The sequence below is a fragment of the Paenibacillus sambharensis genome (genome assembly GCF_003233845.1).
Lineage (GTDB): Bacteria > Bacillota > Bacilli > Paenibacillales > Paenibacillaceae > Paenibacillus_I > Paenibacillus_I sambharensis.
Genome location: NZ_QKRB01000055.1, coordinates 115,344 through 173,014, shown reverse-complemented (window position 1 = coordinate 173,014; position 57,671 = coordinate 115,344). Strand labels below are relative to the sequence as shown.

The 57,671-nt window shown below is 54.6% G+C and carries 56 protein-coding genes and 1 other RNA gene (2 of these 57 cut by a window edge); 52 read left to right on the top strand and 5 right to left on the bottom strand.

The features are described from left to right. From yqfD to rnpB, 19 genes are all read left to right on the top strand, one after another. Window positions 1–988, top strand: partial view of a sporulation protein YqfD gene (gene yqfD / locus DNH61_RS20810; RefSeq protein ID WP_111148744.1) — the 3' portion only. 206 nt of this gene lie to the left of the window's left edge; only the last 988 of its 1,194 coding nucleotides appear in the window; its start codon lies beyond the left edge, outside the window; the stop codon is at window positions 986–988. A gap of 4 nt (window positions 989–992) precedes the next feature. Next, window positions 993–1,961 (top strand): PhoH family protein, encoded by a 969-nt coding sequence (locus DNH61_RS20805; RefSeq protein ID WP_111148743.1) that lies wholly within the window; start codon window positions 993–995, stop codon window positions 1,959–1,961. A 20-nt stretch (window positions 1,962–1,981) separates the two neighbouring features. Then, window positions 1,982–4,231 (top strand): HD family phosphohydrolase, encoded by a 2,250-nt coding sequence (locus DNH61_RS20800; protein ID WP_111148742.1) that lies wholly within the window; start codon window positions 1,982–1,984, stop codon window positions 4,229–4,231. Beyond that, window positions 4,228–4,725 carry an rRNA maturation RNase YbeY gene (gene ybeY, locus DNH61_RS20795; RefSeq protein ID WP_111148741.1) on the top strand — a complete coding sequence of 166 codons (498 nt, stop codon included), beginning with the start codon at window positions 4,228–4,230 and terminating at the stop codon, window positions 4,723–4,725. The genes DNH61_RS20800 and ybeY overlap by 4 nt, the downstream gene beginning before the upstream one ends. Next, window positions 4,722–5,084 (top strand): diacylglycerol kinase family protein, encoded by a 363-nt coding sequence (locus DNH61_RS20790; RefSeq protein ID WP_425452286.1) that lies wholly within the window; start codon window positions 4,722–4,724, stop codon window positions 5,082–5,084. Before ybeY ends, DNH61_RS20790 begins: the two co-directional genes overlap by 4 nt. 19 nt (window positions 5,085–5,103) lie before the next feature. Then, window positions 5,104–5,532 carry a cytidine deaminase gene (gene cdd / locus DNH61_RS20785; protein WP_111148740.1) on the top strand — a complete coding sequence of 143 codons (429 nt, stop codon included), beginning with the start codon at window positions 5,104–5,106 and terminating at the stop codon, window positions 5,530–5,532. A gap of 44 nt (window positions 5,533–5,576) precedes the next feature. Further along, window positions 5,577–6,494 carry a GTPase Era gene (era, locus tag DNH61_RS20780; RefSeq protein ID WP_111148739.1) on the top strand — a complete coding sequence of 306 codons (918 nt, stop codon included), beginning with the start codon at window positions 5,577–5,579 and terminating at the stop codon, window positions 6,492–6,494. 173 nt (window positions 6,495–6,667) lie between these two features. Next, the gene (locus DNH61_RS20775; RefSeq protein WP_111148738.1) at window positions 6,668–6,820 is read left to right on the top strand and encodes a YqzL family protein; all 153 of its coding nucleotides are present in this window, start codon (window positions 6,668–6,670) and stop codon (window positions 6,818–6,820) included. Between the two features lie 30 nt (window positions 6,821–6,850). Next, complete coding sequence (gene recO / locus DNH61_RS20770) at window positions 6,851–7,648, top strand: DNA repair protein RecO (protein WP_111148851.1); 798 nt, start codon at window positions 6,851–6,853, stop codon at window positions 7,646–7,648. Window positions 7,649–7,993: 345 nt separating this feature from the next. Then, entirely contained in the window at window positions 7,994–8,881 is an 888-nt protein-coding gene (gene glyQ / locus DNH61_RS20765) for a glycine--tRNA ligase subunit alpha (RefSeq protein WP_111148850.1), read from the top strand. Further along, window positions 8,874–10,955, top strand: a complete 2,082-nt coding sequence (glyS, locus tag DNH61_RS20760) for a glycine--tRNA ligase subunit beta (protein ID WP_111148737.1) — start codon at window positions 8,874–8,876, stop codon at window positions 10,953–10,955. The genes glyQ and glyS overlap by 8 nt, the downstream gene beginning before the upstream one ends. A 28-nt stretch (window positions 10,956–10,983) precedes the next feature. Further along, window positions 10,984–11,814 (top strand): pyruvate, water dikinase regulatory protein, encoded by an 831-nt coding sequence (locus DNH61_RS20755; protein WP_245948278.1) that lies wholly within the window; start codon window positions 10,984–10,986, stop codon window positions 11,812–11,814. Window positions 11,815–11,908: 94 nt separating this feature from the next. Next, window positions 11,909–12,379 carry a YaiI/YqxD family protein gene (locus DNH61_RS20750; RefSeq protein WP_111148736.1) on the top strand — a complete coding sequence of 157 codons (471 nt, stop codon included), beginning with the start codon at window positions 11,909–11,911 and terminating at the stop codon, window positions 12,377–12,379. Window positions 12,380–12,419: 40 nt separating this feature from the next. Beyond that, a complete protein-coding gene (gene dnaG, locus DNH61_RS20745; protein WP_111148735.1) occupies window positions 12,420–14,273 on the top strand; it encodes a DNA primase in 1,854 nt (617 codons plus the stop codon). Window positions 14,274–14,290: 17 nt separating this feature from the next. Further along, complete coding sequence (rpoD, locus tag DNH61_RS20740; protein WP_111148734.1) at window positions 14,291–15,412, top strand: RNA polymerase sigma factor RpoD; 1,122 nt, start codon at window positions 14,291–14,293, stop codon at window positions 15,410–15,412. Between the two features lie 85 nt (window positions 15,413–15,497). Continuing rightward, complete coding sequence (locus DNH61_RS20735; RefSeq protein WP_111148848.1) at window positions 15,498–16,325, top strand: hypothetical protein; 828 nt, start codon at window positions 15,498–15,500, stop codon at window positions 16,323–16,325. Window position 16,326: 1 nt separating this feature from the next. Then, window positions 16,327–17,109: a tRNA (adenine(22)-N(1))-methyltransferase gene (locus tag DNH61_RS20730; RefSeq protein WP_111148847.1), complete on the top strand. Its 783-nt coding sequence runs from the start codon at window positions 16,327–16,329 to the stop codon at window positions 17,107–17,109. Continuing rightward, entirely contained in the window at window positions 17,076–18,191 is a 1,116-nt protein-coding gene (locus tag DNH61_RS20725; RefSeq protein ID WP_111148733.1) for a Nif3-like dinuclear metal center hexameric protein, read from the top strand. Before DNH61_RS20730 ends, DNH61_RS20725 begins: the two co-directional genes overlap by 34 nt. A 141-nt stretch (window positions 18,192–18,332) precedes the next feature. Then, window positions 18,333–18,740, top strand: an RNA gene (gene rnpB, locus DNH61_RS20720) — RNase P RNA component class A. Window positions 18,741–18,817: 77 nt separating this feature from the next. On the opposite strand, the gene DNH61_RS20715 is transcribed toward rnpB, so the two are convergent. Beyond that, window positions 18,818–20,683 (bottom strand): S8 family peptidase, encoded by a 1,866-nt coding sequence (locus tag DNH61_RS20715; RefSeq protein WP_111148732.1) that lies wholly within the window; start codon window positions 20,681–20,683, stop codon window positions 18,818–18,820. A 195-nt stretch (window positions 20,684–20,878) separates the two neighbouring features. Between DNH61_RS20715 and DNH61_RS20710 the strand changes: the two genes are divergently transcribed. The 13 genes from DNH61_RS20710 to DNH61_RS20650 all read left to right on the top strand — a co-directional run bounded on the left by DNH61_RS20710 (window position 20,879) and on the right by DNH61_RS20650 (window position 31,301). Beyond that, entirely contained in the window at window positions 20,879–21,379 is a 501-nt protein-coding gene (locus DNH61_RS20710) for a YpuI family protein (protein ID WP_111148731.1), read from the top strand. Between the two features lie 79 nt (window positions 21,380–21,458). Then, on the top strand, window positions 21,459–21,668 hold the full coding sequence (locus tag DNH61_RS20705) for a DUF1540 domain-containing protein (protein ID WP_111148730.1): 210 nt from the start codon (window positions 21,459–21,461) through the stop codon (window positions 21,666–21,668). 5 nt (window positions 21,669–21,673) lie between these two features. Next, a complete protein-coding gene (locus DNH61_RS20700) occupies window positions 21,674–22,165 on the top strand; it encodes a hypothetical protein (RefSeq protein WP_111148729.1) in 492 nt (163 codons plus the stop codon). Window positions 22,166–22,362: 197 nt separating this feature from the next. Further along, on the top strand, window positions 22,363–23,160 hold the full coding sequence (locus tag DNH61_RS27065) for a lytic transglycosylase domain-containing protein (protein ID WP_111148728.1): 798 nt from the start codon (window positions 22,363–22,365) through the stop codon (window positions 23,158–23,160). A 148-nt stretch (window positions 23,161–23,308) separates the two neighbouring features. Next, entirely contained in the window at window positions 23,309–24,475 is a 1,167-nt protein-coding gene (locus DNH61_RS20690; protein WP_111148727.1) for a cysteine desulfurase family protein, read from the top strand. Window position 24,476: 1 nt separating this feature from the next. Next, on the top strand, window positions 24,477–25,697 hold the full coding sequence (thiI, locus tag DNH61_RS20685) for a tRNA uracil 4-sulfurtransferase ThiI (protein ID WP_111148726.1): 1,221 nt from the start codon (window positions 24,477–24,479) through the stop codon (window positions 25,695–25,697). A gap of 112 nt (window positions 25,698–25,809) precedes the next feature. Then, window positions 25,810–26,466 carry a TerC family protein gene (locus DNH61_RS20680; protein WP_181438809.1) on the top strand — a complete coding sequence of 219 codons (657 nt, stop codon included), beginning with the start codon at window positions 25,810–25,812 and terminating at the stop codon, window positions 26,464–26,466. Between the two features lie 163 nt (window positions 26,467–26,629). Next, window positions 26,630–27,112 (top strand): hypothetical protein, encoded by a 483-nt coding sequence (locus DNH61_RS20675; RefSeq protein ID WP_111148725.1) that lies wholly within the window; start codon window positions 26,630–26,632, stop codon window positions 27,110–27,112. Window positions 27,113–27,216: 104 nt separating this feature from the next. Further along, a complete protein-coding gene (gene typA, locus DNH61_RS20670) occupies window positions 27,217–29,058 on the top strand; it encodes a translational GTPase TypA (RefSeq protein WP_111148724.1) in 1,842 nt (613 codons plus the stop codon). A gap of 21 nt (window positions 29,059–29,079) precedes the next feature. Continuing rightward, window positions 29,080–29,409, top strand: coding sequence for a YlaH-like family protein (locus tag DNH61_RS20665; RefSeq protein WP_111148723.1), 330 nt, complete (start codon window positions 29,080–29,082; stop codon window positions 29,407–29,409). Window positions 29,410–29,421: 12 nt separating this feature from the next. Then, window positions 29,422–29,700 (top strand): hypothetical protein, encoded by a 279-nt coding sequence (locus DNH61_RS20660; RefSeq protein WP_111148722.1) that lies wholly within the window; start codon window positions 29,422–29,424, stop codon window positions 29,698–29,700. 11 nt (window positions 29,701–29,711) lie between these two features. After that, a complete protein-coding gene (locus tag DNH61_RS20655) occupies window positions 29,712–30,773 on the top strand; it encodes an LCP family protein (protein WP_111148721.1) in 1,062 nt (353 codons plus the stop codon). Window positions 30,774–30,848: 75 nt separating this feature from the next. Then, a complete protein-coding gene (locus tag DNH61_RS20650; RefSeq protein WP_181438808.1) occupies window positions 30,849–31,301 on the top strand; it encodes a pyridoxamine 5'-phosphate oxidase family protein in 453 nt (150 codons plus the stop codon). A 49-nt stretch (window positions 31,302–31,350) separates the two neighbouring features. On the opposite strand, the gene DNH61_RS20645 is transcribed toward DNH61_RS20650, so the two are convergent. Beyond that, window positions 31,351–31,884: a YhcN/YlaJ family sporulation lipoprotein gene (locus DNH61_RS20645; protein ID WP_111148845.1), complete on the bottom strand. Its 534-nt coding sequence runs from the start codon at window positions 31,882–31,884 to the stop codon at window positions 31,351–31,353. 113 nt (window positions 31,885–31,997) lie between these two features. Here DNH61_RS20645 and DNH61_RS20640 point away from each other — a divergent pair, with 113 nt between their 5' ends. Continuing rightward, entirely contained in the window at window positions 31,998–33,329 is a 1,332-nt protein-coding gene (locus tag DNH61_RS20640) for a PhoH family protein (RefSeq protein WP_111148719.1), read from the top strand. A gap of 75 nt (window positions 33,330–33,404) precedes the next feature. Here DNH61_RS20640 and DNH61_RS20635 read toward each other — a convergent pair whose 3' ends face one another. Continuing rightward, complete coding sequence (locus tag DNH61_RS20635; protein WP_146241106.1) at window positions 33,405–33,908, bottom strand: hypothetical protein; 504 nt, start codon at window positions 33,906–33,908, stop codon at window positions 33,405–33,407. 183 nt (window positions 33,909–34,091) lie between these two features. After that, window positions 34,092–35,192 carry a coiled-coil domain-containing protein gene (locus tag DNH61_RS20630; RefSeq protein WP_111148717.1) on the bottom strand — a complete coding sequence of 367 codons (1,101 nt, stop codon included), beginning with the start codon at window positions 35,190–35,192 and terminating at the stop codon, window positions 34,092–34,094. 126 nt (window positions 35,193–35,318) lie between these two features. Here DNH61_RS20630 and DNH61_RS20625 point away from each other — a divergent pair, with 126 nt between their 5' ends. Further along, window positions 35,319–36,497 (top strand): class I SAM-dependent methyltransferase, encoded by a 1,179-nt coding sequence (locus DNH61_RS20625; protein ID WP_111148716.1) that lies wholly within the window; start codon window positions 35,319–35,321, stop codon window positions 36,495–36,497. Between the two features lie 49 nt (window positions 36,498–36,546). Here DNH61_RS20625 and DNH61_RS20620 read toward each other — a convergent pair whose 3' ends face one another. Continuing rightward, window positions 36,547–36,783, bottom strand: a complete 237-nt coding sequence (locus DNH61_RS20620; RefSeq protein WP_111148715.1) for a DUF2626 domain-containing protein — start codon at window positions 36,781–36,783, stop codon at window positions 36,547–36,549. A gap of 271 nt (window positions 36,784–37,054) precedes the next feature. Here DNH61_RS20620 and DNH61_RS20615 point away from each other — a divergent pair, with 271 nt between their 5' ends. From DNH61_RS20615 to murB, 18 genes are all read left to right on the top strand, one after another. Continuing rightward, window positions 37,055–37,699 carry an RsfA family transcriptional regulator gene (locus tag DNH61_RS20615; RefSeq protein WP_111148714.1) on the top strand — a complete coding sequence of 215 codons (645 nt, stop codon included), beginning with the start codon at window positions 37,055–37,057 and terminating at the stop codon, window positions 37,697–37,699. 105 nt (window positions 37,700–37,804) lie between these two features. Then, a complete protein-coding gene (locus tag DNH61_RS20610) occupies window positions 37,805–38,779 on the top strand; it encodes a ketopantoate reductase family protein (RefSeq protein ID WP_181438807.1) in 975 nt (324 codons plus the stop codon). Then, a complete protein-coding gene (locus DNH61_RS20605) occupies window positions 38,754–39,158 on the top strand; it encodes a DUF3397 domain-containing protein (protein WP_111148712.1) in 405 nt (134 codons plus the stop codon). The genes DNH61_RS20610 and DNH61_RS20605 overlap by 26 nt, the downstream gene beginning before the upstream one ends. Before the next feature lie 142 nt (window positions 39,159–39,300). After that, the gene (gene bshC, locus DNH61_RS20600) at window positions 39,301–40,965 is read left to right on the top strand and encodes a bacillithiol biosynthesis cysteine-adding enzyme BshC (protein ID WP_111148711.1); all 1,665 of its coding nucleotides are present in this window, start codon (window positions 39,301–39,303) and stop codon (window positions 40,963–40,965) included. Between the two features lie 84 nt (window positions 40,966–41,049). Then, window positions 41,050–42,312: an adenosylhomocysteinase gene (locus tag DNH61_RS20595; RefSeq protein ID WP_111148710.1), complete on the top strand. Its 1,263-nt coding sequence runs from the start codon at window positions 41,050–41,052 to the stop codon at window positions 42,310–42,312. Window positions 42,313–42,684: 372 nt separating this feature from the next. Next, window positions 42,685–43,032 carry a DUF3243 domain-containing protein gene (locus tag DNH61_RS20590; RefSeq protein WP_111148709.1) on the top strand — a complete coding sequence of 116 codons (348 nt, stop codon included), beginning with the start codon at window positions 42,685–42,687 and terminating at the stop codon, window positions 43,030–43,032. Between the two features lie 147 nt (window positions 43,033–43,179). Beyond that, window positions 43,180–43,617 carry a division/cell wall cluster transcriptional repressor MraZ gene (gene mraZ / locus DNH61_RS20585; protein ID WP_111148708.1) on the top strand — a complete coding sequence of 146 codons (438 nt, stop codon included), beginning with the start codon at window positions 43,180–43,182 and terminating at the stop codon, window positions 43,615–43,617. A 50-nt stretch (window positions 43,618–43,667) separates the two neighbouring features. After that, window positions 43,668–44,618: a 16S rRNA (cytosine(1402)-N(4))-methyltransferase RsmH gene (rsmH, locus tag DNH61_RS20580; protein ID WP_111148707.1), complete on the top strand. Its 951-nt coding sequence runs from the start codon at window positions 43,668–43,670 to the stop codon at window positions 44,616–44,618. A 135-nt stretch (window positions 44,619–44,753) separates the two neighbouring features. Then, a complete protein-coding gene (ftsL2, locus tag DNH61_RS20575; protein WP_111148706.1) occupies window positions 44,754–45,155 on the top strand; it encodes a cell division protein FtsL in 402 nt (133 codons plus the stop codon). A gap of 9 nt (window positions 45,156–45,164) precedes the next feature. Continuing rightward, a complete protein-coding gene (locus DNH61_RS20570) occupies window positions 45,165–47,441 on the top strand; it encodes a penicillin-binding transpeptidase domain-containing protein (protein WP_111148705.1) in 2,277 nt (758 codons plus the stop codon). A gap of 130 nt (window positions 47,442–47,571) precedes the next feature. Then, a complete protein-coding gene (locus DNH61_RS20565) occupies window positions 47,572–49,518 on the top strand; it encodes a stage V sporulation protein D (RefSeq protein WP_111148704.1) in 1,947 nt (648 codons plus the stop codon). Between the two features lie 45 nt (window positions 49,519–49,563). Continuing rightward, window positions 49,564–51,048: a UDP-N-acetylmuramoyl-L-alanyl-D-glutamate--2,6-diaminopimelate ligase gene (locus DNH61_RS20560; RefSeq protein WP_111148703.1), complete on the top strand. Its 1,485-nt coding sequence runs from the start codon at window positions 49,564–49,566 to the stop codon at window positions 51,046–51,048. Beyond that, the gene (locus tag DNH61_RS20555; RefSeq protein WP_146241104.1) at window positions 51,045–52,457 is read left to right on the top strand and encodes a UDP-N-acetylmuramoyl-tripeptide--D-alanyl-D-alanine ligase; all 1,413 of its coding nucleotides are present in this window, start codon (window positions 51,045–51,047) and stop codon (window positions 52,455–52,457) included. The genes DNH61_RS20560 and DNH61_RS20555 overlap by 4 nt, the downstream gene beginning before the upstream one ends. 14 nt (window positions 52,458–52,471) lie before the next feature. Continuing rightward, window positions 52,472–53,434 carry a phospho-N-acetylmuramoyl-pentapeptide-transferase gene (gene mraY, locus DNH61_RS20550; RefSeq protein ID WP_111148702.1) on the top strand — a complete coding sequence of 321 codons (963 nt, stop codon included), beginning with the start codon at window positions 52,472–52,474 and terminating at the stop codon, window positions 53,432–53,434. A gap of 84 nt (window positions 53,435–53,518) precedes the next feature. Further along, the gene (murD, locus tag DNH61_RS20545; RefSeq protein ID WP_111148701.1) at window positions 53,519–54,949 is read left to right on the top strand and encodes a UDP-N-acetylmuramoyl-L-alanine--D-glutamate ligase; all 1,431 of its coding nucleotides are present in this window, start codon (window positions 53,519–53,521) and stop codon (window positions 54,947–54,949) included. A 44-nt stretch (window positions 54,950–54,993) separates the two neighbouring features. Beyond that, the gene (gene spoVE / locus DNH61_RS20540) at window positions 54,994–56,091 is read left to right on the top strand and encodes a stage V sporulation protein E (RefSeq protein WP_111148700.1); all 1,098 of its coding nucleotides are present in this window, start codon (window positions 54,994–54,996) and stop codon (window positions 56,089–56,091) included. 5 nt (window positions 56,092–56,096) lie between these two features. Continuing rightward, complete coding sequence (gene murG / locus DNH61_RS20535) at window positions 56,097–57,206, top strand: undecaprenyldiphospho-muramoylpentapeptide beta-N-acetylglucosaminyltransferase (protein ID WP_111148699.1); 1,110 nt, start codon at window positions 56,097–56,099, stop codon at window positions 57,204–57,206. Between the two features lie 162 nt (window positions 57,207–57,368). After that, a protein-coding gene (murB, locus tag DNH61_RS20530) for a UDP-N-acetylmuramate dehydrogenase (protein ID WP_111148698.1) crosses the window boundary here: on the top strand, window positions 57,369–57,671 show its 5' end (the start). It continues 603 nt past the right edge of the window; the window shows 303 of its 906 coding nt (coding positions 1–303); it begins with the start codon at window positions 57,369–57,371; the stop codon falls past the right edge of the window.

Below are 57,671 nucleotides of genomic sequence, written 5' to 3'. Positions count from 1 at the left end.
ACTCCGTATAACAGGAAGGCACGGACTTCCATTTATGCTCGCCAAGCTGGAGAGACGGAAGTTCTTCGTGGCGGGCATGCTGCTCTTCTTCGTCGGCATGTATCTCCTGTCGTCACTCGTGTGGCGTGTGGAAGTGAAGGGCAATGACCGTCTTGCGGCTGATCTTGTCCTGCGGGCTGCCAGAGAAGAAGGAATTTATCCCTTCCAGTGGTCGTTCCGGCTTCAGCCATTTGATGAAGTCTCGAAGAGACTGGCTACGAAGCTGCCAGGTACGGCATGGGTCGGCGTCCAGAAGCACGGCACGAAGGTGACGATTGAGCTTGTGGAGACCACTGCCCCGGATGCTAAGCCGCTGATGAGCCCGAGGCATCTGATTGCTTCCGAGGACGCCGTGATTACCCATATCATGGCAGAGACGGGGCGGCCGGTTGTCAGGAAGAATACCAGAGTGAAGAAGGGTGATGTACTGATTTCGGGACTGCTTGGCGATGAGGAGAAGGAAGAGACCGTGGTGGCGGAGGGTACGGTCAAAGGACTCGTCTGGCATGAGTACAACATCGTCTCGCCGCTGACAAGAACTGTCAAGGTGTATACAGGGGAGCGTAAGGTTCAATGGTTTGCGGTTGTCGGCGGGCGGGCGCTGCAGGTCAGCGGTTTCGGCAAGGCGCCATTCGGACAATATGAGAAGGTAAGGCAGGAGCAGCAGGCAGCATGGCGGGGGATTTCCTTACCATTCGGCAGAATGAAGCAGTCGATTATGGAGACAAGGCTGGAAAAACGGCCGGTGACCAAGGAGGAGGCCAGGGCTGACGGACTGCTGCAGGCCAGGGCCGAAATTTTGACCAAAGCGGGCGAGGATGCTGTTATACGGGACGAAAACCTTTTGCATGAAAAGACGGAGAATGGTAAAGTTTATATGAAAGTGCTTTTCGAAGTGGAGCAGTCCATCACGACGGAAATGCCTTTAGTCCACATACAAGGAGAATGACGATTTGCAAGAAACGACGGGAGTTGTGAAAATTCCGCTGGAAAATGCTGCCGAAGGGCTGGCTGTATTCGGTCCGCAGGACAAGTATCTCAAGCTTGTGGAAGCGGAGATGAATGCGGAAATTCGTTCACGGGACGCCGAGATTGTCATTACCGGAACCGCAAGCGAGCTTGCTTCACTAGAGCAGCTGTACCAGGTACTGCTGCAGTTGGTAAGGGGAGGCTATACGCCGTCCGAGCGCGATATCATGTATGCACTTGAGCTTGCTCGGGAGATGAAGGCGGAGGAGCTTCTGGATCTGTTTAAGTCCGTCATCACCACCACTCATAAAGGAAAGCCTATTCAGGTCAAGACGATCGGACAGCGTCACTATGTAGCCACGATCCGGAAGAAGGATATTGTCTTCGGGATTGGACCGGCAGGCACGGGCAAGACGTATCTCGCTGTTGTCATGGCCGTAGTGGCTCTCAAAGAAGGCGCAGTCAAACGGATTATCCTGACGAGGCCTGCCGTTGAGGCAGGGGAGAGTCTGGGCTTCCTGCCGGGAGATCTCCAGGAGAAGGTAGACCCGTACCTGCGTCCGCTCTACGATGCACTGCATGACGTTCTTGGACCCGAACAATCCGCCAAAGCGTTTGAGCGGGGCGTCATTGAAGTAGCGCCGCTTGCCTACATGCGCGGCCGGACACTGGATGATTCATTCATCATATTGGATGAAGCGCAGAATACGACCCCGGAGCAGATGAAGATGTTCTTGACCCGTCTTGGCTTTGGTTCCAAGATGGTCGTAACCGGGGACGTTACACAGATTGACCTTCCGCGGGGGAAGAACTCGGGACTTATCGAAGCACGCCGGATTTTGCAAAATATCGGGGAAATCGGTTTTATTACCTTCTCTGAATCTGATGTTGTCCGTCATTCGCTTGTGCAGAAGATTATCATGGCTTATGACTGGGACGCGGAAAATCATTAATAGAGAGGAATGTAGACTGCATGAGCCGGAACCAGACCACGAACCGGGCGGTGTCGCTGCCGTCCAAGTCGACAGGATGGAAACACGGCGCCGGGGCCCGGTGGCTGCTGCTGCTTCTGTTCGTGCTGCTCTTTTATGCCAGCCTTTCACCGCATCTCATTCCGAGAACCTATGATATCAAGCTGGGAACGATAAGCGACCGGGAAATTGTTGCGCGTAAACAGTGGAATGACGAGAAAGCGACCATTAAGGCCCAGGAAAGGGCAGCCGAGAACGTCGAACCGAAGTATTCGATTGTTGCCCTTCGCAATGAAGGCCTGATCGAACAGATCTTTGGCAGGGTGGAGCAGCTCAATGCAGAAGATCAGGTGACCTTTCAGAATAAGGTGGATATTTACCGGAGAGAGATACCAGAGCGGTATGTCTCTTTTGTCAATAATTTCGTAAGGACCAATCTTAACTCGGATACGTACAGCGCCACACTGCTGGAAGAGATGGCGAAGAACGTCAAGGACCAGCAGTATCAGATTCCCGAGGAAACCTACTATAAGCTGCCGCTGCTCTCCAGTAAACAGATCGAAGAGATGGAGGCGGTTGGCGTTGATGTCGTCCGCAAGCTGATGAGCGAGCAGCTCCGGGATGCCGAGACGGCGCGCGCCAAGGTGGCGGAGCTTGTGAACACAAGCGCGCTTAACGATCGGACAAGCCGTGAAATTGTCGCCGAGCTGGCGCGCTACGCGATCATGCCGAACAAATTTTATGACAAGGAAGCGACGGAAGAAGCCAGGGTACAGGCAAAAGAAGACACGCAGCCGGTCGTAATCAAGGAAGGCGACGTTGTTGTCAAGCGGGGCCAGCTGATTACCGAGGAAGTATACGAGCGGCTCGAAGGGCTTGGCCTGCTGCAGGACTCGAAGAACTATTGGCCGCATTTGGGCCTGCTGCTGCTGTCACTGCTGTTCCTGCTTCTTATCTACTTCTACCTGGAGCAGTCGGGTATTCTGAGCAGCGGACCGGACCGTAAGTATAACAACGCCCAGCTGCTTATGCTGTGGCTGATCTTCGCGCTCAATCTGCTGACGATGTCGATCATCTCCATGATTCAGACGATTGAACTGTCCTACATTGGCTACCTTGCGCCAGCAGCTCTCGGAGCAATCCTGATTGCGCTTCTGCTGGACACGCATCTGGCGATGGTATGCTCGCTTTTGTTCGCTACTATTGGCAGTATCATGTTTAATCTGGATAATGATCATTTGTTCGATTTCCGGTACGGATTTGTGATAGCGGTTGTGTCCTTTGCAGCTATTTTTGCGGTGCACAGGGCAAGCCAGCGTTCTACGATTCTGAAGGCGGGCATTATGGTCAGCCTGTTCGGCACCGTTTCCGTGCTTACACTGCTGATGTTCGGGGATGCACTGCCGCGCACCGAGCTGATCTATGCGGGAAGCTTTGCCTTTGCCAGCGGCCTGCTGACTGCTGTACTCGTGATAGGGCTGATGCCGTTCTTCGAAATATCATTTGGCATTCTATCGGCTCTCAAGCTGGTTGAGCTGTCCAATCCTAACCACCCGCTGCTGCGCAAGCTGCTGACTGAAACACCTGGCACTTATCATCATAGCGTTATGGTCGGCAACTTGTCGGAAGCGGCGGCGGAAGCGATTGGAGCGAATGGCCTGCTGTGCCGGGTCGGCTCCTTCTATCACGATATCGGGAAGACGAAGCGTCCTAGCTATTTCATTGAAAATCAGACGAATATTGAGAATCCTCATGATTCGATCGAGCCGAAGCTCAGCAAGTCGATCATAATCGCCCATGCCCGGGATGGTGTGGACATGCTGAAGGCCCATAACATTCCGAAGCCGATCCGTGATATCGCCGAACAGCATCATGGAACGACCTGCCTGAAATATTTTTATCACAAGGCGGTTAAGCTTGCAGAAGCGGAGGGTGAAGAGCCGGATTTCACGGAGGATGATTTCCGTTATTCGGGGCCGAAGGCACAGTCCAAGGAAGCGGCAATTGTCGGCATCGCGGACTGTGTGGAAGCAGCAGTGCGGAGCCTTCGCAATCCGACGATGGAGCAGATCGAAACTATGATACAGAAAATTATCAAGAACCGTCTGGATGACAATCAATTTAACGAATGCGATTTGACGATGAAGGAGCTGGACAGCATTTCCCAGACGCTGAAGGAAACCGTCGTCGGCATTTTCCATTCACGGATTGAATATCCGGAAGACGTGAAACCAAAGGAGCGGCTGGGATGAGTGTGCAATTGGAATGGAGCAGCGAACAGGAAATAATTGAGATACCGGATGCGCTGGTCAGCCGGCTGGAGCAGCTGCTCCAGCTTGCGGCAGAAGCGGAGAAGGTAGAAGCGGGCGAGGTTGCGCTGCTCTTCACCGATGACGCCGGTATCCACCGGCTCAACCGGGACTACCGGGGAATTGACCGGCCGACCGACGTGCTCTCCTTCGCTATGCAGGAGGACAGCGCAGAGGAACCGGAGATTGTCTTTGAGGTGGAGGATGAATCCGAGGAGGATCCGTTCTCCGGCATGCTTGGCGATATCATTATCTCGGTGGAGCGCGCTCGTGCACAGAGTGAGGAATATGGCCATTCGCTGGAGCGTGAGATCGGGTTTCTGTTCGTGCACGGTTTCCTGCATCTGCTCGGATATGACCATGGTACTGAAGCAGAAGAGCAGCAGATGACGTCCAAGCAGGAGGCCATTCTGCAGCAGGCAGGGCTCAGCCGGTGATCGCCCGGCTGCTTCGCAGCTTCGGCTATGCGGCAAGCGGAATTGTCTCGGCTGTGCGGCGTGAGCCCAACATGCGTATTCACCTTGCTGCGGCAGGCTGTGTAACCCTGCTCGGAGCCCTGCTTGGCATTGCAAGGCTGGAGTGGGCTCTGCTGCTGCTGGCCATGGGAATGGTGGTTACGGCAGAGCTGATGAACACAGCCGTTGAGCGAGCTGTGGACTTGAACACACTGGAGCCACATCCGCTTGCCAAAGCGGCGAAAGATACAGCGGCCGGCGCGGTTCTCGCGGCGGCCGTGTTTGCTGCCGTCATAGGCGCGGTTATTTTCATACCGCATCTCTGGCGGCTGATTACATAGTGAAGGGGAAGGGATATTGATGACAGGCAGCACAATTGACAACGAACTGGCGGGGCGTCTGCTGGAAGCGGCGAAGGAAGCAAGAAAGCGTGCCTATATTCCATACTCTGGCTTTGGTGTAGGAGCCGCTCTGCTGGATCAGGAAGGCAACATTCATTACGGCTGCAATATAGAGAATGCCGCTTACAGCCCGTCCAACTGCGCCGAGCGCACGGCCATGTTCAGCGCGATTGCCCAGGGACACGCGCCGCGAAGCTTCAAGGCGATGGCGGTGGTGGCGGATACGAAGGGTCCTGTCTCGCCTTGCGGCGTCTGCCGTCAGGTCATGTCCGAGCTCCTGGGACCGGATACACCGGTAGTATTGGGGAGCATGGAAGGACCATGGGAAATAACCAAGGTTGCAGAACTCCTCCCAGGCGCCTTTTCCCTCGAGTCGGAGAACAAATAAGCAGAATCAACAAAGATGAATTACGATACACAGGAGGTTACCAGATGTCCAACCAGAACAGCGGCAAGCCGGGTAAATTCCGTTCGGGCTTTGTGGCGATCGTCGGCAGGCCCAACGTAGGCAAGTCGACGCTGATGAACGGGTTGATCGGCCAGAAGATCGCCATCATGTCGGATAAGCCGCAGACCACACGCAACAAGATTCATGGTGTTTATACGACGGACAGCGCACAGATTATTTTCCTTGATACACCTGGAATCCACAAGCCGAACTCCAAGCTTGGCAACTTCATGAACCAGTCTGCGCAGAGTGCGCTGGGGGAGGTGGAGGCGGTCCTGTTCCTGACTGACGTGTCCGAGGAACTGGGGGGCGGTGACCGTTACATTATCGAGATGCTGAAGAACTGCAAGGCGCCCGTTATTCTGGTGCTGAACAAGATCGATAAGGTTCATCCCGAGGCGCTGCTGCCGATTATTGATAAGTACCGGGAGCTGATGGAGTTTACAGAGATCGTACCGATCTCCGCACTGCAGGGCAATAACGTAAACACGCTGCTTGATACGCTAACCAAATATTTGCCTGAAGGGCCGCAGTATTATCCGGCTGACCAGGTAACGGACCATCCTGAGCAGTTCGTCTGTGCCGAGCTGATCCGGGAGAAGATCCTTCATATGACGCGGGAGGAAGTGCCGCATTCCATTGCCGTAACTATTGAAGACATGCGCGTTCAGGAGAACGGGGTTGTCTATATCGGCGCTGTGATCTTCGTGGAGCGTGATTCGCAGAAGGGCATCGTCATCGGCAAGCAGGGTGCCGTTCTGAAGGAGGTTGGCAAGCTGGCGCGGCGGGATATCGAAAATCTGCTGGGCTCGCGTACGTTCCTCGAGCTGTGGGTAAAGGTTAAGAAAGACTGGCGGAACCAGGATCGCGTGCTGAAGGACCTCGGCTACCGGAACGAATAATCCGGGCAGGCGGGAAATGAAAGTCCAGCGGGAAGCTGCGCCAAGGCAAGCCCATACCCGGTTGACGCCTGTTTTATAACAGGATATAAACACCAAGGATACTCAGGATGCATTCATCGCAACCTATTCTCTGTATCGGAACTGCAAGCATTTACGGAGAAAGGATGAATCGCATGCGTGATTTTTCTTGGACGTATTTTACGTTAACCGGAGATGTGGACGCGTTCTTACTGTATAAACAGGTGGACCAGGTCCGGGCTCTGAATGAAACCGGAGGTCCGCAGGAAGCAATGGATTCGCTGGAAGAGTGGGAGGAAGCGGAGTAAGCTCCGCCCTTCCGGGTGGGGGAGAGGCTGTTGCTTTACCGAGTAGAGGGCATTATCATTCGTTCAATGGATTATGGGGAAGGCAATAAAATCGTTACACTGCTGACCAACACGAACGGAAAAGTCGGCGTGCTCATACGCGGCGCCAAGAAGCTCAAGAGCCGTTACGGCTCGCTGTCTCAGCTGTTTACCCACGGGGAGTTTGCATTCTTCAGGACTAGCGGACTGGGGACACTCAGCAGCGGAGAAATTATAACCTCCCATCACAGGCTGAGGGAGGAGCTGGATCTGATGGCCCATGCCTCCTATGCGGCTGAGCTGACCGACCGGGCACTGCAGGATGAAGAGGCAGGCAGCTTTCTGTTTGAACAGCTGAAGGCCTGCTTTCAGGCGCTTGAGGACGGCAAGGACCCGGCGGTGACCATTCATCTGTATGAAATGAAAATTTTGCAGGCGGCAGGTTATGCGCCTGTTTTGCATGCGTGCGCTTCTTGCGGCCGGGAGGAAGGACCGTTTGTCTTAAGTCCCCGGCTGGGCGGACTGCTCTGTCCCCGGTGCCGTTATACGGACCCGTCGGCTCTGCGTCCGGGTGAAGGCGCCATTAAGCTGCTCAGGCTGCTGGGGACGATGGATATGCGGCGGCTTGGCAATATCCAGATCAAGACGGAGACCAAGGCGGAATTGACAGAATCGGTACGGGCGCTGATGGATTACCATATGGGACTGCGGCTTAAGTCCAGGGCATTCCTGGATTCACTGGCTGGTATGCAGGCAGCTGCACCACAGCGGCGGCGGCCGCCCGGTGACGACCCTGCCAGCCCAATTTGACAAAACCGTCAATTATCGCTAATATAGGGCAATATGAGTATCGGACGATGATGGAGAAAGTAACCGACGATTGCGGCAGTCAGCGAGCAGGGGACAGTGGAAGCCCTGCGGCCGGCCGTTGGTGAAGGGCGCTCCGGAGGACGCTGGCAGGGCAAGAGGCGGGCTTACCGTGTGAACGGCAGCCAAGTAGGGTGGAACCGCGGGATTATAGCTCCCGTCCCTACGTCTGGGAACAGGCGTAGGGACGGGAGTTTTTTGGCGTCCATGCAGGGCCTTCTGCTCACGCTCCTCATCCTATTCCCGGTCTTTCTGTTTGCTAATTCTATGATAAGGGGTGCGCAAGTGATGAATTTTCAGGGAATGATTCTGACGCTCCAGCAATTCTGGGCAGAGCAAAACTGTATTCTGGTACAGCCGTATGACGTGGAGAAGGGCGCGGGCACGATGAACCCGATGACGTTCCTGCGTTCCATTGGTCCAGAGCCGTGGAATGTGGCTTATGTGGAGCCGTCCCGCCGGCCGGCAGACGGACGTTACGGAGAGAACCCGAACCGCCTGTATCAGCATCATCAATTTCAGGTCATTCTGAAGCCGTCGCCGGACAACATTCAAGAGCTGTATCTCGAGAGCCTGAAGCGGCTTGGAATTAACCCGGCTCATCATGATATCCGGTTCGTCGAGGATAACTGGGAATCGCCTACGCTAGGCGCCTGGGGCCTTGGCTGGGAAGTATGGCTTGACGGGATGGAGATCACGCAGTTTACTTACTTCCAGCAGGTGGGCGGCATTGATGCCAGCCCGGTGTCTGTTGAGATCACATACGGAATGGAGCGCCTTGCCTCCTACATACAGGACAAGGAAAATGTCTTTGACCTGGAATGGGTCGAGGGCGTCACTTATGGCGATGTGTTCCTGCAGCCGGAGTTCGAGCATTCCAAGTATACATTCGAAATTTCGGATGCATCGATGCTGTTCTCCCTGTTCGCGATGTACGAGGCGGAAGCGGGAAAAGCACTGGAGCATAACCTGGTGTTCCCGGCTTATGACTACGTGCTGAAATGCTCGCATACCTTCAACCTGCTTGATGCGCGCGGCGCGATCAGCGTAACGGAGCGGACCGGCTACATCATGCGTGTCCGCAACCTCGCCCGCAAATGCGCGGCTGTTTATTTGGAGGAACGGGAACGGCTAGGATTCCCGCTGCTTAAGAAAGGGGCTGAAATCAATGGCTAAGGACCTGCTGCTGGAGCTGGGACTGGAAGAGGTGCCTGCCCGGTTTGTGCGCGGCGCATTGAACCAACTGAAGGAAAAGACAGGCAAGTGGCTGGAAGAAGCCCGGATTGCTCATGAAGGCATTGAAGCATACGCTACACCGCGCAGGCTGACTGTGCTGGTACGGGCTGCGGCTGAGAAGCAGTCGGATGTCAGCGAGGAAGTAAAGGGGCCTTCCCGCAAGATCGCTCAGGATGAGACGGGAGCGTGGAGCAAGGCTGCCCTCGGTTTTGCCCGCAGTCAGGGTGTAGAGCCGGATCAGCTCTTCTTCAAGGAGCTTGGCGGTGTTGAATATGTGTACGCGAATAAGAGCAGTATTGGCATAGAGACCTCCGTGGTGCTGCCTGCCGGGTTAACGGATATTATCAACGGCATGGTGTTCCCGAAGAACATGCGCTGGGGCGCCTATGAGATGCGCTTCGTTCGTCCGGTCCGCTGGATGGTTGCGCTCTATGGAACCGAGATTATTCCGATCGAAATTGCGGACGTTGCCAGCGGCCGCACATCGCGCGGTCACCGGTTTCTGGGAACCGATACGGATATTGATCAGCCGTCGGCTTATCTGGATAAGCTGCGCGAGCAGCATGTCATTGCTGACTTGGCGGAACGCGAAGGCCTGATCGTCAAGCAGATTGAGGAGCTGGCAGCGGAGAAGGGCTGGAATATTGCGGTCAAGGAGGATCTGCTTGAGGAAGTATTGTTCCTTGTAGAATATCCAAGCGTACTGTTCGGCACCTTTGATCCTTCGTTCCTCAATATCCCGCAGGAAGTGCTGATTACCTCCATGCGCGAGCACCAGCGTTACTTCCCGGTGCTTGATAAGAACGGGAAGCTGCTGCCTTACTTTGTCACAGTGCGCAACGGCGACCGCACGTCGATCGAGCAGGTGGCGAAGGGCAATGAAAAGGTGCTTCGTGCCCGTCTGTCCGATGCAAAGTTCTTCTATTCGGAGGATCAGAAGCTGGCGATTGCCGATGCGAATGCCAAGCTGGAGAATATCGTTTACCACGAAGAACTGGGCAGTTTGGCGGACAAGGTTCGCAGGATCAGAAGCCTGGCTGACCTGATTGCCGGAAGTCTGGCAGTAGACGAGCAGTCGCACCGTGATATCAGCCGTGCGGCGGAAATTTGCAAATTCGATCTTGTGACTCAGATGGTCTACGAGTTCCCTGAGCTTCAGGGCATTATGGGCGAGGATTATGCGCGCAAAGCCGGCGAGAGCGAAGCTGTGAGCAGGGCGCTGTTCGAGCATTACCAGCCGCGGTTTGCAGGTGACCGTGCACCGGGATCATTGGTTGGCGCAGTAGTTGCTCTGGCCGACAAGATGGATACGATCGCGGGCTGCTTCTCCATCGGCATCATTCCAACCGGCTCGCAGGACCCTTATGCGCTTCGCCGCCAGGCGGCTGGCATTGTCCAGATTATGCTGTCGCACAAGCTTGGACTTACGCTCGCCGGACTGTTCGATCTGGCGCTGAATGTGCATGAAGCCCGCGGCATGAAGCGTGACCGGGCAGAGGTTCGTCAGGATTTGATGGATTTCTTCAGTCTCCGGGTCAAGAATGTGCTCGGTGAACAGGGAATCCGTTATGACATCATTGATGCGGTTATGGCTTCCGGCTTTGCGAATCTCTCTTTGACCATTGCAAGAGCTTCCGCTGTACTGGCAGCTGTATCCGGACAGAGCATGCCGGACTTCAAGGCAACAACCGATGCCTTCAACCGCGTCTGCAATCTTGCTGCAAAAGCGGAAAGCCGCACTGTGGACCCGTCGCTGTTCACCGATGAAGCGGAACGCACACTGTTCGAGAGCTGGCGAACAACCCATACCGCCTATCTGGAGGCGTTGGAAGCAGGGGATGCAGCGGAGGCTCTGGCAAGGCTTGCAGGATTAAAAGAACCCATAAACGGGTATTTCGATCATGTTATGGTAATGGTGGAAGACAGCACAATCAAGGATAACAGGCTGGCGGCACTTGCTGCGCTGGCGGATGATATCAGGCAGCTTGCTGACTTCTCCAAGATCGTCTGGTAAACAGCAGCGGCAGAGAGGAGATGCGAACATGAGCATGCCAGTTGAAGGCGGTTCAGGCAGGTCCGATATTATTATCTATGTCGTGTCCGACTCCGCAGGGGATACCGGCGAGGTAGTCGTCCGGGCGGCAGTGGCGCAGTTCCACCCCGCTTACGCGGATGTCCGGCGGGCTCCTTTTGTCCAGGATGAAGGCACAATCGAGAGGGTTCTAATAAGAGCCCTTTCCGAAAATGCCGTTATTCTCTATACGCTGGTTATCCCGAGGCTGCGTGAGTATATGGCTATGCGCGCAGAGGAAATGAACGTGCAGGCCGTTGATCTGCTTGGTCCGCTGATTGAGAGCCTTGAACGCCAGACCGGCAGCAAGTCCCGGCAGGAGCCTGGTCTTAACCATGTGCTCGACGCCGACTACTTCCGCAAGGTGGAAGCCGTGGAGTTTGCCGTGAAATACGATGACGCCAAAGATCCTACGGGCATTCTGAAAGCAGACATTGTGCTTGTCGGGGTATCACGGACGTCTAAGACACCGCTCTCTATGTACTTGGCGCACAAGACCTACAAGGTGGCTAACGTGCCGCTGGTACCGGAGCTCAAGCTTCCTCCCGAGCTGTTCAAGCTGCCCAAATCCAAAATCGTCGGTCTGACGATCGGGACCCATTATCTTAATATTATCCGCAAGGAGCGGCTGAAGGCGCTTGGGCTGCCTGATAATGCTTCGTATGCGACGACAACCCGGATTGAATACGAGCTGGAATATGCAGAATCGGTCATGAAGCAGCTGGGCTGTGTTGTCATCGATGTATCCCATAAGGCGGTAGAAGAAACAGCGAGCCTGATCCTTGAGACGGTCCGCGGATAAAAAAGCGAATGTTTGTACGCGGTTTTGCAGGATTTTTTGTAAAGCCATCGTATATAATAGTACGGTACTTTTCCAGAAATTGCGGTGATAACAGTTGGAACAACAGGCTCCTCGTATCGTGGTTGACGCCGATGCATGTCCGGTCAAGCGTGAAATCGCCGAGACGGCAAGGGCATTCCGGGTCCCCGTCCTGCTGGTTGCATCCTATGATCACCGGATGGAGGCGGCGGATGGTGTCGAAATCAAGCAGGTGGACCGCAGCAGCCAATCGGTAGATCTGTACATCTCCAACCTGGTGAGCGCTGCAGATATAGTTGTCACCCAGGATTTCGGTCTTGCGGCGGTGGCGCTTGGCAAGCGGGCAACCGTTCTGTCGAACCGTGGTGAGCAGTACACGAATGAGACGATTGACTATCTGATGGCCCGCAGACACGATCACGCCAAGATCAGGCGCGGCGGCGGAAGAACCAGAGGTCCGAAGGCGATGACAGACGATGACCGGAGGCAATTTCAACAAAAGCTGACAAAAGTTTTGGAAGATTTGCAGGAGAATAGGGAGCCATAGCGAATAGTTATACGTGTCATTAGGATGAAGGTGATGTTGAATGACCGTCGGTAGAATTCCTGAGGAAGCGATCGAAGCTGTTCTAAGGCATCACGATATTGTAGAGACGGTCGGCAGACATGTGCATCTCACGAAGAACGGGAAATATATGAAGGGACTGTGTCCGTTCCATTCAGAGAAAACGCCGTCCTTCACCGTAACGCCGGAGAAGCAGATCTTCTACTGCTACGGATGCGGTAAAGGGGGCAATGCGATCCACTTTGTGATGGAGATGGAGGGATACAGCTTCCCTGAAGCCGTCAGAGTAATGGCCGAGGAAGCCCATGTGCCGGTAACCTGGGAGCCTTCCCAGCAGACTGGGGAACAGACAGCCGAACAGAAGGACAGGCAGATTCTGCTGGAGGCGCATGAATACGCCGCCAAGTTCTACCACTACCTCCTGTTGAATACAGAGTTTGGCCGTGGGGCCAACCAGTATTTGCGCGATCGTGGCATGAGCGATAAGCTGATTAACCAGTTCATGCTCGGGTACGCGCCGGACCGCTGGGATACGCTGGTCAATTTCCTACAGAAGAGAGGGTATGACCTCGCGCTGATGGAGAAAGGCGGGCTGGTTTCGGCTAAGTCGGACGGCAGCGGCTATGTGGACAGGTTCCGGGACCGGATCATGTTCCCGATCTGGGATAAGGACGGTAAGGTGATTGCATTCGCCGGACGTGTTCTCGGTGACGCGCAGCCGAAATATCTGAATTCGTCGGATTCGATGCTCTTTCATAAGAGCAGCACGCTCTATAACCTGCATCAGGCAAGGCCTTCCATCCGCAAGAGCCGGACTGTTGTTCTGTTCGAAGGCTATATGGATGTCATTAAAGCCTGGAGTGCGGGCGTCCGCAACGGCGTAGCCAGTATGGGTACTGCTTTTACTGACGATCATGTGGAGCGGATCCGCCGCAATGCCGATGAAGTTATTGTCTGCTATGACGGGGATGATGCGGGACAAGCGGCAGCCATGAAGACGATTCCGATGTTCGAGAAGGCCGGACTGAAGGTGAAGGTGGCGGCGATTCCGGGCCGGAAGGACCCTGACGAATACATTTCCGAGTACGGGCCCCAGTCATTTCTTCGTGAGGTGATCGACAGTCCGCTGACGGTTACGAAATTTAGACTACTATTTTTAAGAAAAAGCCATAAACTCCTAGAAGAAGAGGGTCGTAAAAACTACGTCCTTGAAGGAGTGCGGATTATCGCAGAGCTGGATTCCGCCACAGAGCGTGAATTCTATCTGCGGGAGCTGTCAGGCGAGTTCGGTATTTCACTGGATACGCTGAAGCAGGACTGCCACGACATTTTGCTGAGCCGGCAAAAAGTGCGCGGCGGCGGGGATAATAACGATAATTCGTGGAATAATGGTAGGAATGAAAGTCGCCGTGCGCCCAAATCAATGCCGGCGGTATCGGTTCACCACCAGATTGAGCGCAGACTGCTCTACTGGATGATGCATGACACCGAGGCGGCGGAATTTGTGTTTGACAAGCTTGGCGACGCTTTTAACGTAGAGGATCATGCAGCTTTGGCTGCTTACCTATATGCCTATTATTCGCAAGGAAACGATCCGGAAGTCAGCCGTTTCGTTGCTTCACTCCGCGATGAACGGCTGGAGCGGACCGCAGCTTCTATCCTGAGCATGGACATTATTCCGCCGTACGACAACGAGGTTCTTGAAGCCTATGTCACGGAGGTGCTCAAGCAGCCCAGGCTGCGAGAGCTGGATGAGCGGAGGGAAGAGTGGATACGCGCGGAACGGTCAGGTGACGTTGTGCGGGCCGCGGTAATTGCAAGTGAGATTATAGCCCTAGAGAGACAGCTGAAAGGCAGACAGGATGACCGTGTCTAGGGAGGAGGGAGTCGGATATGGCGAACGATCAACATACGGAATTGGATGCGGAACAGAAGCTGGAGCTGGTCAAGGAACAGCTGATTGAACAAGGCAAGAAGCGGTCTTCCCTGACGTACAAAGAAATTATGGAGAAAATGTCTCCGTTCGATCAGGATCCAGAGCAGATGGATGAATTTTTCGAGCAGCTTGATGACATGGGCATTGAAGTTGTCAATGAGAACGACGATCATCCGCTTGGAAGAAGCGATGAGGAGCGGGAGCACGACGATTTCAATTTTGACGACGATCTGGCTCTTCCGCCAGGCATTAAGATTAACGATCCGGTAAGAATGTACCTCAAGGAAATCGGACGTGTTCCTCTCTTGTCAGCCGATGATGAGGTAGAGCTTGCCAAACGGATCGAGAATGGCGATGAGGAAGCCAAACGCCGCCTTGCAGAAGCGAACCTGCGGCTTGTCGTTAGTATTGCCAAGCGCTATGTCGGACGCGGCATGCTATTCCTGGATTTGATTCAGGAAGGCAATATGGGCCTGATCAAGGCTGTCGAAAAATTCGACCATACGAAAGGCTACAAGTTCAGCACGTATGCTACCTGGTGGATCCGCCAAGCTATCACGCGTGCGATTGCGGACCAGGCGCGTACGATCCGGATTCCGGTTCATATGGTGGAAACGATCAACAAGCTGATTCGGGTCTCCCGGCAACTGCTGCAGGAGCTTGGGCGAGAGCCTACCCCGGAAGAGATAGCTGCTGAGATGGATCTTAGTACCGACAAGGTACGGGAAATTATGAAGATTGCCCAGGAACCGGTATCCCTTGAGACACCAATTGGTGAAGAGGACGATTCGCATTTGGGTGACTTTATTGAGGATCAGGAAGCTTTGGCTCCAGCTGATGCTGCGGCTTATGAGCTTCTTAAAGAACAGCTTGAGGACGTGCTTGATACGCTTACGGAGCGTGAAGAGAATGTACTGAGGCTGCGTTTCGGTCTGGACGACGGCCGGACGCGTACGCTCGAGGAAGTTGGCAAGGTTTTCGGGGTAACCCGTGAACGCATCCGCCAGATCGAGGCGAAGGCGCTGCGCAAGCTGCGGCATCCAAGCCGGAGTAAGCGGCTGAAGGATTTCTTGGAGTAAGAATTGACTTGTGACCTTTCTGCTCGTGCAGTAAGGTCTTTTTTTTCCATCATGGGCCAGGGGAGGCCGAAAGGGTTGCGTGGGGATGGATCAGGAACGACGGACAGTCATCATAAGAGAAATTGACTATTGGCGGCGGAACAAGCTGCTGCCTGACCAATACTGCGATTTTCTGCTGAATTTGTACGCAGTGCAGGATCAGGAGAGAACTCCCTCCGGGTGGACGGGAAAGGCGGCAACGGCGGTTCAGAAATCCAGCGGCAAACACTGGCTCCTTGCTTTTGGAGCATTTTCCTTGATTTGTCTTGTCGCTTTATATTTTAACGCTTTTCACCCTCTATTGCAAACCGCATTGTCGCTTACTGTGGTCACTTTTTTGCTGTCATACGGACAGCGGAAGAGAGCTGTAAATGAGTCAGCCGGGCTCTCCATTATTGGAATCGGCATCTTGTACAAGCTTGGAATCGGCCTGTATATGCTCCATCTTCACGATATTCAGGCTTGGGGCTGGACGGCCGCCTTTCTGGCGGGCTGCTCCGTCTTCTGGATCATATTTGGCATGGGAGCGGGGATACCGCTACTCCATCTGGGCGGCTGGGTTGCTGCGATCCTGGTCTACGCCCTGCTGCTGGCCAAAAATACCGCCGATCCCGCCTGGTACGAGGTTCAGCTGTATTGGGTGCCGGTTGCTTTTGTCTTCGGGTGGTTCAGCTGGTTCGTTCACCGCTGGTCCAAGCCGGCTTCCGCCGTGCTGCTGCTGACAGGCGTACTGCTCTGGTTTATGCCGGAGGTCCATGCTGCAATCATTCTGGCGGAGCAGGACTGGATTCAAGTACAATTGATCGTTAAAATCGGATTAGGAGGAACGATGCTGTTCTTCTTAAGAAAACATTGGATTGCGTGGGTTGCCTGACATGTTGAAATTATCGAGAAGGCTGCAGACCATAGCCGGTCTGGTACCGCAGCATTCGCGCGTGGCTGATATCGGGTCTGATCACGGGCTGCTGCCAGTATACCTGCTGCAGACAGGGCGCTCAGACTTTGCTGTGGCTGGAGAGCTGAATGAAGGGCCGCTGCAGGCGGCTGTTAGACAGATCGAAGCAGCGGGCCTGACTGGACGCATTGCGGCACGAAGAGGCAACGGCCTTGCTGTTGTTGAGCCCGGTGAAGTGGATTGTGTGACTATAGCTGGCATGGGCGGGGCGCTGATGGCGGCAATTCTGTCGGAAGGCATGGCCGCCGGCAAGCTTGAAGGCGTGACAACGCTCGTGCTGCAGCCTAACGTCGGTGAGGATTTGGTCCGCCGCTGGCTTCTGCAGCAGGGCTGGTATTTGGCGGCAGAGCGACTGGTCGAAGAGGACGGCAAGTGGTACGAGGTGCTGCTGGCGGTCCGGATTGCAGATGCAGAAGCTTGCAGTACAATGCTCTACAATCCAACGTTCCTGCCTTTGGACAGGGATGAGGAGGAGAAGCGGAGACTGCTTCTTCACATGGGTCCCTGGCTGCTTAGACAGCCAAGTAATGTTCTGAGGCGCAAGTGGCAGAGTGAAGCGGACAAGCTGCGCAAAATCTGCGCAAGGATGGGCCGCTCGGACTCTGCCGAAGCGGCTGAGAAACAGCGTGAGATGGAACGGGAGATTGAAACCATCGAGGAGGTGCTCGGATGTTTGCAAACGGACAAACGGTCGTTCAGCTGATGGAACAGCTTGCCCCCAAGCAGTACGCTGTGGAGGGCGACAAGATCGGCCTGCAGGTAGGCACGCTCAACAAGGAAATCCGCAAAGTGCTGGTTGCGCTCGATGTAGCGGAAGAGGTTGTAGATGAAGCGGTCCGCGAGGGCGCCAATCTGATTATTGCCCATCATGCTGTCATCTATCGCCCCTTGGCGAAGATTGACACCGGTACACCCGCCGGGAGACTGTATGAGCGCCTGATCAAGCATGATATTGCCGTCTATATTGCCCATACGAACCTGGATGTTACCGAGGGGGGCATCAACGATTGGATGGCGGACATGCTGGGCCTGACGGGCCGGGATGCGCTGGAAGAGGTACATACGGACAAGCTGTACAAGCTGGTTGTTTTTGTCCCGGAGGATCATCACGAGCGTGTGTTGGAGGCGTTATTTCATGCTGGTGCGGGACAGATCGGTAACTACAGCAAATGCAGCTTTAATTTGAATGGAACCGGCACCTTCCTTCCTGGCGAGAATACGAAGCCTTATCTGGGTGAAGCCGGCCAGCTGGAGCGGGCAGCAGAGGTTCGGATAGAGACGATTGTGCCGGGTCAGCTGCAGCGTAAGGTGGTTCAGGCGATGTTAAAGGCTCATCCGTATGAGGAAGTGGCATATGACTTGTACCAGCTGGATCTGAAGGGACGCACCTTCGGCCTTGGACGGGTCGGCAAACTGCCGGAGCCTGTTACGCTTCAGCAGCTTGCCGAGCAGGTAAAGCAGGTGTTTGAAGTGCCTGCACTGCGTGTCGTAGGTGATTTGGCGGCTCAGGTCCGCAAGGTGGCGGTACTGGGAGGCTCTGGAGCACGCTATACCCGGCATGCAATCTTTGCGGGGGCAGACGTGCTCGTAACGGGTGACATCGATTACCATACCGCGCATGACGCCTTGGCTGCCGGGCTTTCGATTATTGATCCTGGCCACAATATCGAGAAGCTGATGAAGCCGCGTGTAGCCGATTACTTGAAGCAGGAGCTGGCTGGGCGCAAGTCATCGACAGAGGTAATTGCCTCCGCCGTGAATACCGAGCCGTTCCGCTTCATGTAAGGATGAGCTCGTCCTGCCGGGAGCTTTTCCTCATTTCCCACTCGATCACAGTTGAGCTTTGGGCTAATATCTAGTATACTAAGCATCGTGTCGCTCACAGGAACAACCTTACGGCTGTTCCGCCTGGAGCGGTAGGACAGGAAAGTTTGACAGACAATCGCCGGCAGCCGCAAGGCTGCGGGAGGAAAGTCCGGGCTCCACAGGGCAGGATGCTGGATAACGTCCAGTCAGCGCGAGCTGAAGGATAGTGCCACAGAAATGGACCGCCGATGGCCGGCATGCCGGCACAGGCAAGGGTGGAACCGTGGTGTAAGAGACCACGAGCGGCATTGGTGACAATGCGGCTGGTAAACCCCATCTGGAGCAAGACCTAAGAGAACGCGGCTGTCCGTGACGGACAGCAGCCTTAGCCCGAGGCGCGTTCGGGTTGGTCGCTTGAGCCGTTCAGCAATGGACGGCCTAGATAGATGATTGTCACTTCCGCGTGGGAGGGTCGTTCCCGCTTGCACCACTGGAAGTACAGAACCCGGCTTATGGCAAACTTTCCTATAACGGAAAACACAAAATGAACCACCAGAGGCGTTTGCTTCAGGAGGTTCATTTTTTTTGTGTACATAGTTAACGGTCTAACGGGTAATGCCGAACTCGCTGCGAAGCGAGCTGATACGGTTCAGTAGCCTGCTTGAATACCGCTCCAGGGACAGATCGTTCTCCTCTGCTGCCTGCAGTGCCCTCACGACATCAATTTGGCCGTAGCCATAGTATATATCCCTGCCTTCCTCTCCCAGATCGGTTGCGGTATCCCGTATCACCTGCATCACTTCTTCGTTGCGAAGGGACGGGTTGACCGATCGGATTAAGGCAGCCAGTGCTGCGACATGCGGACAAGCCATCGATGTCCCGGATAGTGCGGCATATTGATTGCCCGGGTAGGTGCTTGGGATGGTAGCGCCCGGAGCGGCTACATCGATATAGCCGCCATAGTTGGAGAACGATGCCTTCCGGCCGCTGGAATCCGTCGCCGCTACTGCGAACACCTCCGGATAGGCCGCCGGATAGCCCGGCCGCTCCGTATTGTCGTTGCCGCTGGCGGCGACGAGCACTACATCATGGTCATAGGCATAGCGTACAGCGTCATGAAGGAACTCGGCGGACGCATAGTTGCCGAGACTCATATTAATCACCTTGGCTCCGTGATCAGTGGCCCAGATAATCCCCTCGGCAACCGAATAGGTTGTACCGGAGCCGCTGCTGTCGAGCACCTTGACCGGTAACACCTTGTTATTCCAGGTCATACCAGCGACGCCTTCGTTATTGTTGACGCTGGCGGCAATTACTCCTGCGACATGAGTCCCATGACCCACGTCGTCCTCTGGCGGCGCTTCGCTTACAATATTGAGCCCTTCACCGAGTTTGCCGGTCAGATCCGGGTGATCTAGCTGTATGCCTGTATCAAGCACAGCCACAGAAACCTGTTCGTTTCCTTTGGACAGACGCCATCCCTTCTCCGTTTCGATAACAGGCAGGTTCCATTGGTACTGGGAGTAAAGGGCATCATTCGGGATGATCGGACTAATATCCGAGGAACCTGTCTCGGCGGGACTTGTATTGGTTAAATAAAGGTAATGCGGTTCGACATAAACCGGGTTCCACTTATCCCGGAAATAGTTCATGAGCTGCTCTGCTTCCATCGTTCGTGAAGTGAATACATGCGTGTAGCCAAGCTTTCGCGCCGATTTGCCGTCGATCGCCTGCATCATCTGCTTCAGGTCCTGCTCTCTTGGCTCCTGCTTAAACCGGACAACGACTTCATGAACGTGGTAGTGGCTTGCGTTCTGATTGCCTTCACCAGTGCGAACGGTGACATCGCGTGTCGTGTTAGGCTCCGCGGATTCAATCCGGTAGTTGCCTTCAGCGGGGTAAGGAACAAGCCGCAGATTGCGCTTCTGGTGCTTGGCGACTTCGTCCACAATATCCTGCCGGATGACACCGCTGACCAGTGACCCGTCTGCAGATCTGACACCAATAACGATGTAACGATGGCCGTTCCGGCGGAATGGCTCCGACACATAAGGTGTAGAAGAGGTTGCTCCTCTGCGGGCTTCCTTCAGGAACTGACGCGCCTTATCTTCGGTGCCTTGCGGCAGGGAGCCGAACTCCTGCGGTTTGCCGCGGTCACCATTTACATCCATCCTGATGTATAACATATGGGGGTGCATCGCCAGCAGGTGCCTGACTTCGTCAGAGGTTGGCCGGCCCTTGGCAAGCCTGCGGAATTCTTGCGCACACTCCATTGTGCACAGCTCTGCCGTTGCTTTTGCGTCGCTCTGGACTGCTGCGGCCTTCAGACGCCGCTCTTCTGATGGATCCGGCACGGTGATTTGGCCGCTGTCATTTTGTCTGTCTGCCGCTGCCCACATGAATAAGGGAATGGCGACGGCAATGCCAGCGAGCATGGCAAACCAGCGGGACCGATTGTGTCTTGCTGACATGTTGTATACCTCCCGGTGTGCAACCCGCACACTGCTTTATTCGTACGTTTAGGTTAGGATTCGAAAGACCAAAATATACGAAAACCGGGCCGTAAACAACAGTACCGCTGAGAAGAAATTTGTGGTACCATGTTGGTGATGTACAAGCGACACCTACTATCCGGGTTTTCGTAACATGAAGGGGGACCACCGATTATGCCATCTGCCAATGTTAAGCCGCTTACTGAATCGACACATGCGAAATTAAAACAAGCTATTGGACAGCTTGAATCTTTTCTGAATGAGAACGCTCTTCCGCAGCTGGTATCGGAAGGCGATGGAGAAGATACTGTACGCTTCTACAAGGGGCTGTTGTCCGATCTCAGACATCTGCTCGTGTTTTCGGAAGTATCCTACGAAAAGTTGGGTGTTGCGCTCCGCAGGCCCAATTTCGATATTGATTTTGCTGAAAAGGCGCTTTACGAGACCTATCATAACAGTGTAAATGCTTATTTCTATCCAAAGAATGAAGGCTACTCCGAGGATGGACGCTATGCCTATACCGGGCAGGATGCCATCCGCTTCCGCGCGAAGCCGGTACGTGCTGCTCGTGACATTGTCCTTGGCGTATCCAAAATTTATGAAGACCTGCGCGAAGAGCTTGCTTATTATGAGAGCGAGTATATGACGCAGCGCAGAATGCAAAGCCAAAAGTAACAGAACAGCATGCTCCAAATATAAGGCAGACTTACTCACCTCCGTTCGGGGCAACCTGATTAACGGAGGTGATTTTATTATGCCAGAAGGCGTAAAATGCAGCGTGTCCAACTGTACGTTCTGGGGACAAGGCAACCAGTGTAATGCCAATGAAATCATGGTCGATATTGACAAGCACGGCAGCGTCGATTACAGCTCCGAGTTTGCCGGTGGACTGGGCACTGACCACCAGGATACAGCACCGCAATCATCCACTACCTGCTGCCATACTTTTAAGCCGAAGGAGTGACGTCAATGCCTGAACAAGAACGTGAGCAGGAGCTCCTGAAGCCGGAAGCAGTGAAGAATGTCAATATGAATGATGTTGAGATGGACCGGGAGCTTGGAGAACGGACCGAAACAGCCGTTGTCAGCCCTCTGGGAAATACGGAAGCCAGTCCTGGTACACAGGAAGAGATGGCTGCAGATTTCGCTGTTACACCCGGGATGGTTGCTGCTCCACCGCTTACCGCACGCGGGGCGGACCGTGAACCGCTGCAAACCGATGAGCTGCAGGTGATGGACACCGCGCGTTCAGGCGCCCGGGCGCTCGGTACGTTCGCTCTGGTGTTTGCTATTGCGGCCCTGTTTATCTGGCCGCTGCTGCTAGGTTTGACAGCAGCTGTGCTGGGTTATATGGCATACCGCCAAGGAAGCAGGGCGCTAGGCGTGTGGTCGATCACGATCGGTTTGCTTGCCGCAGCGGCTTACCTGGTGTTTATTCCAATTTATTACATGATAATTTAGTTTAAGAGCAGCGGATTCTGTTCCGCTGCTTTTTCTTTAGGTCTTATTGTACATAACATATTGTTTTTATTTAAAAATCAGCTGGCGTATGATCATCGGACTTCACTTTTTTACTGGCAGTGCCGATATAAAACGTGTACAATATATGTGTTGAATATCAACCATGGATTGAATCCATCAAGTGGAGGCATCTAAAGATGAGCGATCCTAGAACAATTAAAGCAGTACTGCAGGTGCAAACTGCACCTAATGTTGACTATACATCTTCTCGGGCATCCCATGGAAACGGACTTGGCGCTTCTTCAGACGCGGCTAAGTTCGATGAGCTGCTGAAGGCTTATATTGCCGGTACAATGGGAACATCAGTTGATTTTCCAGAAGGTCTTGCCGATCCAAGCGGGATACCGGTTGAACTGCTGGCTCTCGGAAGCCAGGGGGCTGCCGCAATGGCGGCTGCCTTGAACGGCGGTTCTTACAACACGGTGTTCATGCCGGAGCTGCAGCAGGGCGCACAGATTGCTGCGGCTTCGCAGGCATCCCAGATTCAATCCGGCTATACCCAATCGTCGGGACTGGGAAAGACTACGGCGTTCGATAGTATGATCGAGCGTGCGGCTGCCAAACATGGTGTCAATCCGGCCTTGATTAAGGCGGTTATTCATACGGAATCCTCATTTAATCCGAATGCAGTCTCATCGGCAGGAGCCAAGGGGCTTATGCAGCTGATGGATGGAACGGCAAGAGGTCTCGGCGTGGCAAATTCCTTTGATCCCGCACAAAATATCGACGGCGGCACGCGTTTCCTGAAATATCTTCTGGAAAAGTACGACGGCAACGCCATGGCGGCACTGGCCGCCTATAATGCAGGGCCTGGCCGGGTCGACCGGACTGGAATCCGTACGGACAGCGATCTCGAGCAGAAGCTGCATCTGCTCCCCAAAGAAACGCAGGGCTATGTCGGCAAGGTCATGAAAGCTATGGACTTATATTCGTAACGTCAACGATTAACAACGCAGGGAAGACAGCAGCAAGCATCGTGCCTAAGATGGAACCGGAGCCGCCAAACAGCGGCGGCGGTTCCATTGTTTTGTAAGGGGCAAGTGCGAAGTCTGTTGTGTTCTAATCCCGATAAGGGGGAAAGATATGCTGTATTTTGACCACGCGGCTTCTACGCCGCCTCACGAGGATGTAATCCGTACGCTTAGCGAGGTTATGAAGCTCCAGTATGCCAACCCGTCATCTCTGCACCGTAACGGTGCGGAGGCCGGGAAGCTGGTGCAGCACGCCCGCGAATTGGCAGCCGGCTTGTTCGGGGTTAGCCCGAAGGAGTGGGTCTTCACATCAGGCGGAACAGAGAGTAACAATCTCGCTATCCTGGGCGCCACACGGCGCTATCGTGCACGCGGCAATCATATCATCACAACCCAGGTGGAGCATGCATCTGTATACGAGGCATTCGAGCAGCTTGAGCGGGAAGGCTTCGAGGTGACCTACCTGCCGGTCGATCACAACGGCCGTATACGGATAACCGATCTAGAACAAGCGCTGACGGACCGTACCATTCTGGTCAGCATTATGCACGTCAACAATGAAACCGGGGCAGTCCAGCCGGTAAAGGAAGCGGGAAGCCTGCTTGCTGGCCGGCCGAAGACGCTGTTCCATGTTGACGGCGTACAAGGGGTCGGTAAGCTGAAGGTGAGCCTTAAGGACTGGCATATTGATCTCTTCAGCATGTCGGCGCACAAGTTGAACGGTCCCAAGGGTGCAGGCTGGCTGTATGTGCGTGAAGGGATTGAGCTGCTGCCCTTGGTGTTTGGGGGCGGACAGGAGGCGGGGGTGCGCTCTGGCACAGAGAACGTACCTGCCATAGTGGGAGCCGCCAAGGCCCTCCGGCTCGCCTTGGAGTCTCAGGCGGACCGGCAGTTGAGAATGACAGCGCTGAGGCGTGTGCTCGCGGAAGGAATTGCAGAGATTCCCGAATTGCTGCTCAGCGGACCAGCAGCGGGAGCGGAAGAAGGGATCATGGCACCGCATATTGTTCACTTCTGTTACCCGGGAATGAAGCCGGAGGTGCTCGTGCACGCCCTTGAGAAGCATGGTATTGCGGCTTCGACCAAGTCCGCCTGCTCATCCAAGAGCAACAAGCCGAGCAGAGTGCTGCTGGCCATGGGCCGCGATGCTGCCTGCGCTGGCGGCGGCGTGCGGCTGAGCTTTGGTGATGAGCACCGCATGGAGCATATAGAGCTGGTGCTGGAAAGGCTTAAGGCGGTTGTGGGCAAGCTGAAGCCGCTGGAGAGGAGAGAGAAGTAAAATGGTTTTTGACACGGTACTGCTTCGCTTCGGCGAATTGACAGTGAAGGGCAGGAACAGGGGACGCTTCGAGCAGCAGATGATGCGGCAGGTGCGAAGCTCACTGTCTATTTTCCCGGACCTGACCTTCACGAAGGCATATGGAAGAATCTATATTTCACTTAACGGGACAACCTACGAGCCGGTCGCTGAGCGGCTGCAAACCGTATTCGGCATCGTATCCTTCAGTCGGGTCAAGAGCGTTCCGTCTGAACCCGAAGCCATTCTGGCAGGCGCGCTGGAGGTTATGCGCAGTTACCCGGACCGGGAACGTACGTTCAAGGTTTCGGTGCGCCGCGTATACAAGAAATTTCCTTACGATTCCCAGGAGATGAATCGAATGGTCGGCGGCCATGTGCTGAGAGCTACACCGAAGCTTAGTGTGGATGTGCATCGGCCGGATCTGGAGCTTCGGGTGGAGATTAACGAACATGCCACGTACATCTTTACAGAGGTTACAGCGGCTGCTGGCGGGTTCCCTTATGGGACCAATGGCAAAGCGATGCTGCTGCTCTCTGGCGGAATCGACAGCCCGGTAGCCGGCTATATGGCCATGCGGAAGGGGCTGGAGCTAGAGCTTGTCCACTATCACAGCTTTCCGTTTACTAGTGAGCAGGCGAAAGACAAGGTTATCGATCTGGCAGGGCGCCTTGCCACTTATGCCGGACGGCCGCTGAAGCTGCATCTTGTATCCTTCACGGATATCCAGACCTCGTTCACCCAGGCGAAGCAGGATCATCTGATCATTACACTGATGCGCCGGGCCATGCTTAGAATCGTTCAGCAGCTGGCAGAAGCAAGCGGTGCACTCGCTGTTGTAACGGGTGACTCGCTTGGTCAGGTCGCGAGTCAGACACTTGGCAGCATGAATGTGATTGGCAGAGCGCTTGAGCTTCCGCTGCTGCGTCCGCTGGTCATGATGGATAAACAGGAGATTATCCAAATCGCCGAACGGATCGGCACGTATGAAACGTCAATACTGCCATTTAAGGACTGCTGTACGCTGTTTGTGCCCAAGTCCCCAAGCACCAACCCTAATTTGAGGGTAGTTCAGACCGTGGAATCCTATGTGCCCCAGCTTCAGCAGATGATCGAGCAAGCGGTACAAGGGACCGAAGTTCTTGTCATTGAGCCGGGCGGCACCAGTGCCAAGCAGGCAGCAGAGAGCAGGGACTGGTTCTAACCAGAGCCCTTGCGTTTTGTACGCCTCCAGCCTGCGGCTGCAAGCTTGTCAGCTGTCCAAGCATATCCAAGCCCTCCCTGTCATACATTGATGTAGCGAGGGGGCGAAATCCTTGGACAGTCTGCTTATTTTCGTACAGATTATGCTAATCAATATTTTGCTGAGCGGTGATAATGCCGTTGTCATTGCCATGGCAAGCCAGCATCTGCCGCCAAGGCAGCGCCAGCGGGCCATCTGGTGGGGAGCGGCAGCGGCAGTCGGCTTGAGATGCGTACTGACGCTGGTGGCGGTGACGCTGCTGCAGGTGCCGTATCTCCAGGCGGCAGGAGCGGTGCTGCTGTTCATGATCGCCGTCAAGCTGTTGCTGGATTCCGGCTCCGGAGAAGGCGGTCATGCGGTCCGCAAGTCGGACACGCTGGTCATGGCCGTCTGGACAATAGTGGCCGCGGACTTCGTTATGAGTCTCGACAATGTGCTGGCTATTGCGGCTGTCGCTGAAGGCGATCCTGTCTTAATCATGCTAGGCATCGTCCTCAGTATACCGCTGATCATTTGGGGCAGTCAGCTGATTGGCAGCATGCTCGCCAGGATGCCTCAGCTGATCTACCTGGGAGCCGGGCTGCTCGGATTCGCCGGCGGCAAGATGCTGGTGCATGACCGGGGGCTGCAGGATGTGCTATTTCATGGCTCCCGCACAGCTGCTGAGGCCATTCCGCTGCTCTCGGTTCCGCTTGTTATTGTGCTGTACCTGCTCTGCCGCCGGGCTTAACTGCCGGGCGCCTTTTTTTATGCTATAATAATAGTTTGCAATGTTTTTCATACCCGCATGTTTTTTGACTGGTTTTTTACCTGCAGTTCCATTACACTAGAGTAGAAAAACATGTCGTCTTTCGTCACTATTTTCGCTGACGGTGCAAGAACGGGGGAAACAGATGTCCAAAAACCAATATTCCGTCGGCATCCTTATTCTGGCTGCCGGCGTCGTTATTCTGCTTGGAAAGCTCGGTGTTTTCAGTTTCATTGGCAGCGTGTTTTGGCCGCTGTTTCTTCTGATACCGGGCATTCTGCTGCATGTGCTATATTTCGGACGGATGCTGCCGGCCGTGCTGCTTATACCAGCGGGCATGCTGTCGGTTTATTCACTGCTGTTTCTGTTTTGCAACCTCTTCGGCTGGACGTATATGCGGTATCTGTGGCCGCTGTTTCTGCTGGGTGCCGCTGTCGGGCTGTATGAATTTTATCTGTTCGACTCCTCCAAATCGCGGACCGCGTTTGTTTCCGCTGTTGCACTTGGCGGGTCGGCGCTGCTGCTGTTTGCGATGATGCTGCTGTGGGGCTTTGGGATTTATCTGATAGCCGTGGTGCTTATCGTGCTGGGAGCCTGGATGGCCTTCGGACGGCGGATACGCTGGTAATCAGATGAGCTTGCAGTACAAGAAGAAAGACTTGGGGACTAGAAGTCCGTCCAAGAGGGAACACAAGAGAGAAAACCATACCAATTGTAGAAGGGATTTTTGAAATGCAAGCCAGAGAAAATATCCGTAATATCGCGATTATCGCGCACGTTGACCATGGTAAAACTACGCTCGTCGACAAGCTGCTCCAGCAGTCCGGCACATTCCGTGACCATGAGGTTGTTCAGGAGCGGGCTATGGACTCCAATGATCTGGAGCGCGAGCGCGGCATTACCATTCTTGCGAAGAATACCGCGATCACGTATAAGGATTACCTGATTAATATTGTGGACACTCCGGGCCATGCCGACTTTGGCGGCGAAGTGGAACGGATCATGAAGATGGTAGACGGCGTTCTGCTGGTTGTCGATGCCTTTGAAGGCTGCATGCCGCAGACCAAATTCGTACTGCGCAAGGCGCTGGAGCATAACCTGACTCCAATCGTCGTTGTGAACAAGATCGACCGTCCGAACGCACGTCCTGCGGAAGTGGTAGATGAAGTGCTTGACCTGTTCATCGAATTAGGTGCCAACGACGAACAGCTGGACTTCCCGGTTGTCTACGCATCCGCTCTGATGGGCACTTCAAGCATGGACGCGGAGAAGCAGGATGAGAACATGCAGGCGCTCTACGAAACAATTGTCGGCCATATTCCGCATCCAACAGAGAAGACAGATGAGCCGATGCAATTCCTTGTTACGCTGATGGACTACAACGAATACTTGGGTCGTATTGCGATCGGCCGTATTAACCGCGGTATCATCAAGCAGGGCCAGTCGGTAACTGTTATTAACCGTGAGGGGGGACACAAGCAGGCGCGCATCGAGAAGCTGTTCGGCTTCCAGGGCTTGAAGCGTGTAGAGGTAGCTGAAGCGGGTGCAGGCGATATCGTGGCCATTGCCGGCATTAAGGATATTAATATCGGCGAGACCATTGCCGATCCAGCCAATCCTGAAGCGCTTCCTGTGCTGAAAATTGACGAGCCTACACTGCAGATGACCTTCCTTGTGAACAATAGTCCGTTCGCGGGCCGGGAAGGCAAGTGGGTAACCTCCCGCAAGCTGCGCGAGCGTCTGATGAAGGAGCTCGAGACGGACGTAGCACTTCGTGTGGATGAGACCGAGAGCCCGGACGCATTCATCGTATCTGGACGCGGCGAGCTTCACCTGGGCATTCTGATTGAGAACATGCGCCGTGAAGGCTATGAGCTGCAGGTTTCGAAGCCTGAGGTTATTATTAAGGAACAGGACGGCGTGAAGGTTGAGCCTTACGAGCGTCTGCTGATTGACGTGCCTGAAGAGAGCATGGGCGCTGTTATGGAGAGCCTGGGCACACGCAAGGCTGAGATGGTCAATATGATTAACAACGGTACGGGCCAGGTTCGCCTGGAGTTTATTATTCCGGCACGCGGGCTTATCGGATACCGCACCCAGTTCCTGACACTGACCCGCGGCTACGGTATCATGAACAATGCCTTCGAGCATTACGGCCCTCTGGCTGGAACGGGCGTAGGCGGCCGTCATCAGGGCGTTCTGATTGCCAGCGAGAATGGAACCTCCACTTTCTACGGCATGCTCTCCGTTGAAGACCGCGGACAGCTGTTCCTGGAGCCGGGCACCGAAGTTTATGAGGGCATGATTGTCGGCGAACACAACCGGGACAACGATATCATCGTCAATATCTGTAAAGAGAAGCAGCTGACCAACGTCCGTTCGGCGACGAAGGAAGATACGGTCAAGATGAAGACGCCGATTATCTTCTCGCTTGAGCAGGCGCTTGAGTACCTGAATGATGATGAATATTGTGAAATTACACCTAAATCGATCCGGCTGCGCAAGAAGGTCTTGAACAAGAGCGAGCGCGATCGTGCTGAGAAGCACCGTAAAGCGGCGCAGTCGGGCGTATAAGAGCGGGGAGGCGTGTGAACCATGCAGCAATGGTTTAGCGACCACAAGCTTATATCGTATTTGCTTATACTTGGCTTTACCATCTACATCTTCAACAAAGTATTCCGTGCTCAGCAGAAGCTGCCGATCCTGAAGGAGATTCTTGTCTACATCCTGATGGCCTTCGGCAGCGGAGTGCTGCTTATCATGCAGGTTGACAAGCTGCCGATCATTCAGTGCATGGGCGTGGCCGTGCTGATGATGCTGATTCACCGGGGCCGTCAGCTGTATGACAAGTGGAAGGACAGAAGCTCGGGCACGGGTCAGGATGCCCTGCAGGCGGATAAGCCGATTAAGACCGATCAGGCTTGAGGAGGCATACCTGTGCGTCTGGAAGATGCATTATTTAACTGGCTGCAAATGCATATTGTATCGGAAGCAAGGCCCGATGACCGGGCCGCTTCCGATACCCGTGATTTTTTTCTGCAGATTTTGAACGAAGATCATCATATTGTAAAAGTCGGTGTTGCACAGACGGATGACGCGATGATTCATGTCATCTATGAAACGGACGGTGGCTCGCAGACAAGGCTGATCCCGCGGGAAGCTGCGGAGCAGCTGCTGGCGGATATCGTCTCCAACCCGAAATATAATGAACAATGAAGGTGTTTAAGATGAATCCAGGAAGCCAGCTTCCTCCCCGGGCAGCAGCCCGGAAAACGCAGTCCAAACCGAAAACAGGCAAGAAGTCAAATACGAAGTCGAAGGGCGGCTTCCGCTGGGGCCGCTTCTTTTTTATTTCATTTTTTGTTATTTTACTGCTGGCGGCTGCCTTCATAGGTTATTTATGGTGGGAGACCAAGGGCGCACTGCAGGATATTAGTACGGATAACAATAATGGTGTAGAGACCGTTGTCGCTCCTGAAGATTCGGTAAAGGTCAAGCCGACCGCACTGCTCCTGCTGGGGTTAGACCACCGTCCAAAGCTTGGAACAATGAATACGGATGTTATTATGGTCGCGGCTTTAAACCCGAAGACCAAATCAGCTGTCGTGGTGTCCATTCCTCGGGATACGCGCGTTGAGCTGCCCGGCTATAAGACGCAGAAGGCGAATCATTATTATGCGGGCTTCTATATGAACTCGGAGCAGAGCGCCAAGGAAGCTAAGGAAGCAGCTGCACGCGATGGTGTGAAGAAGATGTTCGGTGAATTTTTTGACATTCCAATTCAATACACGGCAGTTATCAATTTTGATGGTTTCTCCGCTGTTGTAGACGCTTTGGGCGGGGTTGAAGTGGATGTCGATATGGACATGCGTTATAAGGATAGCGTCGACGGCACAGATATTAATCTGACTAAAGGCCTTCAAACGCTTAACGGCAAGCAGGCCCTAGACTTTGTCCGTTACCGCAAATCGAACAACGGAACGAAGGCATCAAGCGATTTTGAACGAAACAAACGGCAGGCGGTTGTGCTTGGAGCGGTAACAGACAAGATGAAATCGCTCGGCGGCGCCGCGAAGATGGGGGCTGTCATCGACCGTGTAGGCAAGAACATGAAGATGGATATGCCGGCTAAGGAGATCGAGAACATGATGTACACTTACTTTGGCATCAGCAAAGAGGATATCACATTCATTCCGATCGAAGGCTCTTGGCGAAGCCCGTACGTTTATCTCAATGAGGAAAAACTCGCCGAAGCGAAGGCTGCGCTGCAGGCCAAGCTTGCCGAGTAATGGTGGAACATCTTCAGGCCCTATGCTATAATGGGAGAGAAATACAGCTGATCTACTTCCAAGGAGGTCATGCGGGTGACCGAACCATTAACTGCACTGCCTGAAGCACTCCACACAGCACTTCAGACTGAATCGTTCGTTCTTCTGCACACCACTGATGCTGAGAGCGGCAAACCGACATCAAATGCCATTTCATGGGTATATGCCGTTAACCCGAACCGGCTGAGATTTGCTGTAGATGGCAGATCCCGGCTCGTCGCCAACTTGTCCGCGAAGCCGGAGGCCAGCGTAACGGTGTTCGCAGCGGGGTCGGTATATGCTGTATATGGATTGACGAACCTTGTCACGGAAGCGCTCGATGAAGTTCCCTTTAAGCTCGTATGCTTCGACATCGAGATTAGCGATGTAAGGGATGCGATGTTCTATGGAGCGAGACTGTCCGTGGCCCCTGAATATGAGAAAACATACGACAAGCGTGCAGCGGACAAACTGGATGGACAGGTGTTCGCGGCCATGAAGAAAGCCTAGTGATGGTTAATCACTAGGCTTTTTGTCATCTTTAGACGTTAATTGTGGCTTATCTGCTGGTGCCGCTGGTTTGTGCCTCAGGTGCATCGATTGCCGTCGTATCCCTTGGAAGCTGCGGAACAATCCGTCCGATGATGTCGGCCATCTCTTCAGCGAAGCCGGCAACGGGACGTCCGCGGTCAAGATCTTCCCGTATTTCCCGAATACGTGCCGCCAGGTCCATATCTGCCGTCACAAATGCTTCCGCACCGAGAGGATCCTTACGGAAAGCTTCTGCCACGGTATATTTCAATGTTCCGACCCTGGCACGTTCAAGATTTTCTTCCACATCAATGCCAACTACAGCCGTGCCGCCAATCACAACACAGCGGGCGCTGAGCACGCCGGGAATGCTCATGGCGAGCTGTTCCAGATGCCGTGCAGTAAGTTCGGCATCATCACGAATGTCAGCCTGCGTGCCGCGCTGCTGGACTGTGAGGTTCGGATCTTGTTGTGGGGAGGGTGATGTTTCATTGCGTGCGGCTGTACCGCAGCCTGCCGTCAGGCAGATTATCAGTACTAGAGCCAGCCATTTCAGTACCACATGCGCCACCAACCTTTCCTATCACGTATCGAGCATCGCCCCTAGCTTGCCCGTAATGGACTGCAGCTATGTATACCATTAAATCCGAATATCCGACGCCGGGAGGTTTCACAATGAAAAAAATATTCGTGCTGGATACCAACGTGCTGCTTCATGATCCGCAGGCCATATTCGCCTTCGAGGACAATGAAGTTATTATTCCCGCCGTGGTGTTGGAGGAAATCGATTCGAAGAAGCGTCTGGCAGATGAGCTGGGCCGCAACGCGCGCCAGATATCCCGCCTGCTGGACGGACTCCGGGATCTCGGGCATCTTCATGAAGGTATAGAGCTGGAAGGCGGGGGGGTGCTGAAGGTCGAGCTGAACCACCGCAGCTTCCTGCGAGTGCAGGAAATGTTCGGCGAAATGTCTAACGATAACCGGATACTGGCTGTGGCTCTGAACTATCATCTGGAAGAGATAGAGAAGGAGGCAGCGAAGCAGGTTGTGCTGGTCAGCAAGGATGTGCTTGTCAGGGTAAAGGCGGATGTCTTCGGCCTGAAGGCGCAGGATTACCTGTCTGACCGTACGGTAGAGCCGTCCGATCTGTACTCGGGCTACATTAATATTCATGTGCATCCTTCGATCATTGACGAGTTCTACACCTACCGTTTCCTAAGTATCAAATCGGTACCTGGTGCTTCCAAGCTGTATCCGAATGAGTTCGTGATTCTGAAGGATGAAATGGGCACATCCAAATCTGCGCTGCTTAAGGTAAGCAGCGATGGAGCCCGGCTTGAGCCGCTCTTCCTGAGCAACGAAGCCGTGTGGGGCATAACTGCCCGCAATGCCCAGCAGCGAATGGCGTTAGAACTGCTTCTAAACGATGATATCCCCCTCGTCACCTTATCGGGCAAAGCCGGAACAGGCAAGACACTGCTAGCACTTGCGGCGGGATTGTCCAAGGTCGAGGATGAACATAAATACAAGAAGCTCCTGATTGCGAGACCGGTGGTGCCCATGGGCAAGGATATCGGTTATCTGCCAGGTGAGAAAGAAGAGAAGCTTCGTCCCTGGATGCAGCCCATCTATGACAACCTGGAGTTCCTGTTCGATACCAAGAAATCCGGCGACATCGACAAGATCTTGATGGGACTCGGCAGCATCCAGGTGGAGGCGCTCACCTATATCAGGGGCCGGTCAATCCCAGGGCAGTTTATCATCATTGACGAGGCGCAAAATCTCTCGAAACATGAGGTGAAGACCATTGTTTCCCGTGTGGGTGAAGGCAGTAAAATCATTCTGATGGGAGATCCGCAGCAGATTGATCATCCCTATCTGGACACCGTAAGCAACGGGTTGACGTATATCGTGGAACGGTTCAAGAACGAGAGTCTGAGCGGTCATATGATGCTGGAAAAGGGTGAGCGGTCCAAGCTCGCGCAGCTCGCGGCTGATCTGCTGTAATAAGCGAAGAGGGAGCCTGGAAGGGCTCCCTCTCTAATAAATGCGCAGCTTCTCATAAGGCTCTGCAGTATTTCCTTAAGATTTGCTGCTGTATTCGGTAACGAGGCAGCGGTAAGCTTCTCCAATACGCTCGGCAAGCGGAAGAAGCTGGCGGTCTATTACATACGTACGGGAAGCCGGATGCGTAGCGATGGCATGCTCTTCCAGCTGTATGCCGGCCAGCCGGGCTTCAGCCGCGTCACCTTTGTCCTCCAGCTGTACTGCAGCGGCCAGATTCAGATCGGCGAAGAGGTTGCCGGAGCGCGTCTCAACCCCGTAATCCGTCCAGAGAGAGCCGGTAGTCCAGCCGTCGTCTGCTGAACCTAACAGCAGCCAGGGTCCAATTTCCGTTTCAGCCTTGTAGGCTTGCAGGACATCCATAACCGCTTCCATTCGGTCCGGGTTAACGAACAGCAGGTTCTTGTCCCGGTCGGCTACGCCGCCCGATGAAGCCAGCTTCTTAATGATCTGGGCATAGAAGCCCGGAAGTTTTCCTTCAGGCAGAGCCATCTCAATTCCAGTCACAAACTGCATAGGCAATTTAGGCACACCTCCATGATGGTGAAGAATAATAAGATCGGACTTTGTAGTAGATGTATTCGTATTATGGATGAGTCTTGCGGGTCATGCAAGGGCGGCCGGTCAGTTTACAAAAAATGCACCAGCCGGACTGATTCTCGTCCAGCTGATGCGTGGGTAAAGGGTTTATTCTGCATTCTTGTGTCACTCCAGCGCTACGGAAAGCTTGATTACAAGTTCGCCATCTTCAATCACGACGGAATCTGCCTTTACGAATGATACCAGGCGCTGCGGATAAAAGCTGAGATCGAAGCTGTCTTCCAGATCGCGTACGGTTGTGTCAGGGAGCGTCAAGCCGTTAAACTTTAGCTCATCGGTGTAGAAACGGATCGCGTGCACAGGCTCATCTTCAACAAGATAATGGCCGGTCAGACTGATCTCCATGCCCTCACGTCTTCCGCTTGCGGCAATCAAGCCGTTCTCGAACCGGAACTGGAAATTATCGAACAGATCATTCTGTTCTCGCAGGAAGCGGTTGAGCTCATCATCCGGCAGGCGCAGGGTGTATGAGAGTCCGTTCATCTCCATCAGCCTGGGATTCTCCTGAAGCCAGCCTGGAAGCTCCTTCATCGTTTCCGCCAGGGCGCGGAAATACCGTTTGACCTCATGCATGCCCGCCGTTTCCCAATAAGCAACCAGTTCGTCGATCAGCACGCGCAGACGGTCTGCGTCACCGCTGCTTGCAAGCGAGCTGTCGACATCGCTCTGAAGGCGAACGATCCGCTCCCGCTGGGCCAGCAGGCTTGTCTCAAGCGAGGACAGGCGGGACTCGTCCTCCGCCAGCTTCTCGCGTTCCTTCTGCAGCTCGCGGTACTGTTCCTTGTATCCGTCAAGCGATTTTTTGTCGTTCGCTATAATGACATCGAAATAGTCCAGCATCAGGAATAAATCGGGCAGGCTCTGGAAGGAAAGAACGGCGCCGATAAGTGAATCGCGTTCGCCTGTATAGTAGGCGCGAATAACATCTCCCGCCTTGGCTTCCTGCTCTTGAAGCTCGACACTCTTACGTTCAATGAGCTGTGTCAGCTCACGGATCCGGCCTAAGGTCTGTTCCTTCTGAGCACCGATCCGGGCAATTTCCTTATCCAGCTCGGTAATGGATAAACTTTTCTCAAGCAGCAGCCTGAGCTCCTCGTCATTGATCTCCTGAGCTTGTTCGGCTGATGCGAGCGGCGGATGAACAAACCAGATGAACAGCAGGAGGGCTAATAACCCGGCTGCCTGCCTGAACCATCGGGATATCACGATTACAGGGTCCTCCTTGTATGCGGTTATGGGACAATATTATGCAAGCAATGCTACTATTATAATCGTTTGGCAGTCTTTTTGTCCTTAAGAAACAGTAAAGTGCGACCGGAAAGAGGTGCTGGTATGGATAGAGAGACCTTGCTTCATGCGCGGATAAGGGACCGTATTACGGCAGAAGGAACTGCCGGCTGGCTGCTGGATGGATCGGGAAGGAAGCGGTATGTACAGGCCATCAGCTTTCGGGACTATATGGCGGAATGCCTGTATGCCGAAGGACTCGGCTATTACCGGGATGGGGCAGTGCGCGTGGGCAGGAAGGGTGACTTTTATACAAGTTCAGGCATTGGAAGCCTGATGGGCGATATGCTCGCTGACTACCTGAATAAGCATGCGTTAGCTGCCGGGAATCCTCTATACATTATGGAATGGGGGGCGGGAACAGGCAGGCTTGGCCTGCAGATGCTGGCCAGATGGAGGCTTATGGGAATGCAGGGAAGCAGGCTGCCTGTTTATAGGATGGTGGACTCCAGCAGGAGCCATCTCAAGGCTGCTTATCAGGCGGCAGCTGAGGAAGGGCTGGCAGAGCATATAAGGCTGCTGGAGCCTGACGAAGCATGGGAGCACCTGCGGGAAGCCGGGCAGGGAGCGGTTGTTATTGCGAATGAGCTGCTGGATGCTTTTCCTGTTCACAGGATTATCCAGCTGGGCGGCAAGCTGAAGGAGCTGGGAGCTGCGGTTTCAGACAGCGGAAATACTGATCCTTTTCGGGAATGTGTGCTGGAGGACATACGTCCGGAGGTGGAACAAGCGGTGCTCTGGCATGAGCTTGAGCTGCGGGAGCATCAAAGGGCGGAGCTGAATGTGGAAGGGATGAAGTGGCTGCAACGGCTGTGCCGGGTGCTCGGCAGCGGGATGATTATTCTGATCGATTATGGAGCTGAGGCGGAGGAGCTGACAGGCCCGCACCGGATGAACGGCACTCTGCTCTGCTATAAGCGGCATGTCGCCCACGATAATCCCTACAGGGACCCTGGCAGCCAGGATATAACGGCTCATGTTAATTTCACGGCTGTAAGGAAGGCGGCGGAGTCGGAGGGCTGGCAGGTGGCGGAATACTGCTCCCAGCAGCAGTTTCTAATCCGGGCGGGCATCCTTGATGAGCTGCGTGAGCATGACAATCCTGATCCATTCTGTCCGGAGGCAAGGCGCAACCGTGCGGTGCGCCAGCTGCTGCTGAGTGATGGGATGAGTGAGCGGTTTCAGGTAATGGTGCTGCGCAAGAACGAAAGAGGGGCAGTTTGACCGGGGTTCGCAAACCCCGTGTCAAACTGCCCCTTTTTGGCTTGGCGGATCAGAATGGGAGACCCATCTCGAAGACCGACCAATATGTGAATCCGACAAATGAAATAATCATATATCCCCAGAACATCAATATGTATGTGCGTTCCGAGAAATTCAAGTAGCCCAACAGGACGAAAACAGCTGTCTGGAAGAAAAACAACATTGCCATCTCGATCATATGACCTGCAAAGGCCATCAGGCCGATGACAAGTGTCCAGAAGCCAAGTACCCGAAACATACGTGCCACGCATTCAGCCCCCTCTCGTATCGCACGATCTGATTACTACACAACATTATAACGCCGCGGCTTGTTCGATGTAAACTGTTTCGGCTTGAAAATGAAAAAGATTTTGCCGAATTATGATTTTTATCATGGCAAGTATCCCCGGATTTGTCCTTCCGCATGTATGAGCCTCACAAAAAGTGGATATACATTTTAGTATGCGATAGATTCTATGAACTCTACCAAGGGCATAGTGATAAAGTAAGCGTCTTTTACGTTAGGAGGTTATCAATGCATGACAGCAGTCAGACAAGATGCGTGGAGCCCGGATGACGATATGATCCTGGCGGAAGTCACGCTGCGGCATATCCGAGATGGCAGCACGCAGCTTGCGGCTTTTGAAGAGGTCGGGGAACGAATCGGTCGGACATCCGCAGCCTGCGGATTCCGGTGGAACAGCTGTGTACGCAAGCGCTATGAGGAAGCGATCCAGCTGGCCAAGCAGCAGCGGCAAAAGCGGAATTATATGAAGAAGCAGTCGGCGTCGGCCGTTCCGCATGTATCAGCGGTTGTTCTGGATACAGAAGACCGCTCGTACAAGAGCGAGATCGCCGGTGAAGAGACGCTGACAATGGATGCGGTCATCCGCTTCCTCAGACAGTGGCGAAACGCCTATCAGGACCTGAACCGCCAGATCAAGACGCTGGAGAAGGAACTGAAGGAGAAGGATGAGGAAATGTTTGACCTGCGGGTAGAGAATGAACGCCTGACACGCGAAGTGAACAATGTACAGACGGACTATCGCTCGGTCAACGATGATTACAAAACACTCATCCAAATCATGGACCGGGCCCGCCGGCTGGCGGTTCTGAACGAAGAAGAGGATACGAAGCACCGGTTCAAGATGGATGCCAACGGCAACCTTGAACGAATTGAATAACCAGGCAGCGCGGCAGAAGCATTCCGTTAAAGTATACGGAGTGCTTTTTCTTTTGGCTTATGTCCTTTTTTGTTACAATAAGCTGGAAGATTGGGGGCGGTAGTCTTGCGGTTTCATATTATTGGCGGGGGAGCGGTCGGTCTCTCCTATGCGGGCCGGCTGGCTTTGGCAGGAAGTCCGGTCATGGTCTGGACAAGGACTGCGGGGCAGGCCGGCATGCTTGCGGCTGAGGGGATTGTTGTTGTGGGCAGCAGCGGAACGGTAGCTGCAGCACCCGTTCAGGCGGCCGCAGCGGCGGAATATCCGTCCTGGCGCGAAGCAGACAAGCGGGGCGGGGCTGAATGCCTGCTGCTTACAGTCAAGCAGACTCATATAAGTGATCCCGTGCTGCTGAGGCTGATCCAGGAGCTTGCGGCGGAGAGGCTGCCAGTGCTGTGCCTGCAGAACGGGGTTGGACATATCGAGCACCTTCAGTCTGAGCTTCCTGGTATAACCTTCATCCCGGCGGTAACAACGGAAGGCGCGCTGAGACAGGATGGCAGAACGGTTCAGCTGACGGGTCAAGGTGAGCTGCATATGGGAGAGAGCAGGGATGCGCAGTGGCAGAAAATGTTGCTGAATACGCTGAACGAGGCAGGAATAGCAGCGTTTATGTCGAAAGACATCAACAATCGAATCTATCGCAAACTGCTGGTTAACGCCGTTATTAATCCGCTGACTGCTCTGCTTGGTGTCCGGAACGGTGAACTGCAGCAGCAGCCCGGAGTCCCGGAGCTGATGAAGAAGCTCCATGAGGAGACGATGGCAGTTCTCCTCGCGGCAGGGCTGCCTGAAACTGGTCATGAGTGGGAGGAGCTGCTGACGGTTTGCGAGAAGACGGCAAACAACCGCTCATCTATGCTTGCGGATATCCGGAACGGGAGGCAGACCGAGATCGCTGCCATCAACGGCGGAGTCGTGAAGCTTGCGGAGAAGCTTGGCATGGCCGCGCCGCTTAACCTGGCGCTCGTGGACTTAGTCGCAGCGGTTGCAGAGCAGAGCGGGAAGGGGCGTAATGCTGGTGGGGACGATACTGGCTAGTATCCAGACGATATATGCAGTGATGGCTGTGATGCCGATTATACCTTTTATCGCGGTATATTTCGGTTACGCGGCCTACAAGAAGGACCGTAAGAAGGGCTTCCGGCTGGCGATGGATGTAACAACATTCCCATTGATCGGCTGCGTGGCTGTATTATTTAATGAAGTGTTCAGCACGAGGTTTGGCTTCTATGGCATTCTGCTTGTACTGCTTATCGGCGGCGGGCTGCTAGGCAATCTGCAGTACCGGGCCAAGGGGGAAGTGAATGCGAAGCGGATCGCAAGAGCTGTTTGGCGGCTCAGCTTTTTTGTCATGAGTGCGATGTACCTGCTGCTTATGGTCATTGGGATCGGGCAGGCGTTCTGGAAGGTGATTTGAACGGAAGCCGAACATAAGCATCCATAAATCTACATATACATATGCACATACATATTGGTATCATTATTTTTTTTGACGTTACTCTCTCGCGTTGTGTACAATCAAGGCATACTCGCGCATAACAGGAGGTTCAGGGCATATCATGAATGTTGAAACGCTGACTGTGCCGGTTGGCCACCCCCTGCCCTACGCCTATATAAACCGTAAAGATGCAGCGCTTGAGCAGCATTTCGGCGGCCACCCGGCGAACCCGGAGGATTGGCGCCGGAGGGCGGAGCTGCTGCGCTCTAATGAGCGGCCTAAGGCCGATCCCCAGAAGGTTGCAGCCGTGCTGCTGGCGTTCAACCGGCGTTATGGCTGCTCCAGACTGACAGAGGATCACATTGCTGCTGTAGGCAGCGGTGCATTTACGGTAGCGGGCGGCCATCAGGCCTGCTTATGGACAGGACCTGCCATGGTTATACATAAAGCTGTATCGATTATTAATGCGGCCAAATATGCGGAGCGCGAGCTCGGACAAAGGGTCATACCCGTATTCTGGATTGCCGGTGAGGACCATGACTGGGATGAGGCGAACCATGCTTATGTAATCGGTTCGGGGTATGAGCTCAGCAAGCTTTCGGCCGGCCGGCCGGAGCATCCGCGCACCTCGGTCACCCGTACGGAAGTCGTTCCGGCTGTATGGCGGGAGCAGATCCAGCAGCTGGCGGACACGCTTCCGGACACCTTATTCAAGCCGGAGCTGCTTGGTATGCTGGAGAAGGCTGCAGAGCAGGCTAGCACATTAACGGATCTGTTCGCTTCACTGCTTACCGTACTGTTTGCAGGTGAGGGTCTGGTGCTGCTCGATGCGGATGACCCGGCGCTGCGCAAGCTGGAGGCGCCAATGTTCGAACGCATGCTGAGCGAGGGCGGCCGGCTGGAACAGGCTTATACATCCGCTGGCGAACAGCTTACGGCTATGGGCTATCCGCTTCAAGCAGAAGCACAACCGAACTGCGCCCATCTGTTCCTGTATCGTGATGAGCGCCTGGTCCCCGCTGAACGCCAGCTGGCGGGTGAACGTATTCTGCTCTATCGTGGAGAGATGGGCTATACCGACCGGAAGGAAAGCTTCGCCATTGCGCCAGACAAGCTGCTGGATGCAGCCGGCCGGTGGCCCGAGCTGTTCAGCAATAATGTGCTGACGCGCCCGCTTATGCAGGATTATCTGCTGCCGGTTCTGGCCACCGTGCTGGGGCCGGGCGAGATTGCGTATTGGGCACAGACAACTGAAGCCTTCCGCGTATTCGGAATGAGCATGCCGCTCGTTGTGCCGCGGACCTCCTTTACCGTCACAGACAGCTCGATCGAGAAGTGGATGGATCACTTTGGAATCAGCATGGAAGAGGCTCGTGCAGGACTGGATGAGCGGAAGAAAGCTTGGCTGAACAGCCAGGATGACTGGCAGCTGGATGAAGTGTTTGCACGGACTGAGCGGGAGTTTGAAACGATCTACGCTCCGCTGCTGGATAAGCTGCCGCAGGTGGAGAAGGGCCTGGTATCCATTGGCGCAGACAATAAAGAGCGCATCCTCGCCCAGATCCGTTATCTGCACGGCAAGGCCAAGGAAGCACATGAACGGCGGCATGACACAGAGCTCAGCCGCTGGGACCGCATCAGCATATGGATTCAGCCGGAAGGCAAGCCGCAGGAGCGCGTGCTTAATCTGACCGTGTTCTGGAACCGGTATGGTTCCCGCTGGCTGGAGGAGCTGCTGGGCGTTCCTTTCGATCCGGCGGGCGGGCATTATCATATCCGGCTATAGCCGGTATTATTTATCTCAGCAGGTGGATAGGATAACAAGCACATGGGCGCCGGTAACGGCAGCTAATCAGGGAGGATCAGATAAATGAGTGCAGTGAACAACAGTATTGTGACAGATATGGGACTGGCCCGCGAAGGGCATCTGAAGATTGATTGGGTACAGGCCCATATGCCGGTATTAAACAAGATCCGCGAGCAGTTTGAGAAGGAGCAGCCGTTCAAGGGGCTCCGCGTTGCAATCTCGCTTCATCTGGAAGCGAAGACTGCCTATCTGGCTAAGGTAGTCAAGGCAGGCGGAGCGGAAGTGGCGATTACGGGCAGCAACCCGCTCTCCACGCAGGATGATGTGTGTGCAGCGCTTGTAGAAGATGGCATTACGGTGTTTGCCAAGTACAATCCTGATCCGAAGGAATACAAGGAGCTGATGGTGCGGACTTTGGAGACGAAGCCGGACCTTATTATTGACGACGGTGGTGACCTCGTCACTATTCTGCATTCGGAGCGGACGGATCTGCTTGCAGGTGTCCGGGGGGGTGCGGAAGAGACGACTACAGGCATTCTGCGCCTGAAGGCGATGGAGAAGGAAGGCTCGCTGAAATTCCCGATGGTCGCTGTTAACGATGCATTCTGCAAATATTTGTTCGATAACAGGTACGGTACCGGTCAATCGGTGTGGGACGGCATTAACCGGACGACCAACCTGGTTGTCGCGGGCAAGACGGTTGTCGTCGTCGGCTATGGCTGGTGCGGCAAGGGCGTAGCGATGCGTGCAAAGGGGCTCGGCGCCAACGTTATTGTTACCGAAATCGATGCCATCAAAGCGGTTGAAGCCTACATGGACGGGTTTGCCGTCATGCCGATGATCGAGGCCGCCAAGCAGGGCGACTATTTTGTAACCGTAACAGGCAACCGGGATGTTATCCGCGGCGAGCATTACGAAGTGATGAAGAATGGTGCAATCCTGTCGAACGCAGGCCACTTCGATGTCGAAGTGAACAAGCCGGAGCTTGAGGCGATGTCGACAAGCATCCGCACGGTTCGCCGCAACATTGAAGAGTACAAGCTCAAGGACGGCAGAAGCATTTATCTGCTTGCTGAGGGCCGTCTCGTAAACCTGGCTGCAGGAGACGGGCATCCGGCAGAAATCATGGACATGACGTTTGCCCTCCAGGCGATGTCTCTGAAGTATGTTAATGACTGCTATCAGAAGATCGGCAACCAGGTCGTGAATGTTCCTTACGAGCTGGATGAGCAGGTGGCACGGATCAAGCTGGCTTCGCTTGGCACGGATATTGACCGGCTCTCCGAGGAGCAGAAGCAGTATCTCGACAGCTGGCAGGAACACTGAGGCAAGCCTTGTGAATTAATAACAGGGAGAAGAGGTGCCCATAAATCATCGAAGATGATACTGGTGCATCGTGGAAAATAGGCAGAAGGCGCCGCTGGGAGCGAGATCCAGCGGCGCCTTTTTTACTGTTAACTTTGATCGGCCACGGCACACCGATATGGGCTTTTGAATGAGTGAGTACAGTATGGGGCCACAAGATGAAGCTGCAAGAAAAAGTCCACACCATGTTTGCTACCATTTGAGTCAGCCTCTTTTTTTTATATAAAAATGTGTCAAGTGCGGCTCCGTGAGGAAACTCTCATTATGGTTACCTTTCACTTCCAAAGGTTATTTAATAATGTGCAGATCTTACACTACAAGGAGGCGTTACAGATGAACGAACGTAACCATGTAATGGAAAAAGACGGCAGTGTTCAAACGAATAACGTAGATGAGGCCATCGCGAAGATCAAGCCGGAACAGAAGGATGAGATACTCAGCAATTTCGATACGTTTATCAATTATCTCGGCAAGCGTGTTCAGCTGGGACAGAAGCTGGGCCTTGGCGAGGAGCAGCTGGCGAAGACAGCGGAGAAGGTAGCGGATTACCTGGCAGCCAATGAGGAGCCGCGTAACCGTGAGGAGAAGCTGCTGCAAGAGCTGTGGAAGGTAGGCGACAAGGAACAGCGCCATATGCTCGCGCATATGCTGGTCCGTCTGGCTGACCAAGCGAAGTCCTAAATGATGAGAGATTTTTAACCTCATAAAATAATTCAAAAAAATCCTGCTCTCGGAGCAGGATTTTTATTTTAGGTGGCGAATATTTCATCCGGAGTGGAGAAAAGTGGGGCAAAGTGGTGATTGTGGGGGAAGGGGTGGAGCGGCCGGATGTTTATGGGAGAATTTCAGCATAACATTGATGATAAAGGCCGGCTGACCATTCCCGCGAAGTTCCGCGAAAACCTCGGCGCCCAGTTTATCGTCACCCGTGGACTCGATAACTGTTTATTCGTTTATCCGATGAGTGAGTGGAGTGTGCTGGAGCAGAAGCTGAAGTCGCTGCCGCTGATGAAGTCGGATGCGCGGGCGTTCTCGCGGTTCTTCTTCTCAGGAGCGACCGAATGCGAGCTCGACAAACAGGGAAGGGTAAATTTACCGAATCATTTGTGTGAATATGCCAAGCTCGATAAGGATTGCGTTGTAATCGGCGTGTCCAATCGGGTGGAGGTATGGAGCAAGGCGATCTGGGAAGGTTACTACCAGCAATCGGAGGAAACCTTTAATGAAATCGCCGAGAAGCTGGTTGATATGGACTTCAACTTCTGACAGAAGGCCCCGATTCGGAACACTATAAAGCCGGGAGGGCTAAGATTCCGATGTTTGAACATGTTACGGTGCTTAAGGAAGAAGCAGTGGAGGGCCTGTCTGTTAAGCCGGGCGGCATCTATGTGGATTGTACGCTTGGCGGTGCAGGGCACAGCGAGCTGATCGCGTCCAAGCTGGGAGACGGCGGACGCCTCATCGCGTTCGATCAGGACGACTCAGCTCATGAGAATGCGAAGCAGCGGCTGGCGCCTTACATACATAAGGTAACACTGGTCAAGAGCAATTTCAGGTATTTGGAAGCGGCTTTGAAGGAAACAGGCGTGCCGATGCAGGATGGCGTGCCGCAGGTGGATGGCATTTTGTTCGATTTGGGTGTATCGAGTCCACAGCTTGATGAAGCCGAGCGGGGCTTCAGCTATAACCATGACGCGCCGCTTGATATGCGGATGGATCAGTCGGAGACACTTACAGCCAGAGAGATTGTTAACGAGTGGGAAGAACGTGAAATCTCCAAAATCCTGGACTGGTACGGTGAGGAGCGTTTTGCCCGGAATATTGCCAAGAAGATCGTGAAAGCCCGTGAAGAAGGGCCAATCGAGACAACGGGACAGCTCGCTGAGCTGGTTAAAGCCGGTATCCCGGCCGCTGCCAGACGAACAGGCGGACATCCCGCCAAGCGTTCGTTCCAGGCGCTGCGAATTGCTGTCAATGACGAGCTCAAGTCTGAAGAGGAAGCGCTGCTGCAGGCTGTAAGATGTTTGAAGCCGGGCGGGCGTGCATCTGTCATCACCTTTCATTCTCTTGAGGACCGGATCTGCAAGCAGATTTTTGCGAAATTTGTAGAAAAATGCACCTGTCCGCCGGATTTCCCGCTCTGCGTATGCGGCAGCAACGGTCAGCTCAAGCTGGTCAACCGCAAGCCGATTGTACCGGGGCCAGAGGAGCTCGAGAGTAATCCGCGGGCAAGATCCGCCAAGCTGCGTATTGCCGAGAAGCTGTAGAAGCGAAGGCAGGGGAGCAAAGGTGACAGCTCCCGTCTGCCTGTATCTGTCGCCATTTTCATCCGACAACGGATGATTATTTAATAGCATTACTTATTTATGACCTAATATTTTTGAAGGGGGCAAACTAATTTTATGGCTTACATGCACGGTAACCTGGCTATGCAGCCGAAGAAGCAGCCTGAGCACCGCCCGTCCGTCCAAGAGCGCAAGCGAGTCGTGGTCCGCAAGAAGACACTGCCGGTGCAGGAGAAGCTGCTCTACCTGTTCACCATCTTCATGTGTGTAGTGGTGGCAGGGGTTATCATTTTCCGTTATGCGCAAATCTATCAGCTGAATGTTGAAATCAAGGAGCTTACGAGGGATCAAAGTGCGCTGATGCTGGAAATCCGTGAGCTGCAGAAGCAGGTTGAAACCTTGAGTGATCCGGGTACGATTATCGAAAAAGCGAAGCAGTCCGGGATGGTGAAATCCGAGGAACCGGTCATTGCAGTCGAAATCGGCGATCGGAACAGCCAGACGGCCATGCGGGAGTAGGTGGCTGGGATGACGAAACGAATAAAGCTTCGCACGCTTCTTATAGGGGGGATCATGACCCTCCTTTTTGTTATTCTGCTCGGCCGTGTCTATTTTGTTCAAGTGGTTAACGCTGACCTGTGGTACGAGAGGGCGAAGGATTCCTGGGCCGCCTTTCAGAAAATACCGGCCACCCGCGGAACTATTACGGACCGCAACGGGAATGTGCTGGCTATGGATGTAGCAGGGTACACGGTAGCCGTCAATCCCGAGATTATTAACAAGCTTGGCATTGCCGACCAGGTGGTGAGCGGGCTCCATACGCTGCTGGGCAAAGAGCAAAGCGAGCTGCGGGATGCCGTCACGAAGAAGGACGAAGACGGGAAGTACTATCGTCACCGAGAGCTTGGCAGAGAAGGCAAGAAGCTCGACAAGGAGATGGAAGAGAAGATCGTTGCATTCCGCGAGGAGCTGCAGAAGCTGACGGATGAGAAGGACGTTGGCATCTACCTGATTGAGGAGCAGAAGCGCTACTATCCGAATGACCGGAGAGCCTCCCATTTGCTTGGTTATGTCAATAAGGAAGGCGAAGCGGTAACGGGCATGGAGCTGTCGCTGAATGAGGAGCTCGCAGGCACGGACGGCAAGCTCGTATATGAACGGGACGGGCGTCAGGTCCAGCTGTCCAATGGCGAAGTCGAGTATGTTCCGGCACAGGACGGCAGCAATGTGGCCCTGACCATCGATAGAGAGATCCAATATTATGTGGAGAAGGCTATTAAGGAAGCGTACGACAAGTATAAGCCGAAGAGCATAACCGCGATTGCAGCAGATCCGAATACGATGGAAATTCTCGGCATGGCCAATTATCCGAATTATAACCCGAATGAATATTGGACGATGAAGCCAGGGGCGGATTATAACTATGCCGTTCGTGCCCTGCTGGAACCGGGCTCTACCTTCAAGACGGTTACGCTGGCAGCGGCCGTAGAGGAAGGGGTTTTTAATCCGGATGAGACTTATAAGTCTGGCAGCCGCTATATCGGGGGAAGAACGATCAACGACCATCAGCGCGGCGGCTGGGGAACCATTACGTTCCTGGAAGGGCTGAAGCGGTCAAGTAACGTAGCTTTCATTGAGCTGGGTTACAACAAAATGTCGACCGAGACGCTGATGAAATATATTACAGCATTCGGCTTCGGGGCTAAGACAGGGCTGGAGATCGGCGGAGAGAGCACCGGCATGGTGAAATACCGGTATGAGAGTGAGAAGGCGACGCTGACCTACGGGCAAGGTACGGTTCAAGTGACCCCGATTCAGCAGGTCGCCGCGATTGCAGCCATAGCGAACGGCGGTAAGCTGATGCAGCCGCATATTATCAAAGAAATCGAGGACCCGGTAACGAAGAAGAAACAGGTCACACAGCCTAAGGTGGTCCGCGAGGTAATAACAGAGGATACTGCCCGCAAGGTAGGCGAGTACCTGGAGCAGGTCGTCTCCGACCAGGAGATTGGCACGGGCAAGAACGCATATATTGAGGGTTATCGCGTCGCAGGCAAGACCGGTACGGCCCAGAAGGTAACGAGCTCGAATAAGAGCGGTTATGCAGATGACAAATATATCGTCTCCTTCATCGGCTATGCGCCGGTTGAGAACCCGCAGATTGTGGTTTATGTCGTAGCAGATGAACCGGAAGGTGACTCTGTTGGTGGTGGTTCGGTTGCCGCACCAGTGTTCAAGGAAATTGTGGAACAGAGCCTGCGCTATATGGGCGTGACGCCGTCGAATGCCATCAAGGCGGAGGCGGCTGGGCGGAAGGACAGAGTGCTGACAGCTCCCGATTTGACCGAGCTTAAAGTGTCGCAGGCCAAGTCGGAGCTTAAGGCGAACGCCATGACCTATGAGGTTGTGGGAAGCGGAACGACAGTTCTGCAGCAGGTTCCGAAGCCGGGTACGGCCATGGCCTCCTTCCAGCGGATTTATCTGATCACGGAGGAGCGGAGCAAGCTGCCGGTGCCGAATGTGAGGGGATTGTCGCTGCGGGATGCCCTTGAGGTATGCTCGCTGCTGGAAATGCGCTGTATAACCGAGGGCGAAGGCTTTGTTACTTCTCAGATGGTGGCCAAGCAGCAGGGTGAGCGGGTCTTTAAGCTGGTACTGGAGCCGCCCGGCGAAGCGATTGTGCAGCCGGAGCCTGCCGGAAGTGCTGCTGCGACCTCAGAGCCGGCAGGAGCTGCCGGAGGTGAGGCGGCGCAGGCGGGAGGCGAAGCGGGCACAACGGATGAGAGTCCGCCGCCGTCAGGCTGATCCGGGAACGGCAATTAAATACCGGCAAGGGTCCCATCGCACAAGGGTTGTTCTAATGAATACCTCGTCCGAATAGGCTGGAATGGAAGCGGCTTTCGCGGAAATTTCGGCGTTCGGAGGAGGATATAGCATGAAAATATCTGGGGTAACGGTCAGGCGCCGCTTGTTCTTTATACTGCTGGGCGTCATAGCCGCTTTTATGGCGTTGGTGTTTCGTTTGGGGTATGTGCAGCTTGGTATCGGCAAGGAGCTTTCGGAGAAGGCTGAGAACTCGTGGCGCAGAGAAATTCCATTCACAGCCAAGCGGGGAGAAATCCTCGACAGAAACGGCATTCGTCTGGCGTACAACATCAGTTCTCCGACCATTATGGCGATTCCGGTTCAGGTGGAGGATGCGAGGACGACGGCTGCCAAGCTGGCCAAGGTGCTTGATCTGAAGGAAGAGACGGTATACGGGTTGATCACCAAGAAGGAGAGAATCGTCCGCATTCAGCCCGGAGGCCGAAAAATCTCGACGGAGAAAGCACAGGAAATCCGCGAGCTTGCGCTTCCGGGCATTGTTGTGGCAGAAGATAACAAGCGATACAATCCTTATGGCAGTCTGGCGGCTCATATACTGGGCTTTACCGGGATCGACAACCAGGGCCTAACCGGTGTGGAGCTTACCTATGACAAACGTCTGAGCGGCATGTCAGGCCACATCTCCTATCTGTCGGATGCCAAGGGTGATTTGATGCCCGGCTCTACGGATACTTACCAGAAGCCGCGGGATGGTCTGAATCTGCAGCTGACCATAGACAAGCAGGTGCAGACGATCATGGAGCGTGAGCTTGACCAGGCCATGGTGCAGCATCAGCCCAAGCAGATCATTGCCATTGCGATGGATCCGGGAAGCGGTGAAATATTGGGCATGGCCAGCAGGCCGACCTATGAACCGGACAAATTCCGGGAGGTGCCTTCCGAAGTATATAACCGGAACCTTCCGATCTGGATGACATACGAGCCAGGGTCCACATTCAAGATTATTACGCTGGCTGCTGCGCTGGAAGAGAAGAAGGTAGACCTGCACAACGAGACGTTCTTTGACCCGGGTGCTATTGAGGTTGGCGGGGCGAGGCTGCGCTGCTGGAAAAGAGGCGGGCACGGCAGCCAGACCTTCCTGCAGGTCGTGGAAAATTCATGCAACCCGGGTTTTGTTACACTGGGTCAGCGTTTGGGTAAAGAAAAGCTGTTTGACTATATCAAGGGCTTCGGCTTCGGAACGAAGACGGGAATCGATCTGCGGGGCGAGGAGAACGGGATCCTGTTCAAGCTCGATCGGGTGGGGCCGGTGGAGCTGGCGACGACTTCATTCGGCCAGGGCGTATCGGTTACCCCGATCCAGCAGGTGGCCGCCGTGTCGGCGGCTGTCAATGGCGGGACACTCTATAAGCCGCATGTAGCCAAAGCATGGATTAACCCGGAGACGGGCCAGGTTGTGGACACCATTGAACCTGAAGCGGTGCGGAAGGTAATCTCGGAGGAGACATCGAAGCAGGTGCGGGAGGCGCTGGAAAGCGTTGTAGCCAAAGGCACCGGACGCAATGCGTTTATTGACGGCTACCGGGTAGGCGGCAAAACAGGCACCGCCCAGAAGGTCATCAACGGCCGGTATTCGGCCGATGAGCATATTGTCTCATTCATCGGCTTTGCGCCGGCAGACAATCCGAAGCTCGTCGTATATGTGGCAGTCGATGACCCGGAAGGCATTCAGTTCGGCGGCGTCGTGGCTGCGCCAATCGTCCGCAGTATCATGGCGGATGCGCTTGTCGCGCTAGGCGTTGAGCCCCGCAAGGACCAGGTGGAGCGGGATTACAAATATGGCGAAACGCCGATTGTTGAAGTGCCGAATCTGGTCGGCAAGAGTGTGTCCGAGATCTACGAGGATCTGAACATGAATTTCAATTTATCGTCAGCCGGTACCGGCAGCTATGTGATCCGGCAGGCTCCGGCGGCAGGCGAACGGGTGGAGCGAGGTTCTACCATACGCATTTATTTGGGCAAGGAAACGCCTGAAAATCATAACCATGGATCATAATGAGACTAGAAGGTTCTAGATGAACCCTATAATGGAGGAATAGATATGCTGCTGAGTGAATTGGCGGGTCTCCTGCTTACTTCCCGGCTTGAGGGGGAAGACATCACCGTTACCGGGCTGCAGACGGATTCGCGCAAAGTGAAGCCGGGTAATCTCTTTATCTGCCTGCCGGGTCATACCGTGGATGGTCACGATTACGCCGGGCAGGCGGTTGCCGGGGGGGCTGCTGCGCTGGTCGTGGAGAGGCTGCTGCCGCTTCAGGTGCCGCAAATTATTGTGAAAAGCTGCCGCCTTGCAATGGCAGCAATGGCAGACCGGTATTACAGGCAGCCTAGCCGGCAGATGAAGGTTATCGGAGTAACCGGGACTAACGGCAAGACGACTACCACCTATCTGATCGAACGGATTATGCAGGGAGCAGGCCGCAAGGCAGGGGTGATCGGCACCATCGAGCGCCGCTACGACGGCAAAGCATATCCGATGTCGGGAACGACGCCTGAAGCGCTTGAGCTGCAGGGGTATCTGGCCGAGATGGCTGACGCAGGCACGGAGTACTGTGCGATGGAGGTTTCCTCCCATGCCCTTGAACAGGGACGGGTTAAGGGCTGCCGCTTCAAGACGGCGGTGTTCACGAATCTGACGCAGGATCATCTCGACTACCACGGGACAATGGACCGGTATGCTGCAGCGAAAGAGCTGCTGTTTGCCCGGCTTGGCAATACATTTGGCGCAGATCCGGATGAACGGGTAACGGCCGTGCTTAACGCGGACGATGAAGCGTCAGCGGCATACGCCCGGGCTGCTGCTGTTGAGGTAATTACATACGGTGTCGACAGCGAAGCGGATGTGCGTGCGGTTAACATCCGGATTACCGCGCAAGGGACGTCCTTCCATGTGCGTACGTTCAAGGGAGAGACGGATGTAACCCTGCAGATGGTCGGCAAGTTTAATGTCTATAATGCACTTGCGGCTCTGACTGCCGCGCTTGCGGAGGGCATTTCACTTGAAGAAGCCAAGGCGAGTCTGGAAGCTATTCCGGGTGTGCCGGGACGCGTTGAGGCGGTTCAGGCTGGCCAGGACTTTGCGGTCATCGTGGACTATGCGCATACCCCGGACGGACTGGAAAATGTACTCAGAGCAGTCCGTGAATTTGCGGAGCGCAAGGTCATCTGTGTGTTTGGCTGCGGGGGAGACCGCGACCGTACCAAGCGGCCGATTATGGGACAGATTGCGGCAAGCTATGCCGATTATGTCATTGTGACGTCGGATAATCCGCGTACCGAGGACCCGCAGGCCATTCTGGCAGATATTGAAGCGGGGCTTACGGAAAAAGGCGTCTCCGCTGACCGCTACATGCTGGAGATAGACCGGCGTGCAGCGATTCAAAAAGCGGTTGAAATGGCAAGCTCTGACGATGTAGTATTGATTGCGGGGAAAGGCCATGAAACCTATCAGATCGTCGGCAAGGAAATTCTCGACTTTGATGACCGGCAGGAAGCCAAGGAAGCGATAAGGAGATTACGCCCGTGATTAATCGAACGTTTACAGAGCTGGCAGGCATGTGCGGGGGGACACTTAACGGAGCAGCAAAGCAGCGGGGCGGTGAACGATTCAGCGGGGCAACCACCGACTCGCGCAGAGCCGCATCGGGCCAATTGTTTATCCCGCTTGCAGGGGAACGCTTTGACGGCCATGAATACGCTGCTGAATGCTTTGAGAGAGGGGCAGCCATTGCACTCTGGCAGCAGGACAGGTTGGTGCCGGATGAACTCAGCGCCATGCCTCTTGTATTCGTGCCGGACACGCTGGCTGCGCTGCAGAAGCTGGCAGCTTCGTACCGGAGGCAGCTCCCTGTAAAGATTGTCGGCATTACGGGCAGCAATGGCAAGACCACAACGAAGGATCTGGCAGCAGCCGTGCTTGCTGTCCGCTTCCGTGTACATAAAACCGAAGGTAATCTTAACAATCATATCGGACTTCCGCTTACCATTCTGGCAATGGATGAGACCGTGGACTATGCGGTGCTGGAGATGGGGATGAGCGGCTTTGGGGAAATCAGTCTGCTGACCCGCATTGCGCAGCCCCAGATTGCCTTAATTACCAACATTGGGGACGCGCATCTGCTGCAGCTTGGCTCGCGCGAAGGAATTACCAAAGCGAAGCTGGAGATCGCGGAGGGTATTACACCCGGCGGTGTCCTGCTGATCAATGGCGATGAACCGCTGCTGACCGGGACAACCGGGCAGATTACGCTGGCTGAAGATGTACGGGTGCAGACCTTCGGCTTCGGTGAAAGCTGTGACTGGCGGGCGGAGCCGGTAAGCATAGGCGTTCAGTCTTCCGCTTTCCGGCTGCGCTCGGCAGTGGAGGGTACGGCAGGCAGCGTAATGCTGGAGCTGCCCGTTCCCGGCCGCCACAACATTTCCAATGCTGCAGCGGCTGCTGCTGCAGGGCGCCTCTGCGGCTTGACGGAGGAGCAGATTGCCGCAGGGCTGGCCGGAGTACGGCTGACTGGCATGAGAATCGAATCGCTGCGGGCATTTAACGGGGCAACCCTGCTGAATGACGCGTACAATGCCAATCCTACCGCTGTCCGTGCGGCTATCAGTCTGGTCAGCGAGCTGTCTGGCTTCAATCGCAAATGGCTTGTGCTCGCGGATATGCTGGAGCTTGGACCTGAGGAGCAGCAGCTTCATTATGAGATCGGGGCGATGCTTAGACCCGGTGCGGTAGACCGGCTGCTGACCTATGGGCCGCTGTCCTGGCATACGGCTGAAGGGGCGAAGCCGCGGTTGGGTGAAGAGAATGTCCGGCATTTCGAAGATAAAGCTGCGCTGAATGACTATTTGCGGGAGCAGCTGAGATCAGAGGATCTCGTGCTTGTGAAGGGCTCGCGCGGCATGCGCATGGAAGAAACCGTTCAGGCATTAGAGCGGTGACAGGGGGAGTCGTCTTGGACATAAAGGTCATATTATTTGCGCTCGGTGCATCTTTCCTGCTAGCGGTTGTTCTCGGGCCTTTATTTATTCCGCTGCTGCGGAGAATGAAGTTTGGCCAGCAGATCCGCAGTGACGGGCCGCAGAGCCATTTGAAGAAGAAGGGTACGCCGACAATGGGCGGCATTATCATTATGCTGGCCATGGTCATTTCGTTTCTGAAATTCGCAGACCATACTATGGAGTTCTGGGTGCTGATTACCGCTTCGCTCGGGTTCGGTCTGATCGGCTTTTTGGATGACTATATCAAAATTGCCTTCAAACGGTCGCTTGGCTTGACGGCGAAGCAGAAGCTGTTCGGACAGCTGCTCTTCTCCATCATCATGTGCGTCCTGCTGTATCAAATGAACCACAGCACCGCCATTGCTGTGCCAGGGACAGATTTGAGCTTCGATCTGCAGTGGTTCTATTACATCTTTGTCGTCATTATCCTGTTTGCGACTAGCAATGCCGTTAACTTTACCGATGGTGTGGACGGCCTCCTGTCGGGGACGAGCGCTGTTGCGTTCGGCGCTTTCATCCTGATTGCACTGCAAACGGCCGAATATGAATCAGTTGTCTTCTCGGCCGCTATGATCGGTGCTGTACTGGGCTTCCTGGTTTACAATGCGCATCCGGCCAAGGTGTTCATGGGGGATACAGGTTCGCTCGGTATCGGTGGCGGGCTTGCCGCGGTAGCGATTCTGACGAAGGCTGAGCTGCTGCTGATCGTGATCGGCGGTGTGTTCGTACTCGAGATGCTTTCGGTTATTCTGCAGGTCGGCTCCTTCAAGCTGCGGGGCAAACGAATCTTTAAGATGAGCCCGATTCATCACCACTTTGAACTGTCGGGCTGGTCGGAGTGGAAGGTTGTTACTTCCTTCTGGGCGGTCGGCATTCTGTTTGCGGCAGCCGGACTTGCACTCTACCGCTTGATGTAACAGCGGCACGGCGGCAGTTGTTCTGCCAGCCGAATCTACCACAGTCAGCAGCCTTGCTGCTTTCCAACACGAAGGAGTGTCACCATGAATCATCCGCAAACCTACCGCGGCCGGCGCGTCGTCGTGCTCGGTCTTGCCAAGAGCGGCGTCAGTGTCGCCAAAGTATTTCACTCATATGGAGCAGCTGTTGTTGTAAATGACCAAAAAGAGAGGGAAAAGTGTCCCGAAGCATCAGAGTTGGATGCTTTGGGCATTTCTGTCATCTGTGGAGGCCATCCCGAAGACTTGATTACAGAGGAAACCGCGCTGCTCATTAAGAATCCGGGCATACCGTATCATGTCGGACCCGTCCGTGCCGCGGAAGCGCTGGGTATCGAGATTGTGACCGAGGTGGAGGTTGCCTACTGGCTGTCCCCCGCGCCGATTATCGGCATAACCGGTTCGAATGGCAAGACGACAACCACAACCTGGACCGGCAAGCTGATGGAGGCGGCTGGCATGAAGCCGATCGTGGCGGGCAACATCGGCCGTCCGCTATGCGAGGCTGCTGAAGAAGCGACCGCTGACCAGTGGGTAGTGGCGGAGCTGAGCAGCTTTCAGCTGAAGGGTACCTCAAGCTTCAAGCCTCGCGTCGCAGTGCTGCTTAACCTGGCGGAGACCCACCTGGATTACCATGGGGACATGGACGACTATGTGGCCTCCAAGGCCAGGCTGTTCGCGAATCAGACCTCCGAGGACACAGCCGTACTGAACTGGGATGACCCGGTATGCCGCAGGCTGGCGGAAATGCTGCAGGCTCGTCTGCTTCCGTTTGCCGCTTATCAAAGGCTGGACTCCGGCGTTTATTTGGAGCCTCCTTACCCGGCTGCAGGTGAAGTGGATAAGGCAGCTGTGGACAGCAGGCAAATTGTCTGGAAGTCGGATAAGGGCGTAATCAGGATAGCTGCAGCAGCGGAGCTGGGGATACCAGGGAGGCATAACGCGGCCAATGCGCTCGCGGCAGTCGCAGCCGTGCTGGCTGCTGGAGCAGATCCTAAGCTGCTGGCCGAGCCGCTGCGGAGCTTCCGTGGAGTCGAACACCGGCTGGAGTATGTCGGCTCGTTCCGGGGTGTGGCTTATTACAATGATTCAAAAGCCACGAATCCGACCGCAACAACAATGTCCGTAGGGTCTCTTAAAGAGCCGATCGTGCTCATTGCAGGCGGACTTGACCGCGGCTCCGATTACATGGATCTGCTGCCCATGTTCAAGAGCCGGGTACGTGCTGTTGTGTCTATTGGACAGACGAGGGAGAAGATCAGCCGGGTTGCTGAGCTTGCAGGTTTAACGGAAGTGGTTACGGTCGATCCTTTGGAGGATGCCGAATCCACACTCCGTCAAGCGGTTCGTGAAGCAGCCGCGCTTGCGCGCCCTGGAGATGCCGTACTGCTGTCTCCTGCATGCGCAAGCTGGGATATGTTCCAATCTTACGAGCAGCGGGGGCGAATTTTTAAGGAATCGGCGCATACCTTGTAATAGAGGGCTAGTCCCTACTATTCATAGCAAGAGGTGTCGCTTAGATGACGAAAGCCCGCAAGGCCCCGGATATCTGGATGATTGCCGCCATTGCCTTCATATTGACGATGGGTATTGTCATGGTATACAGCGCCAGTGCCGTACTCGCGTTTCATGACTTTGGTGACTCTTATTATTATGTAAAACGGCAGCTGCTGTTCGCGGCGCTAGGAATCGGCGCGATGATCTTCACCGCCAATACAGATTACTGGGTGTGGCGCAGAATGGGTCTTGCCGCACTGCTGGTCTGTTTCGGTCTGCTGCTCCTCGTGCTTATTCCCGGCGTCGGCGTCGTGCGCGGCGGTGCGCGCAGCTGGCTTGGCATCAGCTCGTTCGGAATCCAGCCATCCGAGTTCATGAAGCTGGCGATGGTTATATTCCTGGCCAAATATTTGTCAGATAAGCAGCAGCTGATTGTTCACTTCACCAAGGGTCTGCTGCCTCCGCTGGGCATTATGGGTGCGGCGTTCGGCCTGATCATGCTGCAGCCTGATCTCGGCAGCGGAGCGGTTATGATGGGTGCGGCACTGCTGGTTATTTTTACGGCGGGTGCCAGGCTCAAGCACTTGATGTCGCTCGCGCTCGTGGGAGTAGCCGGGCTGGTCGGCCTGATCATAGCAGCTCCTTACCGGATGCAGCGTATAACAGCCTTTCTGGATCCCTGGCAGGACCCGCTCGGGGCCGGCTACCAGTCGATCCAGTCGTTGTATGCGATCGGTCCCGGCGGCCTGGTTGGACTCGGGCTCGGCATGAGCCGGCAGAAGTATAACTACCTGCCTGAGCCGCAGACCGATTTTATCTTCTCCATTCTGTCCGAGGAGCTTGGGTTTATCGGAGGCGCGGCGCTGATTATCTTGTTCCTTATTCTTGTATGGCGCGGCATGCGGACCGCCATAATGGCCCCCGACTTGTTCGGCAGCCTGCTTGCGATCGGCATTATTGGCATTGTGGCCGTGCAGGTTTTTATCAACATTGGCGTTGTCATCGGCATGATGCCAGTAACGGGCATCACACTGCCGCTTGTCAGCTACGGGGGTTCTTCACTGACCCTGCTGCTTACAGCGCTCGGCATCTTAATTAATATATCCCGATATTCGAGGTGAACCAGATGAAAGTTGTATTGACCGGCGGCGGCACAGGCGGGCATATCTATCCTGCAGTAGCGATCGGAAGACAGCTGCAGCGTGAAGAGCCGGGAACTGAGCTGCTGTATATCGGGACTGGGCGCGGTCTGGAAAGCCGGATCGTGCCAGAGCTCGGGATACCGTTCGAAGCGGTGGACATTACCGGCTTCAGGCGCAAGCTTTCCCTGGATAATATAAAGACAATCATCCGGTTTGTGATAGGCGTCAGACGGGCCAGAGGCCTGCTCCGCCGTTTCAAGCCTGATGTGGTAATCGGTACAGGCGGATATGTATGCGGACCTGTCGTATATGCGGCAGCGAAGCTCGGCATTCCGACAGTGATTCATGAGCAGAACGTTGATCCGGGGCTGACCAATAAATTTCTGAGCCGATACGCGGACACGGTTGCCGTCAGCTTCGAGGAGTCGCTTAGCCGTTTCGGCAGCCGCAGCAAGGTGCTCCATACCGGTAACCCCTGCGCAACAAATGTGCTGCATGCCGATAGAGCGAAAGGCTTTAAGTCACTCGGGATTCCTGAGGGAAGCCGCCTTGTGCTGTTTGTCGGCGGCAGCCGGGGCGCGAAGGCCTTTAATGACACAATGGTGGAAATGGCACCGCAACTGGACGAGATACCGGGCGTCCAGTTTGTGTTTGTTACGGGAGAAACCTACTATGAGAAAACGAGCGGGCGGATCGCGTCCTTGAAGGGGGTGCCTTCTGACCGGCTGCATATTGTGCCTTATCTGAACAATATGGCCGAAGTGCTTGCGGCTTCGTCGCTTGTCGTCAGCCGTTCGGGCGCTTCGTCGCTTGCGGAAATTACGGCGCTTGGTGTTCCTTCCATCTTGATCCCCTCGCCGAATGTGACGGGCAATCACCAAGAGCCTAATGCAAGGAGTCTGGCAGATGCCGGTGCAGCCGTCATGATCTTGGAACGGGATCTTACCGGACAGAAGCTGCTTGCAGAGATCGGCGGCATTGTGGGCAGGGAAGACAGGCTGCAAGCAATGGGAGAAGCGGCGCGTAAGCTGGGCATGCCGCAATCCGCGAATGTTATAGCCTCCGAGATCAAGACGCTGATCAAGCGCAAATAAGAGGACTGTCCTGGGCGATTGTCACACTCCCTGTCATACGGGCATAAAATACCGTATAACTCGTGACAGCCGCCTGACGGCGAACGGTTTCCGCGCCTGAAGAGCCGGACGGAAGAGGCCTACGGCCCATTCCGCTCAATTCGAGCACAAGGAGGATCGACCATGGAGCAATTAATCGAACAATTGAAAGAAGCCGGTGCAGGTACCGTGCTGATCCAGGAGCCGCTTGCGGAGTATACCACCTGGAAAATCGGCGGGCCGGCGGATATCCTCGTCATACCAGAGACCAAGGAGGAGCTCATTGCCGCAGTCAAGCTGTTGTCTGCAAAGGGCCTGTCTTGGACGAACTTGGGTCGCGGCTCCAACATGCTGGTGAGCGATAAGGGGATCCGGGGCGTCGTTATTAAGCCCGGCAAAGGATTGGACTATGTCCGGTTTGAAGGTAATCAGGCTTACGCGGGGGCC

What these genes read in the sequence shown, in the direction of transcription:
- DNH61_RS20800 (WP_111148742.1), top strand. Translation starts at nt 1,982, where the DNA reads ATGAGCCGGAACCAGACCACGAACCGGGCGGTGTCGCTGCCGTCCAAG.
- ybeY (WP_111148741.1), top strand. Translation starts at nt 4,228, where the DNA reads ATGAGTGTGCAATTGGAATGGAGCAGCGAACAGGAAATAATTGAGATA.
- cdd (WP_111148740.1), top strand. Translation starts at nt 5,104, where the DNA reads ATGACAGGCAGCACAATTGACAACGAACTGGCGGGGCGTCTGCTGGAA.
- era (WP_111148739.1), top strand. Translation starts at nt 5,577, where the DNA reads ATGTCCAACCAGAACAGCGGCAAGCCGGGTAAATTCCGTTCGGGCTTT.
- DNH61_RS20775 (WP_111148738.1), top strand. Translation starts at nt 6,668, where the DNA reads ATGCGTGATTTTTCTTGGACGTATTTTACGTTAACCGGAGATGTGGAC.
- glyQ (WP_111148850.1), top strand. Translation starts at nt 7,994, where the DNA reads ATGAATTTTCAGGGAATGATTCTGACGCTCCAGCAATTCTGGGCAGAG.
- glyS (WP_111148737.1), top strand. Translation starts at nt 8,874, where the DNA reads ATGGCTAAGGACCTGCTGCTGGAGCTGGGACTGGAAGAGGTGCCTGCC.
- DNH61_RS20755 (WP_245948278.1), top strand. Translation starts at nt 10,984, where the DNA reads ATGAGCATGCCAGTTGAAGGCGGTTCAGGCAGGTCCGATATTATTATC.
- dnaG (WP_111148735.1), top strand. Translation starts at nt 12,420, where the DNA reads ATGACCGTCGGTAGAATTCCTGAGGAAGCGATCGAAGCTGTTCTAAGG.
- rpoD (WP_111148734.1), top strand. Translation starts at nt 14,291, where the DNA reads ATGGCGAACGATCAACATACGGAATTGGATGCGGAACAGAAGCTGGAG.
- DNH61_RS20735 (WP_111148848.1), top strand. Translation starts at nt 15,498, where the DNA reads ATGGATCAGGAACGACGGACAGTCATCATAAGAGAAATTGACTATTGG.
- DNH61_RS20730 (WP_111148847.1), top strand. Translation starts at nt 16,327, where the DNA reads ATGTTGAAATTATCGAGAAGGCTGCAGACCATAGCCGGTCTGGTACCG.
- DNH61_RS20725 (WP_111148733.1), top strand. Translation starts at nt 17,076, where the DNA reads ATGTTTGCAAACGGACAAACGGTCGTTCAGCTGATGGAACAGCTTGCC.
- DNH61_RS20715 (WP_111148732.1), bottom strand. Translation starts at nt 20,683, where the DNA reads ATGTCAGCAAGACACAATCGGTCCCGCTGGTTTGCCATGCTCGCTGGC.
- DNH61_RS20710 (WP_111148731.1), top strand. Translation starts at nt 20,879, where the DNA reads ATGCCATCTGCCAATGTTAAGCCGCTTACTGAATCGACACATGCGAAA.
- DNH61_RS20705 (WP_111148730.1), top strand. Translation starts at nt 21,459, where the DNA reads ATGCCAGAAGGCGTAAAATGCAGCGTGTCCAACTGTACGTTCTGGGGA.
- DNH61_RS20700 (WP_111148729.1), top strand. Translation starts at nt 21,674, where the DNA reads ATGCCTGAACAAGAACGTGAGCAGGAGCTCCTGAAGCCGGAAGCAGTG.
- DNH61_RS27065 (WP_111148728.1), top strand. Translation starts at nt 22,363, where the DNA reads ATGAGCGATCCTAGAACAATTAAAGCAGTACTGCAGGTGCAAACTGCA.
- DNH61_RS20690 (WP_111148727.1), top strand. Translation starts at nt 23,309, where the DNA reads ATGCTGTATTTTGACCACGCGGCTTCTACGCCGCCTCACGAGGATGTA.
- thiI (WP_111148726.1), top strand. Translation starts at nt 24,477, where the DNA reads ATGGTTTTTGACACGGTACTGCTTCGCTTCGGCGAATTGACAGTGAAG.
- DNH61_RS20675 (WP_111148725.1), top strand. Translation starts at nt 26,630, where the DNA reads ATGTCCAAAAACCAATATTCCGTCGGCATCCTTATTCTGGCTGCCGGC.
- typA (WP_111148724.1), top strand. Translation starts at nt 27,217, where the DNA reads ATGCAAGCCAGAGAAAATATCCGTAATATCGCGATTATCGCGCACGTT.
- DNH61_RS20665 (WP_111148723.1), top strand. Translation starts at nt 29,080, where the DNA reads ATGCAGCAATGGTTTAGCGACCACAAGCTTATATCGTATTTGCTTATA.
- DNH61_RS20655 (WP_111148721.1), top strand. Translation starts at nt 29,712, where the DNA reads ATGAATCCAGGAAGCCAGCTTCCTCCCCGGGCAGCAGCCCGGAAAACG.
- DNH61_RS20640 (WP_111148719.1), top strand. Translation starts at nt 31,998, where the DNA reads ATGAAAAAAATATTCGTGCTGGATACCAACGTGCTGCTTCATGATCCG.
- DNH61_RS20625 (WP_111148716.1), top strand. Translation starts at nt 35,319, where the DNA reads ATGGATAGAGAGACCTTGCTTCATGCGCGGATAAGGGACCGTATTACG.
- DNH61_RS20615 (WP_111148714.1), top strand. Translation starts at nt 37,055, where the DNA reads ATGACAGCAGTCAGACAAGATGCGTGGAGCCCGGATGACGATATGATC.
- DNH61_RS20605 (WP_111148712.1), top strand. Translation starts at nt 38,754, where the DNA reads ATGCTGGTGGGGACGATACTGGCTAGTATCCAGACGATATATGCAGTG.
- bshC (WP_111148711.1), top strand. Translation starts at nt 39,301, where the DNA reads ATGAATGTTGAAACGCTGACTGTGCCGGTTGGCCACCCCCTGCCCTAC.
- DNH61_RS20595 (WP_111148710.1), top strand. Translation starts at nt 41,050, where the DNA reads ATGAGTGCAGTGAACAACAGTATTGTGACAGATATGGGACTGGCCCGC.
- DNH61_RS20590 (WP_111148709.1), top strand. Translation starts at nt 42,685, where the DNA reads ATGAACGAACGTAACCATGTAATGGAAAAAGACGGCAGTGTTCAAACG.
- mraZ (WP_111148708.1), top strand. Translation starts at nt 43,180, where the DNA reads ATGTTTATGGGAGAATTTCAGCATAACATTGATGATAAAGGCCGGCTG.
- rsmH (WP_111148707.1), top strand. Translation starts at nt 43,668, where the DNA reads ATGTTTGAACATGTTACGGTGCTTAAGGAAGAAGCAGTGGAGGGCCTG.
- ftsL2 (WP_111148706.1), top strand. Translation starts at nt 44,754, where the DNA reads ATGGCTTACATGCACGGTAACCTGGCTATGCAGCCGAAGAAGCAGCCT.
- DNH61_RS20570 (WP_111148705.1), top strand. Translation starts at nt 45,165, where the DNA reads ATGACGAAACGAATAAAGCTTCGCACGCTTCTTATAGGGGGGATCATG.
- DNH61_RS20565 (WP_111148704.1), top strand. Translation starts at nt 47,572, where the DNA reads ATGAAAATATCTGGGGTAACGGTCAGGCGCCGCTTGTTCTTTATACTG.
- DNH61_RS20560 (WP_111148703.1), top strand. Translation starts at nt 49,564, where the DNA reads ATGCTGCTGAGTGAATTGGCGGGTCTCCTGCTTACTTCCCGGCTTGAG.
- murD (WP_111148701.1), top strand. Translation starts at nt 53,519, where the DNA reads ATGAATCATCCGCAAACCTACCGCGGCCGGCGCGTCGTCGTGCTCGGT.
- spoVE (WP_111148700.1), top strand. Translation starts at nt 54,994, where the DNA reads ATGACGAAAGCCCGCAAGGCCCCGGATATCTGGATGATTGCCGCCATT.
- murG (WP_111148699.1), top strand. Translation starts at nt 56,097, where the DNA reads ATGAAAGTTGTATTGACCGGCGGCGGCACAGGCGGGCATATCTATCCT.